General features: G+C 74.2%; 4 protein-coding genes. All 4 read left to right on the top strand.

Annotation, left to right across the window (positions count from 1 at the left end; genetic code table 11):
* Positions 1-218: 218 nt before the first annotated feature.
* Positions 219-719, top strand: coding sequence for a PH domain-containing protein (locus ACFZB9_RS35965; RefSeq protein WP_391454250.1), 501 nt, complete (start codon positions 219-221; stop codon positions 717-719).
* Positions 716-2,350, top strand: a complete 1,635-nt coding sequence (locus ACFZB9_RS35960) for a PH domain-containing protein (RefSeq protein ID WP_391454249.1) — start codon at positions 716-718, stop codon at positions 2,348-2,350. Before ACFZB9_RS35965 ends, ACFZB9_RS35960 begins: the two co-directional genes overlap by 4 nt.
* 350 nt (positions 2,351-2,700) lie before the next feature.
* Entirely contained in the window at positions 2,701-38,493 is a 35,793-nt protein-coding gene (locus ACFZB9_RS35955; RefSeq protein ID WP_391454247.1) for a type I polyketide synthase, read from the top strand.
* A gap of 246 nt (positions 38,494-38,739) precedes the next feature.
* A partial coding sequence (locus ACFZB9_RS35950) for a type I polyketide synthase (RefSeq protein ID WP_391454252.1) occupies positions 38,740-44,222 on the top strand: 5,483 nt, incomplete at its 3' end.

Here is a 44,222-nt window from a genome sequence, read left to right as displayed (position 1 = left end):
CGCGTGCAACCGGCTGAAAGCCATACCCGGTGTCCCTGGGCCTCAGGACCATACGACTGGCCCCTCTGCCACACCAACAACGTAGGACCGGCTGAACCGGTTGCGCGAGATGGCCGTCGGCGCAGGTCCGGGCCGTGCCCCGGCGGGCCGTAGACTCGGGCAGGGGAAGCGCCGCGCGGCCGCGCAGTTCTGACAGTCAAGCGGGAGGAACCGACACCGTGCCCCACTCCGACGGACCTCGCCTGCGACCGCCCCGCCATCGGGTCGAGCGCCGCGCCATCGCCTGGTGGGTGCTGCGTGCCGCGTTGATCCCGATGCCCACCGCGCTGGTGCTGGGCGTCCTGTACCTGCTCATCCCACCGGCCCGCATCGTCTTCGGCCCGATCTTCCTGGCCGTCCTCCTGCCCGGGCTCTGCTACCTGGTCGTCATGCCGCTGTGGCGCTACCGGGTGCACCGCTGGGAGGCCACCGACCAGGCCGTCTACACCGCCTCCGGCTGGCTCTGGCAGCGCCGGCGGGTGGCGCCGCTGTCGCGGATCCAGACCGTGGACACCGTGCGGGGCCCGCTGGAGCAGCTCTTCGGGCTCAGCGGCATCAAGGTCACCACGGCCTCCGTCGCGGGCGCCGTGACCATCCGCGGCCTGGACCGCCACCGCGCCGCCGAGGTGGTGGAGCACCTGACCGCCGTCACCCAGGCCACCCCGGGGGACGCGACGTGAGCACCGGCACCCAGGAGCCGACCGGGACCACCGGCGCGGCCGCCGCCGGCGCCGCCGACAACGCCGAGCCCGCCGACAACGCCGAGCCCGCCGAGAGCGTTGATGCCGCCGACACCGTTGAGCCCGCCGAGCCAGCCTGGCAGCGGCTCAGTCCGCGGCTGATCCCGGTCCACCTCGCCTGGCTGGCCCCGCCCGTGCTCACCGCCCTCGCCACCCTGCTCGGCACCGGCGGCCGGCCCGGCCTCCAAGCGGTGATCACGCTCTCCTCGCTCACCACGGCCTTCCTGGTGGTCGCCGGCCTCAACCTGAGCCGCCTGTTCACCACCGGCTACCGGATCACCGCCGAGCGGCTGGAGCTGCGCTCGGGCCTGCTCTTCCGCAGCCGCCGCGCCGTCCCGCTGGAGCGCATCCGCAGCGCCGACATCACCGCCCGCCCCCTGCACCGCCTGCTCGGGCTCGCCACCGTCAGCATCGGCGCCGGTGTGCACGGCGGCTCGGCGGGCCGCGCGCTGCGGCTGGACGGTGTCACCACGGCCCAGGCCGGCGCGCTGCGCCAGGACCTGCTCAACCGCCGGGCCACCCTGATCGCCCAGCGACCGGGCACCGAGGCCCCCGAGCCCCCACCGCCGCTGGCCGAACTGTCCTGGCGCTGGCTGCGCTACGCCCCGCTCACCATCTGGGGGGTCGGCGGCCTCTTCGCGCTCCTCGGCGCCGTCTACAAGGCCCTGCACGACCTGGGGGTCGACCCGCTCGAACTGGGCCTGGTGCACTGGCTGGTCGCCGCCTTCACCGCCGTGCCGCTGTGGCTCGCGGTGCCGGTGACGCTGCTGCTGGTGGCCGTGCTGGGCACGCTCGCCGCGGTCGGCCAGTACCTCGAAGGCTGGTACGGATACCGCCTGGAGCGCGAGGACGGCGGCATCCTGCGGGTCCGCCGCGGCCTGTGGATCCACCGCTCGGTCTCCATCGAGGAGCGCCGGCTGCGCGGCGTGGAGCTGGTCGAACCGCTCCTGCTGCGGCTGGCCGGCGGCGCGCGGCTCAACGCCATCGCCACCGGCCTCGGCAGCGCGGAGGAGAACCGCACCCGTGGTGCGCTGCTGCCGGCCGCGCCGCGCGCGCAGGCGCTGCGGGTCGTCGGCGAGCTGCTGCCGGGCGGTCAACCGTGCCCGGTGACAGCCGAGTTGCGGCCGCACCCGGCGGCGGCCCGGCGCCGGCGGATCAACCGGGCGGTGGCGGCGGTCGCCCTCACCGCCGCGGTGCCGGCGGTGCCCGGCATCTGGCTGCCGGTGCTCCTGCCGATCGCCGCGGTGGTTGCCCTCGTGCTGCTGCCCGTGGCGGTGTGGCTGGCCGTCGACGCCCACCGGGCGCTGGGCCACGCGCTGGTGGGCAAGTACCTGGTGGCCCGCGCGGGTACCTTCGCCCGGCGTACGGTCGCCCTGGAGCGCGCCGGGGTGATCGGCTGGAGCGTCAGCCAGTCCCCGTTCCAGCGCCGCCAGGGCCTGCTCACCCTCACGGCGAGCACGGCGGCGGGCCGCGGCGCCTACCGGGTGCGCGACGTGGGCGTGGCCGAGGGGCTGGCGTTCGCCGCCCGGGCCGTGCCGCACCTGCTCGACCCGTTCCTCGACGAGAGCTGACCGTTCCTCGAAGAGGGCTGACCGTTCCGCGACGAGACCTGACCGTCCGCGACGAGACCTGGCTGTTCCTCGAAGGGACCTGACCGGGCGGCCGCGCCGACGGTGGATCAGCGTGCGCCACCGGCGCGGGAAATAGCAATGTCCGGCATTTCCGCGGCCGGTCGGCGGGTATGTTCCGGAGGGCCGAAATGCCCTCCGGAATTCCCTTTCCCGGCGCCCGGATCGGGCCAGGGGTCGCCCCGTGATTCGGTAGGGGTGGCTAGGGGACCCTAGGGGTTTCTGCTGGTCACGGGGCCTGGCACGCTGGCCGACGGTGTTGGATACCGTCTGCTGGGTGGTGGAGCGCGATGATGAACCAGTCCGAGGGTCTCATTTCGGAGCCGGACGGTACGGGGGCCGGAAATTCCGCGGCGTCCCAGTCCTGGCGGCAGCGGCTGGCCGACCGTTCCGTGGCGGATCAGCAGCGCCTGCTGGTGACCCTGGTGCTGGAGCACGCGACGGAATCCCTGCGCGGAAAGCCCGCCGCCCCGGTCGAGGCCGACCGCCCGTTCCTGGAGCTCGGCTTCGACTCGCTGGCCGCCGTCAACCTGCACAGTCGGCTGGCCGCCGCCACCGGGCTGCGGCTGCCGGTCACCCTGGTCTTCGACCACCCCACCGCCGCCTCGCTCGCCCGCCACCTGCGCGCCGAACTGCTGGGCCTGGCCGCCGACACCGGCGCGGTGGAGCCACTCGGCTCCGCCGACGACGAGCCGATCGCGATCGTCGCGATGGCCTGCCGGTTCCCCGGCGCGGCACACTCGCCCGAGCAGCTCTGGCAGCTGGTCGCGGACGGCACCGACGCGATCTCCGCCTTCCCGGCCGGCCGCGGCTGGGACCTGGGCGGCCTCTACGACCCGGACCCCGACCACCCCGGCACCAGCTACGCCCAGGCCGGCGGGTTCCTGCACGACGCCGACACCTTCGACCCCGGCTTCTTCGGCATCTCGCCGCGCGAGGCACTGGCGATGGACCCGCAGCAGCGCCTGCTGCTGGAGACCGCCTGGGAGGCCTTCGAGCGGGCCGGCATCGACCCCACCACCCTGCGCGAGTCGCGCACCGGCGTCTTCATCGGCGCCGAGGCCCAGGACTACGGCCCGCGCCTGCACGAGGCCACCGAGGGCCTGGAGGGCTACCTGGTCACCGGCAGCGCGCTGAGCGTCGCCTCGGGCCGGCTCTCCTACACCTTCGGCTTCCAGGGCCCGGCCGTCACCATCGACACCGCCTGCTCCTCCTCGCTGGTCGCCCTGCACCTCGCCGTGCAGTCGCTGCGCCGCGGCGAGTGCGGTGTGGCCCTGGCCGGCGGTGTGGCCGTGATGGCCAACCCCGGTTCCTTCATCGCCTTCAGCCGCCAGCGCGGCCTGGCCCCCGACGGCCGCTGCAAGCCGTTCGCCCAGGCCGCCGACGGCACCGCCTGGGGCGAGGGCGTCGGCATGCTGCTGGTCGAGCGGCTCTCCGACGCCCGGCGCAACGGCCACCCCGTGCTGGCGATCGTGCGCGGCACCGCGATCAACCAGGACGGCGCGTCGAACGGCCTGACCGCCCCCAACGGCCCCTCCCAGCAGCGCGTCATCCGCCAGGCGCTGGCCGACGCCCGCCTGACGCCCGGTGAGGTCGACGCCGTCGAGGCGCACGGCACCGGCACCACGCTGGGCGACCCGATCGAGGCCCAGGCGCTGCTCGCCACCTACGGCCAGGACCGGCCGGCCGACCGGCCGCTGCGGCTGGGCTCGCTGAAGTCCAACATCGGCCACACCCAGGCAGCGGCCGGCATCGGCGGCGTCATCAAGATGGTGATGGCGATGCGGCACGGCGTGCTGCCGCGCACCCTGCACGTCGACCGGCCCAGCGCGCACGTGGACTGGAGCGCCGGCGCCGTCGAACTGCTCACCGAGGCGATGCCCTGGCCGGAGCTGGACCGCCCGCGCCGGGCCGGCATCTCCTCCTTCGGCATGAGCGGCACCAACGCCCACGCCGTCATCGAGCAGGCCCCGACGGCCCAGGCGCCGCTCGCCGCCGCGCCCGCCGCCGTCACCCCGGCGGTGCTGCCCTGGGTGCTCTCCGCCAGGACCCCCGAGGCGCTGCGCGGCCAGGCCGAGCGGCTGCACGCCCACCTGGCCGCCCACCGAGAGCCGACCCCGGCCGACCTCGGCCACTCGCTGGCCACCAGCCGGGCCGGCTTCGAACACCGCGCGGTGCTGCTCGCCGGTGAACGCGCCGAGTTCGAGCAGGCGCTGCGCGCCCTGGCCGACGGCGCCGAGCTGCCCGGGCTGCTCCAGGGCACGCCGGTGGCCGGCCGCACGGCGTTCCTCTTCACCGGCCAGGGCAGCCAGCGCCTGGCGATGGGCCGCGAGCTGTACGAGACCTTCCCGGTCTTCGCCAAGGCCCTCGACCAGGCCTGCGGCCACCTCGACCTGCAGCTGGACCGCCCGCTGCGCGAGGTGCTCTTCGCCGCCGAGGGCTCCGCCGAGGCCGAGCTGCTCCACCGCACCGCCTACACCCAGCCGGCGCTCTTCGCCGTCGAGGTGGCGCTCTTCCGGCTGGCCGAGTCCTGGGGCCTCACCCCGGACTTCCTGGCCGGCCACTCGGTCGGTGAACTGGCCGCCGCGCACGCCGCCGGCGTCCTCAGCCTGGCGGACGCCGCCCTGCTGGTCGCCGCCCGTGGCCGGCTGATGCAGGAACTGCCCGGCGGCGGCGCCATGCTGGCCGTCCAGGCCACCGAGGCCGAGGCGCTGGCGCTGCTCGCCGACCGCACGGACGTGGACATCGCCGCCGTCAACGGCCCCGAGGCCGTGGTGATCGCGGGCGACGAGGAGGCCGTGTCGTCCCTCGCCGAGCGGTTCCGGGCCGAGGGCCGCAAGGTCAAGCGGCTGCGGGTCAGCCACGCCTTCCACTCGCCGCACATGGACGCCATGCTGGAGGAGTTCCGGCGCTGCGCCCAGGTGGTGACCTACCGCGCCCCGAAGATCCCGATCGTCTCGACGCTCGATGCTGCCACCGACCTGACCGATCCCGAGTACTGGGTGCGCCACGTCCGCGAGGCCGTCCGGTTCGCCGACGCCGTGCGGGTGCTGGAGCGCGAAGGCGTGCGCACCTTCGTCGAGGTGGGCCCCGAGGGCGTGCTGTCCGCGATGGGCCAGGAGTGCGTCACCGAGCCGGTCGCCTTCCTGCCGCTGCTGCGCGGCGACCGGCCCGAGGTCCGCACCTTCACCACCGCCCTCGCCCAGGCCCACCTGCGCGGCAGCGCGCTCGACTGGGACGGCGTCTTCGCCGGCCAGCAGGCCCGCCGGGTCGAGCTGCCCACCTACGCCTTCCAGCGCGAGCGCTACTGGCTGGAGAGCGGCAGCGCGCTCGGCGACGTCGCCGCGATCGGCCTGGGCACCGCCGACCACCCGCTGCTCGGCGCCGCGGTGGCACTGGCCGACGTCGACGGCTTCCTCTTCACCGGCCGCCTCGCCCTGGACACCCACCCGTGGCTGGCCGACCACGCGGTGCTGGGCAGCGTGCTGCTGCCCGGCACCGCCTTCGTCGACCTGGCGATCCGGGCCGGCGACCAGGTCGGCTGCGACCGCCTGGAGGAGCTGACCCTGGAGGCCCCGCTGCTGCTGCCCGAGCAGGGCGGCGTGCAGGTGCAGATCGTGGTCAGCGGCGCCGACGAGAACGGCAGCCGCTCGCTCAGCCTGCACTCGCGGATCGAGGGCGCCCCGGTCCTGGGGGCACCTGCCAGCCTCCAGGCTGGGGGAGAGCCGTGGACCCGGCACGCCACCGGCGTGCTCGGCGCCGGGGCCGCGCCGGCCGGCTTCGAGCTGACCGCCTGGCCGCCCACCGGCGCCCGCGCGGTCGACGTCGAGCAGCTGCGCACCGGCCTGGCCGAGGCCGGCTTCGGCTACGGACCCACGTTCCAGGGCCTGCGGGCCGCCTGGCTGCGCGGCACCGAGATCCTCGCCGAGATCGCGCTGCCCCCCGGTACCGAGGACGACGCCGACCGCTTCGGCCTGCACCCGGCCCTGCTGGACGCCGCCCTGCACGCGCTCGGCGCGGCCGGCGGCTCTGACAGTCCCGACGGCTCCGAGGGTTCCGACGGCGCGCTCCGCGGCGGGCTGCCGTTCGCCTGGACCGGGGTCACCCTGCACGCCACCGGCGCCGCTGCGCTGCGGGTCCGGGTCACGCCGCTGGGCCACGGCGAGGTGGCGCTCGAACTCGCCGACGGCACCGGCGCACCGGTGATGTCGGTGCGCTCCCTGGCGCTGCGCGAGATCTCCGCCGATCAGCTGGGCGCCGCCCGCGCCGCGCACCACGAGTCGCTCTTCCGGCTGGAGTGGGCCGCGTTGCCCGTCACCGCCGGTGCGCCTGTCACCGCCGGCGCGTCCGCGCCCGGCCGGTGGGCCGCGCTCGGCGCCTTCGCCGCAGCTGAGACCTTCGCCGCAGCCGAGACCTTCGCCGACCTGGCGGCGGTGGCGGCGGCCGAGGTGGTGCCGGAGGCGGTGTTCGTGCCGTGTGCGCCGCGCGTCGACGAGCTGTCGGCCGACGCGGTGCGGGAGGTGACGTACTGGGCGCTGGTCCTGGTGCAGTCCTGGCTGGCCGAGGAGCGGTTCGCGAACTCGCGCCTGGTCCTGGTGACCCGGGGTGCGGTCGCGCCTTTGGCGGGCGAGGAGCTGGCCGACCCGGCGCATGCCGCCCTCTGGGGCCTGATCCGCTCGGCGCAGGCGGAGAACCCCGAGCGGTTCGTGCTGCTGGACCTGGACGACACCTCGGCGGCCGCCCTCCCGGCCGCGTTGGCCTCCGGCGAGCCGGAGCTGGCACTGCGTCAGGGAGTCTGCTACACCAGCCGGTTGGCGCTGATCGCCACCGACGACGCGCTCACCGAGCCGGTCGGTGCGGTCGCCTGGCGGCTGGACATCCCGGTCAAGGGCACGCTGGACAACCTGGCGCTCGTCGAACACCCGGCGGCCGTCGCGCCGTTGGAGGCGGGCCAGGTCCGGATCGGCGTGCGCGCGGCCGGCCTGAACTTCCGTGACGTACTCAACGCGCTGGGCATGTACCCGGGCAACGCCGGTCTGTTGGGCCTGGAAGGCGCGGGCGTCGTCCTGGAGGTGGCTCCCGACGTCACCGATCTCGCCGTCGGCGACCGGGTGTTCGGCATCCTCTCCGGCGGCTTCGCCCCCGTCGCGGTGACGGACCGTCAGCAGGTCGCCCGGATGCCGCGCAACTGGACCTTCGCGCAGGCCGCTTCGGTGCCCCTGGTCTATCTGACCGCCTACTACGCGCTGGTGGACCTCGCGGACCTCCGGGCGGGCGAGTCGGTGCTGATCCACGCCGCCGCCGGGGGTGTCGGCATGGCGGCCGTGCAGCTGGCCCGGCACCTGGGGGCGGAGGTCTACGGCACCGCGAGCGCGGGCAAGTGGGACGCCCTGCGCAAGCTGGGTCTGGACGACGAGCACATCGCCTCCTCGCGTGATCTGGCGTTCGAGGAGCGGTTCCGGTCGGCGACCGGCGGCCGGGGCGTCGACGTGGTACTGGACTCGCTGGCCCGGGAGTTCGTGGACGCCTCGCTGCGGCTGCTGCCGCGCGGCGGGCGGTTCGTGGAGATGGGCAAGACCGACGTCCGCGAGCCCGAGCAGGTGGCGGCCGAGCACCCGGGGGTGCACTACCAGGGCTTCGACCTGATCGAGGCCGGGCCGCAGCGCACCGGCGAGATGCTGGCGGCGCTGCTGGAGCTCTTCGACCAGGACGCACTCGACCACCTGCCGATCGCGACCTGGGACATCCACCGGGCGCCGGAGGCCTTCCGCTTCGTCTCGCAGGCCAGGCACATCGGCAAGGTCGTCCTCACCGTCCCGGCCCCGCTGGACGCGGACGGCACCGTACTGATCACCGGCGGCACCGGCGCACTCGGCGCCGTCGCGGCCCGCCACCTGGTCACCGAGCACGGCGCCCGCCACCTGCTGCTCACCAGCCGGCGCGGCGCCGAGGCCCCGGGTGCGGCCGAACTCGCCGCCGAGATGGAGCAGTTCGGCGCATCCGTCAGCATCGTGGCCTGCGACGCGGCCGACCGCGCCGGCCTCGCCGCGCTGCTCGGCTCGCTCCAACGCCCGCTCACCGCCGTCATCCACACCGCCGGTGTGCTCGACGACGGTGTGCTCTCCTCGCTCACGCCCGAGCGGCTCGACGCCGTGCTGCGCCCCAAGGTGGACGCCGCGCTCAACCTGCACGAGCTGACCGCCGGACTCGACCTGTCGGCCTTCGTGCTCTACTCCTCGAACGCCGCCACCCTCGGCGGCGCAGGCCAGGCCAACTACGCGGCCGCCAATGCCTTCCTGGACGCGCTGGCCAACCACCGCACCCAGGCCGGCCTGCCCGCCCTCTCGCTCGCCTGGGGCCCCTGGGCCGAGGGTGGCATGGCCGGCAGCCTGGACGCCGCCGACCTCCAGCGCCTGGCCCGCGACGGCATGCGCGGCCTGAGCAACGCCGAGGGCCTGGCCCTGCTCGACACCGCCGGGGGCCTCGGCCGGGCCGCCCTGCTGCCGATGCACCTCGACGTGACCGCCTTGCGCGGCCGGGCCGCCACCGGCACCCTGCCCGCCCTGCTGCGCGGCCTGGTCCGCACCCCGGCCCGGCGCGCCGCCCAGGCCGGTGCGGGCGGCGGCTCGGAGCTGCTGCGCCGCCTGGCCGGCCTCCCCGAGGCCGAGCTGGAGCGCGAGCTGCTCGAAGTCCTGCGGGTGCGGGTCGCGGCCGTGCTGGGTCACGCCTCGCCCGAGGTGATCGAGTCCGGCCGGGCGTTCAAGGAGCTCGGCTTCGACTCGCTGACCTCCGTCGAGCTGCGCAACGCGCTCAACACGGCGACCGGCCTGCGGCTGCCGCCCACCCTGATCTTCGACTACCCGACCCCGGCCGCCCTCGCCGAGTACCTGCGCACCCAGATCGCCGGCGCCCAGCAGCCGGCCACCGCCCCCGGCGCGGCGGCCCCCGTCCGCGCGGCCGAGGAGCCCATCGCCATCATCGGCATGGCCTGCCGCTACCCGGGCGGCGTGCGCTCGCCGGAGGACCTGTGGCGCCTGGTCACCGGCGGCACCGACGCGATCGGCGCGTTCCCGGCCGGCCGTGGCTGGGACCTGGAGCACCTCTTCGACCCGGACCCGGACCACCAGGGCACCAGCTACGTCGACCAGGGCGGCTTCCTGCACGACGTCGGCCTGTTCGACCCGGCCTTCTTCGGCATCTCGCCGCGCGAGGCGCTCGCCATGGACCCCCAGCAGCGCCTGCTGCTGGAGACCTCCTGGGAGGCCATCGAGCGGGCCGGCATCGACCCGGCCACTCTGCACGGCAGCCGCACCGGGGTCTTCGCGGGCGTGATGAGCAGCGACTACGCCACCCGGATCGGCGCCGTGCCGGAGGGCGTCGAGGGCTACCTCGGCACCGGCACCGCCGGCAGCGTCGCCTCCGGCCGCGTCGCCTACACCCTGGGCCTGGAGGGCCCGGCGGTCTCGGTCGACACCGCCTGCTCCTCCTCGCTGGTCGCCCTGCACCTGGCCGTGCAGGCCCTGCGCCAGGGCGAGTGCGCGATGGCGCTCGCCGGTGGCGCCACGGTGATGGCGACGCCCGAGGCGTTCATCGACTTCAGCCGCCAGCGCGGGCTGGCCGGCGACGGCCGCTGCAAGGCCTTCTCGGACGGTGCCGACGGCACGGGCTGGGGCGAGGGCGTCGGCATGCTGCTGGTCGAGCGGCTCTCCGACGCCCGGCGCAACGGCCACCCCGTGCTCGCGGTCGTGCGCGGCACCGCGATCAACCAGGACGGCGCGTCGAACGGCCTGACGGCCCCCAACGGCCCCTCCCAGCAGCGCGTCATCCGCCAGGCCCTGGCGGACGGCGCTCTGACGGCCGACCAGGTCGACGTGGTGGAGGCGCACGGCACCGGCACCGCGCTCGGTGACCCGATCGAGGCCCAGGCCCTGCTCGCCACCTACGGCCAGGACCGCGACACCGACCAGCCGCTCTGGCTCGGCTCGTTGAAGTCCAACATCGGCCACACCCAGGCGGCGGCCGGCGTCGGCGGCATCATCAAGATGGTCATGGCGATGCGCCACGGCGTACTGCCCCGCACCCTGCACGCCGACGAGCGCTCGGCGAACGTCGACTGGACGGCGGGCGCCGTCGAGCTGCTCACCGAGGCCCGGGACTGGCCGGAGACCGGCCGGCCGCGCCGGGCGGGCATCTCGTCCTTCGGCTTCAGCGGCACCAACGCCCACACCATCGTCGAGCAGGCGCCCGCTGCCGCCGAGGAGAGCGGGGCCCGGCGCCCGGCGCCCGCCCTCGCACCGTGGCTGCTCTCGGCGCGCGGCCCCGAGGCGCTGCGCGACCAGGCCCGGGCGCTGCTGACCCACCTGGAGGCCGAGCCCGAGGCGACCACCACCGACCTGGCCTACTCGCTGGCCACCGGCCGCGCGCTGCTGGAGCACCGCGCGGTGCTGGTCGGGAGCGAGCGCGCCGAGTTCACCGCAGCGCTGGCGGCACTGGCCGCCGGCGAGCCGAGCGCCGACGCGGTGCTCGGTACCGTCGGTGCGGCGGGCCGCACCGCTTTCCTCTTCACCGGGCAGGGCAGCCAGCGGCGAGGGATGGGCGCGGACCTGTACGACGCCTTCCCGGTGTTCGCGGCGGCCCATGACGCGATCCGCGCGGAGCTGGACCGGTACCTGGAGACGCCGCTGAAGGATGCGGGGGCGCTGCTCGACGAGACGGCCTACACGCAGCCGGCGCTCTTCGCGCTGGAGGTGGCGCTGTTCCGGCTCGTCGAATCGTGGGGTGTGCGCCCGGACTTCCTGGCGGGGCACTCGATCGGTGAGCTGGCGGCCGCGCATGTCGCGGGCGTCCTCTCGCCGGCCGACGCCGCGCGGCTGGTGGCGGCGCGTGGTCGCCTGATGCAGCAACTTCCGGCCGGTGGCGCGATGGTGGCCGTGCAGGCGGGCGAGGCGGAGGTGCTGCCGTTGCTGGCGGGCCGCTCGGACGTCGGTATCGCCGCCGTCAACGGGCCGTTGGCGGTGGTGCTTTCGGGGGCCGAGCAGGCGGTCCTGGAGGTGGCCGGGCAGCTGGACTGCAAGACGAAGCGCCTGACCGTCAGCCATGCGTTCCACTCTCCGCTGATGGAGCCGATGCTGGCCGAGTTCCGCGCGGTGGCCTCGGAGTTGACCTTCCACGAGCCGAAGATCCCGATCGTCTCGACGCTCGACCGGTCGGCCGACCTGGCCACGGTCGAGTACTGGGTGCGCCATGTCCGCGAGGCCGTCCGCTTCGCCGACGCCGTCGAGACCCTGGAGAGCCAGGGCGTGCGTACCTTCGTCGAGCTGGGCCCGGACGGTGTGCTCAGCGCGATGGGCCAGGAGAGTGCCACCGCCGAGTCCGTCGCCTTCGTCCCGGTGCTGCGCGCTGAGCGCCCCGAGGCCCGCACCCTCACCACCGCCCTCGCCCAACTGCACGTGCGCGGTGTCACCGTGGACTGGGCGGCGGTCTTCGCAGGCACCGGTGCCCGCCGGGTCGACCTGCCCACCTACGCCTTCCAGCACCAGTGGTACTGGCTGGAGAGCGCCGCCGCCCCGGCCCCGGGAGCGGTGCAGAGCGACGCCGTGGACGCCGACTTCTGGGCAGCCGTCGACAGCGGCGACCTGGACACCCTCACCGCCACCCTCGACCTGGGGGGCGACCAGCCGCTCAGCTCGGTGCTGCCCGCGCTCTCGGCCTGGCGCCGCAAGAGCCGCGAGCAGGCGACCGTGGACGGCTGGCGCTACCGGGCCAGTTGGCGACCGGTGCGCGAGTCCGCCGCCCGCCCGCCGGCCGGCGACTGGCTGCTGGCCGTCCCGGCCGGGACGGCCGAGGACGCCGCGACGCTCGCCGTGCTGCGGGCGCTGACCGCGCGGGGCATCGAGCCCCGCCTGGTCGAACTCGGCACCGACGACGAGACGCGTGCGACCGTGGCAGAACTGCTGCGGGCGGCGGTGGACGAGTCCGCGTCGCTCGCCGGCGTGCTGTGGCTGCCCCCGCTCGACGGCGACCCGGCCCGCACCGCCACCGTGGTGCGGGCGCTGGGCGACGCCGGAATCACCGCGCCGCTCTGGTGCCTGACCCGTGGCGCCGTCTCGACCGGCCGGACGGACCGGCTCGCCACTCCCGAGCAGGCCCAACTCTGGGGTCTTGGGCGCGTGGTGGCGCTGGAGCACCCCGACCGCTGGGGCGGTCTGATCGACCTCCCGGCGGCGCTGGACCAGCGCGCGCTCTCCCGGCTGGCCGGGGTGCTCGGCGGCGCCGAGGACCAGGTCGCCCTGCGTGCCTCGGGCCTGTTCGCCCGCCGTCTGGTGCGCTCCACGCGGGGCGAGGCCATCGGCTGGCGGCCGTCCGGCACCGTCCTGGTCACCGGTGGCACCGGAGCGCTCGGTGCCGAGGTGGCCCGCTGGCTGGCCCGCACCGGCGCCGAGCAGCTGCTGCTCACCAGCCGGCGCGGCCCGAACGCCCCGGGTGCGGACGAACTGACCGACGAGCTGGCCGCGTTGGGCGCCACGGCGACGGTGGCGGCGTGCGATGCGGCCGACTGCGAGGCGCTGGCCGCGCTGCTCGCGGAACACCCGGTCTCCGCCGTCTTCCACACCGCCGGTGTGCTCGACGACGGCCTGCTGGCGGGCCTGACCGCCGAGCGCTTCGCCGCCGTGGCCCGTCCCAAGCTGGACGCCGCCCGCAACCTGCACGAACTGACCGGTGAGCTGACCGCGTTCGTGCTCTTCTCCTCGATCGCCGGCACCATCGGTAGCGCCGGTCAGGCCAACTACGCTGCTGCCAATGCCTACTTGGACGCGCTGGCCGAGCAGCGCCGGGCCGACGGCCTGCCCGCCACCGCGATCGCCTGGGGCCCGTGGGCCCAGGGCGGCATGGCCACCGACCCGGCCGTCGAGCAGCGCCTGCGCCGCGACGGCCTCCCGCCGTTGTCCCCGGCCCTGGCGATCGCCGCCCTCCAGCAGGCCCTGGACCACGGCGACGGCGCCCTCATGGTGGCCGACCTCGCCTGGGACCGCTTCCTGCCGGGCTTCACGGCGGGTCGGCCCAGCGAGCTGTTCGGCGATCTCCCCGAGGCCCGCCCCACCGCCGCTGCCGTGGCCGCCGTTGCCGCCGCCCCGGCCGGCCAACTCGCCGCCCTCGCCCCCGCCGAGCAGCAGCGCGCCCTGCTCGACCTGGTCCGCAGCGCGGTGGCCGCCGTCCTGGCCCACAGCGGGACCGAGACGATCGAGTCCGGCCGGGCGTTCAAGGAGCTCGGCTTCGACTCGCTCACCGCCGTCGAACTGCGCAACCGCCTCGGCGCGGCCACCGGCCTGACCCTGCCGACCACCCTGGTCTACGACTACCCGACCGCTGCCACGCTCGCCGGACACCTGCACGCCGAGCTGCTCGGCCGGCACACCTCCGGGGCGACGCCGACCGTACTCGCCGGCGCTGCCGCCGGTGTGGGGGCCCCTCCCAGCCGCCAGGCTGGGGGAGAGCCGATCGCCATCGTCGCCATGAGCTGCCGGTTCCCCGGCGGCGTCAGCAGCCCCGAGCAGCTGTGGCAGCTGCTCGAAACGGGCACCGACGCGATGTCCGGCCTGCCGGAGGACCGAGGCTGGAACACCGACTCGCTCTACGACCCGGACCCGGAGCGAGTCGGCAGGATCTACACCCGCGAGGGCGGATTCCTCTACGAGGCCGCCGAGTTCGACCCCGCCTTCTTCGGCATCTCGCCGCGCGAGGCCCTCGCCATGGACCCGCAGCAGCGCCTGCTCCTGGAGACCACCTGGGAGGCCTTCGAACGGGCCGGCATCGACCCGGCCACCGTGCGTGGCAGCCGGACCGGCGTCTTCGCGGGCACCAACGGCCAGGACTACCTCGCCCTGCTGATGAACTCCCCGGAGGAGTTGGAGGGGCACCTCGGCACCGGCACCTCCGCCAGCGTGCTGGCCGGCCGCCTCTCCTACACCTTCGGCCTGGAGGGCCCGGCGGTCACCGTCGACACCGCCTGCTCCTCCTCGCTGGTCGCCCTGCACCTCGCGGTGCAGGCGCTGCGCAACGGTGAGTGCACGCTCGCCGTGGCCGGTGGTGCGACCGTGATGGCCACCCCCGACACCTTCCTCGACTTCAGCCGCCAGCGCGGCCTGTCGGCCGACGGCCGCTGCAAGGCCTTCTCGGCCGCCGCCGACGGCACCGCCTGGGGCGAGGGCGCGGGCGTGCTGCTGGTCGAGCGGCTCTCGGATGCCGAGCGCAACGGTCACCCGGTGCTGGCGATCGTGCGCGGCACCGCCGTCAACCAGGACGGCGCCTCGAACGGTCTCACCGCGCCGAACGGCCCCTCGCAGCAGCGCGTCATCCGCCAGGCTCTGGCCGACGCCCGGCTGTCGGCCACGCAGGTCGACGCGGTGGAGGCACACGGCACCGGCACCGCGCTCGGTGACCCGATCGAGGCCCAGGCGCTGCTCGCCACCTACGGCCAGGACCGGCCGGCCGACCAGCCGCTGTGGCTGGGGTCGGTCAAGTCGAACATCGGCCACACCCAGGCCGCCGCCGGTGTCGCGGGCGTCATCAAGATGGTCATGGCGATGCGGCACGGCGTGCTGCCCCGCACCCTGCACGCGGACGAGCCGACCCCGCACGTGGACTGGACGACGGGCGCGGTCGCGCTGCTCACCGAGTCCACCACCTGGCCGGGGACCGGCGAGCCGCGCCGGGCGGGCATCTCGTCCTTCGGGTTCAGCGGCACCAACGCGCACCTGATCCTTGAGCAGGCACCGCAGCCGCAGCCGCAGCCGCAGCCGCAGCTGACCGGCGAGGCGGCGCAGGTGCCGTCGGTGCTGCCGGTGGTGCTCTCCGCGCGGGACGCGGGGGCGCTGCGCGAGCAGGCCGAGCGGCTGCTGCCGGTGGCGGCGGAGGCCGAACCGGTCGATCTGGCGTACTCGTCGGCGACCGGGCGGGCGGCGCTGGAGTGCCGTGCGGTGGTGGTGGCCGAGGGACCTGAGGAACTGCTGCGCGGCCTGGGCACGTTGGCGGTGGGGGAGTCGGCGGCCCAGGTCGTCACGGGCTCGGTGGTCGAAGGCCGGACGGCCTTCCTCTTCACCGGCCAGGGCAGCCAGCGTCCCGGCATGGGCGCCGAACTCTACGCGGCCTTCCCGGCGTTCGCGGACGCGCTGGACGAGGCCTTCGCGCACCTGGACCAGCACCTGGACACCTCGCTGCGGGAGATCGTGCTCGCGGCCGAGGGAGCGCTGCTCGACCGGACGGCCTACACGCAGCCGGCGCTCTTCGCGCTGGAGGTGGCGCTGTTCCGCCTCGTCGAATCCTGGGGCCTCACGCCGGACTTCCTGGCCGGGCACTCGATCGGTGAGCTGGCGGCCGCGCATGTCGCGGGCGTCCTCTCGCTGGCCGATGCCGCCCGGCTGGTGGCCGCGCGTGGTCGCCTGATGCAGGCGCTGCCCGCCGGTGGTGCGATGGTGGCCGTGCAGGCGGGCGAGGCCGAGGTGCTGCCGCTGTTGGCGGGCCGCTCGGACGTGGGCATCGCGGCTGTCAACGGGCCGTTGGCGGTGGTGCTTTCGGGGGTCGAGCAGGCGGTCCTGGAGGTGGCCGGGCAGCTGGGCTGCAAGACGAAGCGCCTGACCGTCAGCCATGCGTTCCACTCGCCGCTGATGAAGCCGATGCTGGCCGAGTTCCGCGCGGTGGCCTCGGAGTTGACCTTCCACGAGCCGAAGATCCCGATCGTCTCGACGCTCGACCGGTCGGCCGACCTGGCCACGGTCGAGTACTGGGTGCGCCACGTCCGTGAGGCCGTCCGCTTCGCCGACGCCGTCGAGACCCTGGAGCGCGAAGGTGTGCGTACCTTCGTCGAGTTGGGCCCCGACGGTGTGCTCAGCGCGATGGGCCAGGAGAGTGCCACCGCCGAGTCCGTCGCCTTCGTCCCGGTGCTGCGCGCCGAGCGCCCCGAGGCTCGCACCCTCACCACCGCCCTCGCCCAACTGCACGTGCGGGGCCTCGCGGTGGACTGGACGGCGGTCTTCGCCGCCACCGGCGCCCGCCGGATCGACCTGCCCACCTACCCCTTCCAGCGCCACCGCTTCTGGCCGCGCACGCCGATCATGGCGGCGGGCGACGTCGCGTCGATCGGTCTCGGCGCGGCGGGTCACCCGCTGCTCGGCGCCAGCATCGAACTGCCGGACTCCGACAGCGTGGTGTTCACCGGCCGGCTCTCGGTGCAGTCGCACCCGTGGCTCGCGGACCACGTCGTGATGGGCTCGATCCTGCTGCCGGGCACGGCCTTCGTGGAGCTGGCCATCCGGGCCGGCGACCAGGTGGGCTGCGAGATGCTGGAGGAGCTGACGCTGGAGGCCCCGCTGGTCCTCCCCGAGCGCGGCGGCATCCAGCTCCGGCTCGCCCTGAGCGCCGTCGACGAGCACGGCCGGCGCCCGTTGACCGTGCACTCCCGCCCGGAGGATGCCGAGGCTGTGGGAGAGCCGTGGACGCGGCACGCCACCGGTGTGCTCGCGCCCGGCTCGGCGACCGCGCCCTCGTTCGAGCAGCCCTTCGAGCAGCCCTTCGGGCAGTCCTTCGAGCCGGCCGAGTGGCCGCCCGCCGGCGCGGTCGCGGTCGGCGTCGAGGACCTGTACGAGCGGCTGGCGGCGGCCGGCTTCGGCTACGGCCCGGTCTTCCAGGGCCTGCGCGCCGCCTGGCGCCACGACGGCGACGTCTACGCCGAACTCCGGCTGCCGGAGGCCGCGCACGAGGAGGCTGCCGACTACGGTCTGCACCCGGCACTGCTGGACGCCGCGCTGCACGCGCTCGGCCTCGACATCACCGGCCCCGAAGGCGCCGAAGCCCCCAAGCAGGCGCGCATCCCGTTCGCCTGGAACGGCGTGAGCCTCTACGCCAGCGGCGCCACCGCGCTGCGGCTGCGGCTCTCCGAGCGCGACCAGGAGACGGCGGCGCTGCTGCTGGCCGACGAGTCCGGACAGCCGGTCGCGGCGGTCCGGTCGCTGGTCTCCCGCGAGGTCTCCGACACCCAGGTGCGTGGCGCCCGCGGCGGCTTCGTGGAGTCGCTGTTCCGGGTGGAGTGGGCCGCGCTGCCGGTCTCGTCCGCGCCGGCCGGCCGCTGGGCCGTGCTGGGCGGGGACCCGCTGACGGCGGCCGGCGGCACGGCCGACGCCTTCGCCGACCTGGCCGCGTTGGGCGCGGCCGTGGACGGCGGCCTGACCGCGCCCGACGCGGTCTTCCTCACCCTGGAGCCGACCGCTGAGGCCGGTGCCGAGGTCAGTGGCGGGGTCAGTGCCGCAGCCGTGCGCGCGGCACTGCACCGTGCGCTTGCCGTGGTCCAGGAGTGGCTGGCGGATGAGCGGTTCGCCGACTCCCGCCTGGTGCTGGTCACCCGGGGCGCGGTGGCGGCCGACGCGAGCGGCGTCGCCGACCTGGCGCACGCGCCCGTCTGGGGCCTGGTCCGCGCCGCGCAGGGGGAGAACCCCGACCGTCTGGTGCTGCTCGATCTTGACGGCGGGGACTTCTCCCGCGAGGCACTGTCGGCCGCGCTCGCCGCCGGGGAGCCCGAACTGGCGGTCCGGGCAGGCGCCCTGCGTGCACCGCGGCTGGCACGGGTCGCCGCCGCCGTCGAGCCGCTGCCGGTTTTCGAGGCGGACGGCACGGTCCTGGTGACCGGTGCCTCGGGTCTGCTGGGCGGCTTGGTGGCCCGGCATCTGGTGGCCGAACACGGTGTGCGTAGCCTGCTGTTGGTCTCCCGGCGCGGTGCGGATGCGCCGGGCGTCGCCGAACTGGTGGCTGAGCTGGCCGAGTCGGGCGCCAGCGCGATCGTAGCCGCCTGCGATGTGGCGGACCGTGACGCGCTGGCCGACCTGTTGGCTTCGTTGGCGCATCCGGTGTCGGCGGTGGTGCACACGGCCGGTGTGCTGGACGACGGCATCGTCTCCTCGCTCACGCCCGAGCGGCTGGACACGGTGCTGCGCCCGAAGCTGGACGCGGCGCTCAACCTGCACGAACTCACCGACAACCTGAGCGCGTTCGTCCTCTTCTCGTCCGCCGCCGGCACGATGAGCAGCCCCGGCCAGGGCAACTACGCGGCCGCGAACGTCTTCCTCGACGCGCTCGCCGCCCGGCGCCGCGCCCAGGGCCTGGCCGCCACCTCGCTCGCCTGGGGCCCGTGGGCCGACAGCAGCGGCATGGTCGGCAGCCTGGACGAACTCGATGTCCAGCGGATGAGCCGCGGCGGTATCCACGGCCTCTCCTCGGCGGAGGGCCTGAGCCTGCTCGACGCCGCGACCGCCACCGGCGAAGCCGCCCTGGTGCCGATCCGCCTCGACCTCGCCGCCCTGCGCGCGCAGGCCGCGGCCGGCACCCTGCCCGCCCTGCTGCGCGGCCTGGTGCGGGTCCCGGCCCGCCGGGCCGCCCGGTCGGCCGCGGCCGGTGGTTCGGAGCTGACCGCCCGTCTGCTGGCCCTGCCGGCCGGCGGCCGCGAGGCCGCGCTGCTGGAGCTGGTCTGCGGCCGGGTGGCGGTCGTGCTCGGCCACGCCGACGCGAGCGCGGTCGAGTCGAGCCGGGCGTTCAAGGAGCTGGGCTTCGACTCGCTGACCGCCGTCGAGCTGCGCAATGAGCTGAACGGCGCGACCGGCCTGCGGTTGCCCGCCACGCTGGTTTTCGACTACCCGAGCCCGCTCGCGCTGGCCGCCTTCCTCCTCGCCGAGCTGCTCGGCGACGCCTCGGCCAGCGTCACCACCAGCCCTGCGGCTGTTGTGGCGGTCGACGAGCCGATCGCGATCGTCGGCATGGCCTGCCGCTACCCGGGTGGCGTCGAATCCCCGGAGGATCTCTGGCAGTTGGTCTTCTCCGGTGCGGACGCGATCTCCGGCTTCCCGGCCACCCGTGGCTGGGACCTGGCGAGCCTCTACCACCCGGACCCGGACCACCAGGGCACCACCTACGCCCGCGAGGGCGGTTTCCTGCATGACGCCGGTCTCTTCGACCCGGACTTCTTCGGTATCTCGCCGCGCGAGGCGCTGGCGATGGACCCGCAGCAGCGCCTGCTCCTCGAAACCTCGTGGGAGGCCATCGAGCGGGCCGGCATCGACCCGGCCGCGCTGCGCGGCAGCCGGACCGGTGTCTTCGCCGGCGTGATGTACCACGACTACGCCACCGGGATCAGCGAACTGCCGGACGGCGTCGAGGGCTACCTGGGCACCGGTGTCTCCGGCAGCATCGCCTCCGGGCGCGTCGCCTACACCTTCGGCCTCGAAGGCCCAGCCGTCACGGTGGACACCGCCTGCTCCTCCTCGCTGGTCGCCCTGCACTGGGCGATCCAGGCACTGCGCAACGGCGAGTGCACGATGGCGCTCGCGGGTGGTGTGACCGTGATGGCCACCCCCGAGACCTTCGTCGACTTCAGCCGCCAGCGCGGGCTCTCGGCGGACGGGCGTTGCAAGGCGTTCTCGGACGACGCGGACGGTACGGGCTGGGGCGAGGGCGTCGGCATGCTGCTCGTCGAGCGGCTCTCGGATGCCGAGCGCAACGGCCACCCTGTGCTCGCGGTAGTGCGCGGTAGCGCGGTGAACCAGGACGGTGCGTCGAACGGTCTGACAGCGCCGAACGGTCCCTCGCAGCAGCGGGTGATCCGGCAGGCGCTGGCCAACGCGGGCCTGCCCGCCGACGGCATCGACGCGGTGGAGGCGCACGGCACCGGCACCTCGCTGGGTGACCCGATCGAGGCGCAGGCGCTGCTGGCGACTTATGGCCAGGAGCGGTCTGCCGAGCAGCCGTTGTGGTTGGGGTCGCTGAAGTCGAACATCGGTCACACGCAGGCGGCGGCGGGTGTCGGCGGGATCATCAAGATGGTGATGGCGATGCGGCACGGTGTGCTGCCGCAGACGCTGCATGTGAACGAGCCGTCGCCGAAGGTGGATTGGGCTTCGGGTGCGGTGGAGTTGCTGACCGAGGCGCGGGAGTGGCCGCAGGTGGGCCGGCCGCGTCGTGCGGCGGTGTCGTCCTTCGGCATCAGCGGCACCAATGCCCATACGATCCTGGAGTACGCGCCGACGGCCGTGGCCCAGCCGGACGTTGTGCCCGCCGTTGTGCCCGCCGGTGTGGTGCCGTTGGTGCTGTCGGCGAAGAGCGGTGCGGCGCTGGAGGGGCAGGCGGCGCGGCTGTTGACACGGCTGGCGGAGGGGCCGGAGGCCGGTCTGCTGGATGTGGGCGACTCGCTGCTGGCCTCGCGCTCGGCCTTCGAGCACCGGGCGGTGGTGGTCGCGGGTGACCGCGAGGCGGCGGTGCGGGGGCTGGCGGCGCTGGCTTCGGGCGGGGTAGCGGCGGAGGTCGTGCGCGGGGTGAGCGGCTCGGCGGGGAAGGTCGCGTTCGTCTTCCCGGGGCAGGGCTCGCAGTGGGCCGCGATGGGCGCTCGGCTGTGGGAGGAGTCGGCGGCGTTCCGGGCCTCGATCGAGGCCTGTGGCGCGGCGCTGGCGCCCTTCGCCGACGGCTGGTCGCTGGAGGAGGTGCTGCTCGGCCGGGCCGGTGAGGCGTGGTTGGAGCGGGTGGAGGTGGTGCAGCCGGTGTTGTGGGCGGTGATGGTGTCGTTGGCGGAGGTGTGGCGGGCGGCGGGTGTGCGTCCGGGTGTGGTGGTGGGGCATTCGCAGGGGGAGATTGCGGCGGCGGTGGTGGCTGGTGCGTTGTCGTTGGAGGATGGTGCGCGGGTGGTGGCGTTGCGTAGCCGGGTGATTGCGGGTGGTTTGGCGGGGTTGGGTGGGATGGTGTCGGTGGGTCTGCCGGTGGCGGAGGTGCGTGAGCGGCTGGCGGTGTGGGGTGAGGCGCGGGTGTCGGTGGCGGCGGTGAACGGGCCGTCGTCGGTGGTGGTGTCGGGTGAGCCGGTGGCGTTGGACGAGTTGTTGGCGTCGTGTGCGGTGGAGGGGGTGCGGGCGCGTCGGGTGCCGGTGGATTATGCCTCGCATTCGGCGCAGGTGGAGTCGGTCCGGGTGGAGTTGCTGGAGCTGTTGGCGGGGGTCGAGCCGCGCGTCGGGCGGGTGCCGTTGTTGTCCACGGTGAGTGGTGAGGTGGTGGACGGTTCCGGGTTGGGTGCGGAGTACTGGTACGCCAACCTGCGGGCGACGGTGGAGTTCGAGGGTGCGGTGCGGGCGTTGTTGGCGGACGGTTTTGGGACGTTCGTCGAGGTGAGTGCGCATCCGGTGTTGGCGATGGCGGTTCAGGAGGGTGTCGAGGCGGCCGGGCGGGATGCGGTGGCGTTCGGTACGTTGCGTCGTCACGAGGGCGGTCTGGAGCGGTTGTTCGCTTCGCTGGCCGAGGCGCATGTGCGGGGGGTCGCGGTCGACTGGGCGAGCTTCCTGGCCGACCGTGGCGCCCGGCGGATCGAGCTGCCGACCTACGCCTTCCAACGCGAGCGCTACTGGCTGGAGTCGGACGGCTCGGTCGCACGGCCCGAGGCCGTGCTCGACGAGGCGGATGCCCGCTTCTGGGAGGCCGTCGAGCGCGGCGACCTCGCGGAGCTGACCGGCACCCTCGACCTGGACGGTGACCAGCCGCTGAGCTCGGCCCTGCCGCTGCTGTCGGCCTGGCGCCGCCGGCACCGCGAGCAGACCGTGATCGACGGCTGGCGCTACCGGGACAGCTGGCTCCCGGTCGTGGACGCCGCTTCGGCTGCCCTGTCCGGCAGTTGGCTGGTGGTGGTCCCGACGGGCTGCGCGCAGGACCCAGCGGTGCTGGACACGCTGGCGATGCTGGCCGAGCACGGTGTGACGGTCCGTCAGATCGAGGTGAATGCGGCAGCGGCCGAGCGCGGAGCGCTGGCGGAGCTGCTGGGTGGCGTGCCGGCTGATGGGGTGCTGTCCTTCCTGGCGTTGGACGAGTCGGTGTCGGTGGTCGGTTCGCTGGCGTTGGTGCAGGCGTTGGGTGATGTGGGGGTTGGTGCGCCGTTGTGGTGCCTGACGCGTGGTGCGGTGGCGTTGGGTGGTTCGGAGCGGTTGGCGAGCCCTGTGCAGGCGCAGGTGTGGGGTCTGGGCCGGGTGGTGGCGTTGGAGCATCCGGAGCGTTGGGGTGGTCTGATCGACCTTCCCGGGGTGCTGGAGGAGCGTGCGCTGTCGCGGTTGGCCAGCGTGCTCATGGGTGGTGAGGATCAGGTGGCGTTGCGGGCGTCGGGTGTCTTCGGTCGTCGTCTGGTGCGGGCGTCGCGTGGCGAGGTGGCTGTGTGGCAGCCGTCGGGCACGGTGTTGGTGACGGGTGGGACGGGTGCGTTGGGTGCGGAGGTGGCGCGCTGGCTGGCCCGCAACGGTGCCGAGCGGTTGCTGCTGACGAGCCGGCGTGGCCTGGATGCGCCGGGTGCGGTGGAACTGCGTGACGAGCTGGCCGCGTTGGGCGCTGAGACCACGATCGCGGCCTGTGATGTGGCGGACCGTGAGGCGCTGGCCGAGCTGCTGGCGGCTCACCCGGTGTCCGCTGTCTTCCACACGGCGGGTGTGCTGGATGACGGCATCCTCGATGGTCAGACGCCGGAGCGGTTCGCCGCCGTTGCTCGTCCGAAGGTGGACGCGGCGCGTAACCTGCACGAACTGACCGACAACCTGAGCGCGTTCGTGCTCTTCTCGTCGATGGCGGGTTCGGTCGGCAGCGCGGGGCAGGCGAACTACGCGGCGGCGAACGCGTTCCTGGACGCACTCGCCGAGCAGCGCCGGGCCGATGGTCTGCCCGCTACCTCGATCGCCTGGGGTGCCTGGGCGGAGGCGGGGCTGGCGACCGAGGAGCTGGTGGCCGACCGGCTGCGCCGTGACGGTGTGGCGGGGATGGCTCCGGCGTTGGGTATCACCGCGATGCGGCAGGCGATGGAGAACGGCGACACCGCCGTCACCATCGGCGACATCGTCTGGGAGCAGCTCGCCCCCGAGTTCGCGGCCGTCCGGCCCGGCAACCTGTTCGACGAGATCCCGGAGGTCCAGCGCCTGCGCGCCGCTGCCGCCCAGCCGGGCAGCACGGACACCGCCGCCGGCCCCAGCTCCTCGCTGACCGGCCGTCTGGCGGGGCTGTCGCCGGTGGAGCAGGGTCGGGCGCTGCTGGAGCTGGTGCGGGCGCAGGTGGCGGCGGTGCTGGGTTACGCCGAGGCGAGCGCGGTCGAGGCGGGCCGGGCGTTCAAGGAGCTGGGCTTCGACTCGCTGACGGCGGTCGACCTGCGCAACCGGATGAACGCGGTGACCGGCCTGCGGCTGCCGGCCACGCTGGTCTTCGACTACCCGTCGGCGACCGTGCTGGCCGAGCACCTGCGGACCGAACTGCTGGGCGCTGCCCAGCCGGTGACCACGGCTGTCCCGGCCACCTTCGCCGCCGCTGCGGTGAGTGACGAGCCGATCGCCATCGTCGCCATGAGTTGCCGGTTCCCCGGCGGCGTCAGCACCCCCGAGCAGCTCTGGGACCTGCTGATCGCGGGCGGCGACGCGGTGGTGGACTTCCCGACCGACCGCGGCTGGGACCTCGACTCGCTCTTCGACGACGACCCCGAGCAGCTCGGCAAGGTCTACACCCGCAAGGGCGCCTTCCTGCAGGACGCGACCCGGTTCGACCCCGCGTTCTTCGGCATCAGCCCGCGCGAAGCCACCACCATGGACCCGCAGCAGCGCCTGCTGCTGGAGACCTCCTGGGAGGCGTTCGAGCGGGCGGGCATCGACCCGACGACCCTGCGCGGCAGCCAGGCGGGCGTCTTCATCGGCACCAACGGCCAGGACTACATCTCGCTGCTGGGCGAGGGCCAGGAGGGCGTGGAGGGCCACCGGCTGACCGGCACGGCTACCAGCGTCATCTCGGGTCGGCTCTCCTACACCTTCGGCCTGGAGGGGCCGGCGGTCTCGGTGGACACCGCGTGCTCGGCCTCGCTGGTGGCTCTCCACCTGGCGGTGCAGGCGCTGCGCAACGGTGAGTGCACGCTCGCTCTGGCCGGTGGCGTGACCGTGATGTCGACACCGGACCTGTTCATCGAGTTCAGCCGTCAGCGCGGCCTCTCCGTCGACGGCCGGTGCAAGGCGTTCGCGGGTGCGGCGGATGGCACGGGGTGGGGTGAGGGTGCGGGCATGCTGCTCGTGGAGCGGCTCTCGGAGGCGCGGCGCAACGGGCACCCGGTGCTTGCGGTGGTGCGCGGTAGCGCGGTGAACCAGGACGGTGCGTCGAACGGTCTGACGGCGCCGAACGGTCCGTCGCAGCAGCGGGTGATCCGGGCGGCGTTGGCCTCGGCCGGGCTGAGGGCGGACCAGGTGGATGCGGTGGAGGCGCACGGGACGGGTACCCGGTTGGGTGACCCGATCGAGGCGCAGGCGCTGCTGGCCACCTACGGTCAGGAGCGGGCGGCGGGTCGTCCGCTGCTGCTCGGCGCGGTGAAGTCGAACATCGGGCACACCCAGGCGGCCGCTGGTGTCGCGGGTGTGATCAAGATGGTGCTGGCGATGCAGAACGGCGTACTGCCGCCGACCCTGCACGTCGACCAGCCCACCCCGCAGGTGGAGTGGTCGGCGGGTGCGGTCTCGCTGCTGACCGAGGCCACCGCGTGGCCGGAGACCGGTGCCCCGCGCCGGGTCGGCATCTCGGCCTTCGGCGTGAGCGGCACCAATGCGCACACGATCCTGGAGCAGGCGCCCGCAGTTGAGGCCGAGCCGGTCCCCGAGGTGACGGCGCCGCTCTCGGTGCTGCCGATGCTCCTGTCGGCGAAGAACGACGCCGCACTGCGCGACCAGGCCCGGGAGCTGCTCGCCCGGCTCGACGGTGACGACGCGGTCCGCCTCACCGATCTCGGCTTCTCGCTGGCGACAACGCGCGCGGCCTTCGAGCAGCGCGCCGCGATCGTTGCCGGTGAGCACGTCGAACTCCGCAGTGCGCTGGCCGCGTTGGCAGCGGGGGAGTCGGCGGCTCAGGTCGTCACGGGCTCGGCGGTCGAGGGCCGGACGGCCTTCCTGTTCACCGGGCAGGGCAGCCAGCGCGCCGGGATGGGCGCGGAACTGTACGGCGCTTTCCCGGTGTTCGCCGAGGCCTATGACGCGGTCTGCGCGGAGCTGGACCAGCACCTGGAGACCCCGCTCAAGGATGCCTCCGACCTCCTCGACCGGACGGCCTACACCCAGCCGGCACTCTTCGCGATCGAGGTGGCACTGTTCCGCCTCGTCGAGTCCTGGGGCCTCACACCGGACTTCCTGGTGGGGCACTCGATCGGTGAGCTGGCAGCCGCGCACGTCGCGGGCGTGCTCTCGCTCGCCGACGCGGCCCGGCTGGTGGCCGCGCGTGGCCGCCTGATGCAGGCGCTGCCCGCCGGGGGCGCGATGGTGGCCGTCCAGGCGAGCGAGGCGGAGGTGCTGCCGCTGCTCGCCGACCGTACGGACGTCGGTATCGCCGCCGTCAACGGGCCTTTGGCTGTGGTGCTTTCGGGCACCGAGCAGGCGGTCCTGGAGGTGGCCGGGCAGCTGGACTGCAAGACGAAGCGCCTGACCGTCAGCCACGCGTTCCACTCGCCGCTGATGGAGCCGATGCTGGCCGAGTTCCGTGCGGTGGCCTCGGAGTTGACCTTCCACGCCCCGACCATCCCGATCGTCTCGACGCTCGACCAGTCCGCAGACCTCACCACCCCCGAGTACTGGGTGCGCCATGTCCGCGAGGCCGTCCGCTTCGCCGACGCCATCGCGGCCCTGGAGAGCCAGGGTGTGCGTACCTTCGTCGAGTTGGGCCCGGACGGCGTGCTCAGCGCGATGGGCCAGGAGAGCGCCACCGCCGAGCAGACCGCCTTCACGCCCGTCCTGCGCGCCGGCCGCCCCGAGGCCCGCACCCTCACCACCGCCCTCGCCCAGCTGCACGTTCGCGGTGTCGCCGTGGACTGGGCGGCGGTCTTCGCAGGCACCGGCGCCCGCCGGATCGACCTGCCCACCTATGCCTTCCAGCGCCAGCACTACTGGCCCGAGCGCCCGTTCGCCGGGACCGGTGATGTGACGGCGGCGGGGCTCACGGTGGCGGGTCACCCGCTGCTCGCCGCGGCTGTCTCGCTCGCCGCCGCCGACGGTTTCCTCTTCACCGGTCGGCTCTCGGTGCAGTCGCACCCGTGGCTGGCCGACCACGCGGTGCTCGGCTCGGTGCTGCTGCCGGGCACGGCCTTCGTGGAGCTGGCCATCCGGGCCGGGGACCAGGTCGGCTGCGAGGTGCTGGAGGAGCTGACCCTGGAGGCTCCGCTCGTCCTGCCCGAGCGCGGCGCGGTCCAGGTGCAGCTCTCGGTGGAGGCCGCTGGCGCCACGGGCCGTCGCGTGGTGAGCCTGCACTCCAGGCCGCAGGACGCGCTCGCCGATCCGCTGTGGACGCGGCACGCCACCGGTGTGCTCGCGCCCGGCTCGGCGACCGCGCCCTCATTCGGGCAGCCTTTCGAGCAGTCCTTCGGGCAGTCCTTCGGGCCGGCCGAGTGGCCGCCCGCCGGCGCGGTCGCGGTCGGCGTCGAGGACCTGTACGAGCGGCTGGCCGCGGCCGGCTTCGGCTACGGCCCGGTGTTCCAGGGCCTGCGCGCCGCCTGGCGCCTGGGCGAGGACGTCTACGCCGAGGTCCGGCTGCCCGAGACCGCCCAGAGCGAGGCCGCACGTTTCGGTCTGCACCCGGCGCTGCTGGACGCCGCGCTGCACGCGGTGGGCCTGGGCAACCTGCTGGAGAGCGACGGCGGCGGGCGACTGCCGTTCGCCTGGAACGGCGTGACCCTCCATGCGACCGGCGCCTCGGCGGTGCGCGTGCGGATGTCCCCGGCGGGCCGCGACACGGTCTCGCTGGTGCTGGCGGACGAGTCGGGCCGACCGGTCGCCTCGGTTGACTCGCTGGCGATGCGCGAGGTCTCCGAGGAGCAGATCCGTGCGGCCGGCGGCGAGTTCACCGACTCGCTCTACCGGGTGGCGTGGCAGACGCTGCCGGTCGCGGCCGGTGTGGTCGGGCGCTGGGTGGCGCTGGGTGCCGAGGTGTTCGGTGTGCCTGTCTTTGCTGATCTCGCCGCGCTGGGTGCGGCGGTGGACGGTGGCCTGGCCGCCCCGGAGGCGGTCTTCCTCGCCCTCCCGCCGGCCCCCGAGGTCAGTGCGGCTGTCGTGCGCGAGGCGCTGCACGGTGTGCTCGCGGTGGTGCGGGAGTGGCTGGTGGACGAGCGGTTCGCCGAATCGCGCCTGGTGCTGGTCACCCGGGGCGCGGTGGCGGCTGACGCGAGCGGCCTCACCGACCTTGCGCAGGCCCCCGTCTGGGGTCTGGTGCGCTCGGCACAGTCGGAGAACCCGAACCGGTTCGTCCTGCTCGACCTGGACGCCCACGAGGCTTCGTCCGCTACGGTGTCCGGCGCTCTGGCTGCCGGTGAACCGGAGTTGGCGATCCGGGCGGGCGAGGTCCTGGTGCCTCGCCTGGCGCGGGTGGCGGCGGCCGTGGAGCCGCTGTCGGCTTCCGCTCCGGTCTTCGAGGCGGACGGTACGGTGCTGGTGACCGGTGCCTCGGGTCTGCTGGGCGGCTTGGTGGCCCGGCATCTGGTGGCCGAACACGGTGTGCGCAGCCTGCTGTTGGTCTCCCGTCGCGGTGCGGATGCGCCGGGTGCGGCCGAACTGGTGGCTGAGCTGGCCGAGTCGGGCGCGACCGTGATCGTGGCCGCCTGTGATGTGGCGGACCGTGACGCGCTGGCCGACCTGTTGGCTTCATTGGCGCATCCGGTGTCGGCGGTGGTGCACACGGCCGGTGTGCTGGACGACGGCATCGTCTCCTCACTCACGCCCGAGCGGCTGGACACGGTGCTGCGCCCGAAGCTGGACGCGGCGCTCAACCTGAACGAACTCACCGAGAATCTCCGCTCGTTCATCCTCTTCTCGTCCGCCGCCGGCACCTTCGGCGGCCCGGGACAGGGCAACTACGCGGCCGCGAACGTCTTCCTGGACGCGCTCGCCGCCCAGCGCCGCGCATCCGGTCTCGCCGCCACCTCGCTCGCCTGGGGTGCCTGGGCCAACGGCGGCATGATCGGCAGCCTGGCCGAGGCCGACGTGCAGCGGATGAGCCGGGGCGGTGTACAGGGCATGTCCGCCGCCGAGGGCCTGGCGCTCTTCGACGTCGCCTGCGCCGCCGACGAGGCCACGCTGGTGCCGATGCGTCTCGACTTCGCCGCGCTGCGCGCCGAGGCCGTGGCCGGGACCCTGCCGCCGCTGCTGCGCGGGCTGGTGCGGATGCCGGCCCGGCGCACCGTCGAGGCCGGCGGCGCCGGTGCGGCGACCGGATCCGCCCTGGTGCGGACGCTGAGCGCGCTGCCGGCCGGTGAGCGCGAGGCCGCGCTGCTGGAGCTGGTCTGCGGCCGGGTGGCGGCCGTGCTCGGCTACGCCGACGCGAGTGCCGTCGAGGGCGGCCGGGCGTTCAAGGAGCTGGGCTTCGACTCGCTGACCGCCGTCGAGCTGCGCAACGAGCTGAACGGCGCGACCGGCCTTCGCCTGCCCGCCACGCTCGTCTTCGACTACCCGAGCCCGCTCGCTCTCGCCGCCTTCCTCCGTGCCGAGCTGCTCGGCGACGAGTCGGCGACGACCGTCACCGGCCCCGCCCCGATCGCCGCCGATGACCCGATCGCGATCGTCGGCATGGCCTGCCGGTACCCGGGCGGTGTCGAATCCCCCGAGGATCTCTGGCAGTTGGTCTTCTCCGGTGCGGACGCGATCTCCGGCTTCCCGGCCACCCGTGGCTGGGATCTGGCGGGCCTCTACCACCCGGACCCGGACCACCAGGGCACCTCGTATGTCCGGGAGGGCGGTTTCCTGCACGACGCAGGCCTCTTCGACGCCCAGTTCTTCGGCATCTCGCCGCGCGAGGCCCTCGCCATGGACCCGCAGCAGCGCCTGCTGCTCGAAACCTCGTGGGAGGCCATCGAGCGCGCGGGCATCGACCCGGCCGCGCTGCGCGGCAGCCGGACCGGCGTCTTCGCCGGTGTGATGTACCACGACTACGCCAGTGGGATCAGCGAACTGCCCGAGGGTGTCGAGGGACACATCGGTACCGGGGTCTCGGGCAGCATCACCTCGGGCCGCGTCTCGTACACCCTGGGCCTGGAGGGCCCGGCGGTGACGGTGGACACCGCCTGCTCCTCCTCGCTCGTTGCTCTGCACTGGGCCATTCAGGCGCTGCGCAACGGCGAGTGCACGATGGCCCTGGCCGGCGGTGTGGCGATCATGTCCACCCCGGAGGTGTTCGTGGACTTCAGCCGCCAGCGAGGCCTGTCGGCGGACGGGCGTTGCAAGGCGTTCTCGGACGACGCGGACGGTACGGGCTGGGGCGAGGGCGTCGGCATGCTGCTCGTCGAGCGGCTCTCGGATGCCGAGCGCAACGGCCACCCTGTGCTCGCGGTAGTGCGCGGTAGCGCGGTGAACCAGGACGGTGCGTCGAACGGTCTGACGGCGCCGAACGGTCCCTCGCAGCAGCGGGTGATCCGCCAGGCGCTGACGGCAGCTGGTCTGACGGTGGATCAGGTGGACGCGGTGGAGGCCCATGGGACGGGAACGCCGCTGGGTGACCCGATCGAGGCGCAGGCGTTGCTGGCGACCTATGGCCAGGAGCGGTCTGCCGAGCAGCCGTTGTGGTTGGGGTCGCTGAAGTCGAACATCGGTCACACGCAGGCGGCGGCGGGTGTCGGTGGGATCATCAAGATGGTGATGGCGATGCGGCACGGTGTGCTGCCGCAGACGTTGCATGTGAACGAGCCGTCGCCGAAGGTGGATTGGGCTTCGGGTGCGGTGGAGTTGCTGACCGAGGCGCGGGAGTGGCCGCAGGTGGGCCGGCCGCGTCGTGCGGCGGTGTCGTCCTTCGGCATCAGCGGCACCAATGCCCATACGATCCTGGAGTACGCGCCGACGGCCGTGGCCCAGCCGGCCGTTGTGCCCGCCGTTGTGCCCGCCGTTGTGCCCGCCGGTGTGGTGCCGCTGGTGCTGTCGGCGAAGAGCGGTGCGGCGCTGGAGGGGCAGGCGGCGCGGCTGTTGACACGGCTGGCGGAGGGGCCGGAGGCCGGTCTGCTGGATGTGGGCGACTCGCTGCTGGCCTCGCGCTCGGCCTTCGAGCACCGGGCGGTGGTGGTCGCGGGTGACCGCGAGGCGGCGGTGCGGGGGTTGGCGGCGCTGGCTTCGGGCGGGGTAGCGGCGGAGGTCGTGCGCGGGGTGAGCGGTTCGGCGGGGAAGGTCGCGTTCGTCTTCCCGGGGCAGGGCTCGCAGTGGGCCGCGATGGGCGCTCGGCTGTGGGAGGAGTCGGCGGCGTTCCGGGCCTCGATCGAGGCCTGTGGTGTGGCGCTGGCGCCCTTCGCCGACGGCTGGTCGCTGGAGGAGGTGCTGCTAGGCCGGGCCGGTGAGGCGTGGTTGGAGCGGGTGGATGTGGTGCAGCCGGTGTTGTGGGCGGTGATGGTGTCGTTGGCGGAGGTGTGGCGGGCGGCGGGGGTGCGTCCGGGTGTGGTGGTGGGGCATTCGCAGGGGGAGATCGCGGCGGCGGTGGTGGCTGGTGCGTTGTCGTTGGAGGATGGTGCGCGGGTGGTGGCGTTGCGTAGCCGGGTGATTGCGGGTGGTTTGGCGGGGTTGGGTGGGATGGTGTCGGTGGGTCTGCCGGTGGCTGAGGTGCGTGAGCGGCTGGCGGTGTGGGGTGAGGCGCGGGTGTCGGTGGCGGCGGTGAACGGGCCGTCGTCGGTGGTGGTGTCGGGTGAGCCGGTGGCGTTGGACGAGTTGTTGGCGTGGTGTGCGGTGGAGGGGGTGCGGGCGCGTCGGGTGCCGGTGGATTATGCCTCGCATTCGGCGCAGGTGGAGTCGGTCCGGGTGGAGTTGCTGGAGCTGTTGGCGGGGGTCGAGCCGCGCGTCGGGCGGGTGCCGTTGTTGTCCACGGTGAGTGGTGAGGTGGTGGACGGTTCCGGGTTGGATGCGGAGTACTGGTACGCCAACCTGCGGGCGACGGTGGAGTTCGAGGGTGCGGTGCGGGCGTTGTTGGCGGACGGCTTTGGGACGTTCGTCGAGGTGAGTGCGCATCCGGTGTTGGCGATGGCGGTTCAGGAGGGTGTCGAGGCGGCCGGGCGGGATGCGGTGGCGTTCGGTACGTTGCGTCGTCACGAGGGCGGCTTGGAGCGGTTGTTCGCTTCGCTGGCCGAGGCGCATGTGCGGGGGGTCGCGGTCGACTGGGCGAGCTTCCTGGCCGACCGTGGCGCCCGGCGGATCGAGCTGCCGACCTACGCCTTCCAACGCGAGCGCTACTGGCTGGAGTCGGACGGCTCGGTCGCACGGCCCGAGGCCGTGCTCGACGAGGCGGATGCCCGCTTCTGGGAGGCCGTCGAGCGCGGCGACCTCGCGGAGCTGACCGGCACCCTCGACCTGGACGGTGACCAGCCGCTGAGCTCGGCCCTGCCGCTGCTGTCGGCCTGGCGCCGCCGGCACCGCGAGCAGACCGTGATCGACGGCTGGCGCTACCGGGACAGCTGGCTCCCGGTCTTGGACGCCGCTTCGGCTGCTCTGTCCGGCAGTTGGCTGGTGGTGGTCCCGACGGGCTGCGCGCAGGACCCAGCGGTGCTGGACACGCTGGCGATGCTGGCCGAGCACGGTGTGACGGTCCGTCAGATCGAGGTGAATGCGGCAGCGGCCGAGCGCGGAGCGCTGGCGGAGCTGCTGGGTGGCGTGCCGGCTGACGGGGTGCTGTCCTTCCTGGCGTTGGACGAGTCGGTGTCGGTGGTCGGTTCGCTGGCGTTGGTGCAGGCGTTGGGTGATGTGGGAGTCGGTGCGCCGTTGTGGTGCCTGACGCGTGGTGCGGTGGCGTCGGGTGGTTCGGAGCGGTTGGCGAGCCCTGTGCAGGCGCAGGTGTGGGGTCTGGGCCGGGTGGTGGCGTTGGAGCATCCGGAGCGTTGGGGTGGTCTGATCGACCTTCCCGGGGTGCTGGAGGAGCGTGCGCTGTCGCGGTTGGCCAGCGTGCTGGCGGGTGCGGGTGGTGAGGATCAGGTGGCGTTGCGGGCGTCGGGTGTCTTCGGTCGTCGTCTGGTGCGGGCGTCGCGTGGCGAGGTGGCTGTGTGGCAGCCGTCGGGCACGGTGTTGGTGACGGGTGGGACGGGTGCGTTGGGTGCGGAGGTGGCGCGCTGGCTGGCCCGCAACGGTGCCGAGCGGTTGCTGCTGACGAGCCGGCGTGGCCTGGATGCGCCGGGTGCGGTGGAACTGCGTGATGAGTTGGCCGCGTTGGGTGCTGAGGTCACGGTCGTGGCCTGTGATGTGGCGGACCGTGAGGCGCTGGCCGAGCTGCTGGCGGAGTATCCGGTCTCTGCTGTCTTCCACACGGCGGGTGTGCTGGATGACGGCATCCTCGATGGTCAGACGCCGGAGCGGTTCGCCGCGGTTGCTCGTCCGAAGGTGGACGCGGCGCGTAACCTGCACGAACTGACCGACGGTCTGAGCGCGTTCGTGCTCTTCTCGTCGATGGCGGGTTCGGTCGGCAGCGCGGGGCAGGCGAACTACGCGGCGGCGAACGCGTTCCTGGACGCACTCGCCGAGCAGCGCCGGGCCGATGGTCTGCCCGCTACCTCGATCGCCTGGGGTGCCTGGGCGGAGGCGGGGCTGGCGACCGAGGAGCTGGTGGCCGACCGACTGCGCCGGGACGGTGTGGCGGGGATGGCTCCGGCGTTGGGTATCACCGCGATGCGGCAGGCGCTGGAGAACGGCGACGTGACCGTCACGATCGCCGCCGTCGCCTGGCAGAAGGTGGCGGCCGAGACTGCCGCCGTCCGCCCGAGCAACCTGTTCCACGAGATCCCCGAGGCCCGCAAGGTCATGGAGGCCGCGCTCGCCTCGGCGCCTGCCGCAGACAGTGAGTCCTCGCTGACCCGGCGTCTGGCGGGTCTGACACCGGTCGAGCAGGGCCGGGCGCTGCTGGAGCTGGTGCGGGCGCAGGTGGCGGCGGTGCTGGGTTACGCCGACGCGAGCGCAGTCGAGGCGGGCCGGGCGTTCAAGGAGCTGGGCTTCGACTCGCTGACGGCGGTCGACCTGCGCAACCGGATGAACGCGGTGACCGGCCTGCGGCTGCCGGCCACGCTGGTCTTCGACTACCCGTCGGCGACCGTGCTGGCCGAACACCTGCGGACCGAACTGCTGGGCGCCGCCCAGCCGGTGACCACGGCTGTCCCGGCCACCTTCGCCGCCGCTGCGGTGAACGACGAGCCGATCGCCATCGTCGCCATGAGCTGCCGGTTCCCCGGCGGCGTCGACACCCCCGAGCAGCTCTGGGACCTGCTGCTCTCCGGTGAGGACGCGATCGGCGGGTTCCCGACCGACCGTGGCTGGGACATCGAGAACCTCTACCACCCGGACCCGGACCACCAGGGCACCACGTATGCCCGTGGCGGTGGATTCCTCGACGGCGTCACGGAGTTCGACTCGACGTTCTTCGGCATCTCGCCGCGCGAGGCGCTCTCGATGGACCCGCAGCAGCGGCTGCTGCTGGAGACCTCCTGGGAGGCGTTCGAGCGGGCGGGCATCGACCCGGCCACGCTGCGCGGCAGCCAGGCGGGCGTCTTCATTGGCACCAACGGCCAGGACTACGCGAACCTGCTCGTCGACGGCCTGGAGGGCGTGGAGGGCCATCGCCTGACGGGCACGGCTACCAGCGTCATCTCGGGCCGGCTCTCCTACACCTTCGGCCTGGAGGGTCCGGCGGTCTCGGTGGACACCGCGTGTTCGGCCTCGCTGGTCGCGCTGCACCTGGCGGTGCAGGCGCTGCGCAACGGTGAGTGCACGCTTGCCCTGGCTGGTGGCGTGACCGTGATGTCGACGCCGGACCTGTTCGTCGAGTTCAGCCGTCAGCGTGGCCTGTCGGCCGACGGCCGGTGCAAGGCGTTCGCGGGTGCGGCGGACGGCACGGGGTGGGGTGAGGGTGCGGGCATGCTGCTCGTGGAGCGGCTCTCGGAGGCGCGGCGCAACGGGCACCCGGTGCTTGCGGTGGTGCGTGGTTCGGCGGTCAACCAGGACGGTGCGTCGAACGGTCTGACGGCGCCGAACGGCCCCTCGCAGCAGCGGGTGATCCGGGCGGCGTTGGCCTCGGCCGGGCTGAGGGCGGACCAGGTGGATGCGGTGGAGGCGCACGGGACGGGTACCCGGTTGGGTGACCCGATCGAGGCGCAGGCGCTGCTGGCCACCTACGGTCAGGAGCGGGCGGCGGGTCGTCCGCTGCTGCTCGGCGCGGTGAAGTCGAACATCGGGCACACCCAGGCGGCCGCCGGTGTCGCGGGTGTGATCAAGATGGTGCTGGCGATGCAGAACGGCGTGCTGCCCCGCACGCTCCACGTCGACCAGCCCACCCCGCAGGTGGAGTGGTCGGCGGGCGCGGTGGAGCTGCTGACCGAGGCCACCGCGTGGCCGGAGACCGGCGCCCCGCGCCGGGTCGGCATCTCGGCCTTCGGCATCAGCGGCACCAATGCGCACACCATCCTGGAGCAGGCACCGGAGACCTCCTCGCCGGAGCCGGTCGCCGAGGCGACCGCCGCGCCCTCGGTGCTGCCCGTGCTCCTCTCCGCCAAGGGCACGGAGGCCCTGCGGGCGCAGGCCGAGCGGCTGCTGCCGGTGGCCGAGGATTCCGAACTGGTCGATGTGGCACACTCGTTGGCGACCGGCCGGGCGGCGCTGGAGCGCCGTGCGGTGGTGCTGGTCGAGGGGCGCGAGGAACTGCTGGGCGGGCTGGCCGCGTTGGCGGCGGGGGAGTCGGCGGCCCAGGTCGTCACGGGCTCGGTGGTCGAGGGCCGCACGGCGTTCCTGTTCACCGGGCAGGGCAGTCAGCGCGCCGGAATGGGCGCGGAACTGTACGACGCCTTCCCGGTGTTCGCCGAGGCCTACGACGCGGTCTGCGCGGAGCTGGACCAGCACCTGGAGACCCCGCTCAAGGACGCCTCCGACCTGATCAACGAGACGGCCTACACCCAGCCGGCGCTCTTCGCGATCGAGGTGGCACTGTTCCGCCTCGTCGAATCCTGGGGCCTCACCCCGGACTTCCTGGCCGGGCACTCGATCGGTGAGCTGGCGGCCGCGCACGTCGCGGGCGTGCTCTCGCTCACCGACGCGGCCCGGCTGGTGGCGGCGCGCGGTCGCCTGATGCAGGCGCTGCCCGCCGGGGGCGCGATGGTGGCCGTCCAGGCGAGCGAGGCGGACGTGCTGCCGCTGCTCGCCGACCGTACGGACGTCGGTATCGCCGCTGTCAACGGGCCTTTGGGCGTGGTGCTTTCGGGTGTCGAGCAGGCGGTCCTGGAGGTGGCCGGGCAGCTGGACTGCAAGACGAAGCGCCTGACCGTCAGCCACGCGTTCCACTCCCCGCTGATGGAGCCGATGCTCGCCGAGTTCCATGCGATCGCCTCGGAGCTCACCTTCCACGAGCCGACCATCCCGATCGTCTCCACGCTCGACCAGTCCGCAGACCTCACCACCCCCGAGTACTGGGTGCGCCATGTCCGCGAGGCCGTCCGCTTCGCCGATGCCATCGCGACCCTGGAGAGCCAGGGCGTCCGCACCTTCATCGAGTTGGGCCCGGACGGGGTGCTCAGCGCGATGGGCCAGGAGAGTGCCACCGCCGAGCAGACTGCCTTCACGCCCGCTCTGCGCGCCGGCCGCCCCGAGGTGCGCGGCGCGATCACCGCGCTCGCCCGGGTCCACGTCCGTGGCCTGGCCGTGGACTGGGCGGCGGTCTTCGCCCGCACCGGCGCCCGCCGGATCGACCTGCCCACCTACGCCTTCCAGCGCCACCACTACTGGCCCGAGCACCTCCCCACCGCCACCGCCACCGCCACCGGCGAGGGCCGTACCGGCGCGCAGGCCACGGACGCCCGGTTCTGGGAGGCCGTCGAGAGCGAGGACCTGGCGGCGCTGGCCGCGACCCTGGAGGTCGAGGGCGGCAGCGAGCTGAGCGCCGTGCTGCCGGTGCTCTCCGCCTGGCGCCGCCAGCAGCGTGAGCAGTCCGTGGTGGACGGCTGGCGCTACCGGATCACCTGGAAGCCGCTCGCCGCCGAGCCGACCGGCAGCCTGACCGGCAGCTGGCTGCTGGCCGTCCCGGCCGCCCGGGCCGAGGAGGCCTGGGTCGCCCTGGTGGCCCAGGCGCTGGCGGCGGCGGGCGCCGACGTCCGCCGGTTCCCGGTGGACGCCGCGGCCTGCGAGCGCGCCGCGCTGGCGGACGCGCTGCGCACCGAGGCCGCCGGAGCTGCCCGAGCTGCCCGAGCTGCCGGAGCTGTCGGAGCCGCCGGGGCCGGCGCCCTGGCCGGCGTGGTCTCGCTGCTCGCCCTGGACGAGGAGCCGCACCCGACCCACCCCGTGCTGCCCGCCGGGCTCGCCGCGACCGCGGTGCTGACCCAGGCGCTCGGCGATGCGGAGATCGGCGCGCCGCTGTGGTGCGTGACCAGTGGCGCGGTGGCGACCGGTCCCGCCGACACCGCCGGCAGCCTGGCCCAGGCGCAGGTCTGGGGCCTGGGCCGGGTGGTGGCCCTGGAGCACCCGGAGCGCTGGGGTGGCCTGGTCGACCTCCCGTCGACCGTCGACCAGCGGGCGGCAGCCCGCCTGGCGGCTCTCCTCGCCGACCCGGGTGCCGACCCGGGTACGGGTACGGGTACGGGTACCGGTACGGCTGCGGGCCCGGAGGCCGGCTCCGGCGAGGACCAGCTGGCGATCCGCCGCTCGGGTGTCCTGGTCCGCCGCCTGGCGCGCGCGGCCCGGCCGCAGGCGTCCGTCCCGGCCTGGAAGCCGCGCGGCACGGTCCTGGTCACCGGCGGCACCGGCGCGCTGGGTGCGGAGGTGGCCCGCTGGCTGGCCCGCAACGGCGCCGAGCACCTGGTGCTCACCGGCCGTCGCGGTGCCGGCGCCCCGGGCGCCGAGGAACTCCAGCAGGAGCTGGCCGAGTTGGGTGCCCGAGTGACCCTGGAGGCGTGTGACGTGGCCGACGGCCCGGCCGTGGCGGCGCTGCTCAAGCGGCTCACCGCGGAGGAGCCCGGCGGCACCCCGCTGCGCGCGGTCGTGCACGCGGCCGGGGTCACCCAGGACACCGCGCTGACCCACAGTGACCTGGGCGAACTCTCCTGGGTCCTGGACGCCAAGGTCTCCGGCGCGGTCCACCTGGACGCGGCGCTGGGCGACACCGACCTGGACGCCTTCGTGCTCTTCTCCTCGATCGCCGGGGTGTGGGGCAGCGGCGGCCAGGCGGGCTACGCGGCGGCCAACGCCTTCCTGGACGCCCTCGCCGAGCGCCGCCGCGCCGCCGGCCTGGTGGCCACCTCGGTCGCCTGGGGCCCGTGGGGCGAGATCGGCATGGCGGCCGAGGACCCGCAGGCCGCCGAGCAGTTGCGCCGCCGCGGCCTGCGGGTTCTGGCACCGGAGCTCGGGATCACCGCCCTCCAGCAGGCGCTGGACCACCAGGAGACGGCGCTGACCGTCGCCGACGTGGACTGGGCACTGTTCGCCCCGGCCTTCGCCGCGGCCCGGCCCCGCCCGCTGCTCGACGAGGTCCCCGAGGCCCGCGCGGCGCTGGCGGACGGCTCGCCCGCCGCCGAGGGCGACGGGGCCGAGCCGTCGGCGGCCTTCGTGGAGCGGCTGCGGGCGCTGCCCGCCGCGGACCGGGAGCGCACCCTGCTCGACCTGGTGCGCGCCGAGGTCGCCGCCGTCCTGGGCTATGCCGGGGCCGGCGCGGTCGAGGCCGACCGGGCCTTCAACGAGCTGGGCTTCGACTCGCTCACCGCCGTCGAGCTGCGCAACCGCCTCACCGCGGCCAGTGGGCTGCGCCTGCCGACCAGCCTGGTCTTCGACTACCCGAACCCGAAGGCGCTGGCCGAGTACCTGGGCACCGAGATCGTGGCCGACGGGGCCGACCCGGCGGCGCCGGTGCTGGCCGAGCTGGACGCGCTCGACCAGCGGCTCACCGCGCTGTCCGCCGACGACGCCGACCGGGCCCGGGTCACGGCCCGGCTCCAGGCGCTGTTGGCGAACTGGACCGCGGTCGAGGGCGCGGCGGACGGCGCCGAGGACGACGAGCTGGCGAACGCGTCTGCCGACGACCTCTTCGACATCATCAGCCGTGAATTCGGCCGGGACTGAGGGGACCGGGATGACTCCCGCACCGAGTGACGAGCCTGTGGCCCCTCCGGCTGAGGCGGACCACCTGACGCCTGACCACCTGACGCCTGACCACCTGACGCCTGACCATCTGACGTCTGACCACCTGACGCCTGACCACCCAGCACCCGATGACCACCCGGCCGATCAGTACACGATCGGCCAGCTCCTGACCGCGATTTTCCGCGCCCCGACCGCACGTGTCCCGGCTTCCCCGAAGGTGGCCCTCTGATGGCAGACGAAAAGAAGCTCCTCGACCACCTCAAGTGGATGACGGCCGAGTTGCGCAAGACCACCCGCAAGCTGCGCGAGGTCGAGGACGCCGAGCAGGAGCCGATCGCGATCGTGGCGATGAGCTGCCGCCTGCCCGGTGGTGTGCGGTCGCCCGAGGACCTGTGGCAACTGGTCGCCACCGGCGGGGACGCGATCACCCCGTTCCCGGCCGACCGCGGCTGGGACGTCGACGGCCTGTACCACCCGGACCCGGACCACCCGGGCACGGTCTACGCGACCGGCGGCGGCTTCCTGCACGACGCAGGCCGCTTCGACGCGGAGTTCTTCGGTATCAGCCCGCGTGAGGCGCTGGCGATGGACCCGCAGCAGCGGCTGCTGCTGGAAGCCTCCTGGGAGGTCTTCGAGCGGGCCGGTATCGACCCGGGCGGTCTGCGCGGCAGCCGGACCGGCGTCTACGTCGGCGGCAGCTACCAGGGCTACGGCTCGGAGCTGAAGGAGGTGCCGGAGGGCGTCGAGGGCCGGCTGCTGACCGGCAACGCGACCAGCGTGCTCTCCGGTCGGATCGCCTACACCCTGGGGCTGGAGGGTCCGGCCGCCACCCTGGACACCGCCTGCTCCTCCTCCCTGGTCGCCCTGCACTGGGCGTGCCAGGCGCTGCGCCGCGGCGACTGCTCGCAGGCCCTGGTCGGCGGCGTCACGGTGATGGCCACCCCGGACGTGTTCATCGAGTTCAGCCGCCAGCGCGGCCTTGCGGCCGACGGGCGCTGCAAGTCCTTCGCCGCCGGGGCCGACGGCACGGGCTGGTCCGAGGGCGTCGCGATGCTGCTGGTCGAGCGGCTCTCGGACGCCCGGCGCAACGGCCACCCGGTGCTGGCCGTGGTGCGCGGCAGCGCCGTCAACCAGGACGGTGCTTCGAACGGCCTGACGGCGCCGAACGGTCCGGCCCAGCAGCGGGTGATCCGCCAGGCGCTGGGCGACGCCCGGCTGACGGCCGGCCAGGTCGACGTGGTCGAGGCGCACGGCACCGGCACCACGCTCGGCGACCCGATCGAGGCGCAGGCCCTGCTGGCCGCCTACGGTCGCGAGCGGGCGGCCGAACGCCCGCTCTGGCTGGGCTCGTTGAAGTCGAACATCGGCCACACCCAGGCGGCGGCCGGTGTCGCGGGCGTGATCAAGATGGTCATGGCGATGCGGCACGGCGTGCTGCCGCCGACCCTTCACGTGGACGAGCCCACCCCGCACGTCGACTGGTCGGCGGGTGCGGTCTCGTTGCTGACCGAGGCCACCGCCTGGCCGCTGACCGGCGAGCCCCGGCGGGCCGCGGTCTCCTCCTTCGGCGTGAGCGGCACCAATGCGCACACCATCCTGGAGCAGGTGCCGGAGCCGGCCGAGGCCGGCGAGGAGGAGACGACGTCACCCGCCGCGGCCGCCGTGGTGCGCACTGCCGTGGTGCGCACTGCCGTGGTGCCGTGGCTCCTCTCGGCGAAGAGCGCCGACGCCCTGCGCGCCCAGGCCGCGCGGCTGCTGAGCCACCTGGCCGCCGGACCGGGCCAGGAGGACCGCCTGCCCGACCCGGTCGACCTCGGCTACTCGCTGGCGACCACCCGGGCCGTCCTGCCACAGCGCGCGGTGCTGGTCGCCACCGAACTGGACGAGTTCCGCCGCGACCTCCAGGCACTCGCCGCCGACGGGAGCACCAGCGCGCGGCTCGTGCGGGGCGAGGCCGGCGACGGCAAGCTCGCCTTCCTCTTCACCGGCCAGGGCAGCCAGCGCCCCGGCATGGGGGTCGAACTCTACGCGGCCTTCCCGGTGTTCGCCGAGGCGTACGACGCGGTCTGCGCCGAGCTGGACCAGCATCTGGCGACGCCGGTCGGCGAGGCCGACACGCTGCTCGACCAGACCGCCTACACCCAGCCGGCGCTCTTCGCCATCGAGGTCGCGCTCTTCCGCCTCGTCGAATCCTGGGGTCTGCGGCCGGACTTCCTGGCCGGGCACTCGATCGGCGAGCTGGCCGCCGCACACGTCGCGGGCATCCTCTCGCTCCCCGACGCCGCCCGGCTGGTCGCTGCCCGCGGCCGCCTGATGCAGCAACTGCCCGCCGGCGGTGCCATGGTGGCCGTGCAGGCGAGCGAGCAGGAGGTGCTCCCGCTGCTCGCAGGGCGCGAGCACGAGGTGGGCATCGCCGCCGTCAACGGCCCGGCCTCCGTGGTGGTTTCGGGTGCGGAGCAGGCCGTGGCGGAGGTCGCCGCACAACTCGCCGAACTGGGCCGCAAGACCAAGCGCCTGACCGTCAGCCATGCGTTCCACTCGCCGCTGATGGAGCCGATGCTGGCCGAGTTCCGCGCGATCGCCCAGCAGTTGACGTTCAACGCCCCCACCGTCCCGATCGTCTCCACGCTCGACCGGGAAGCCGACCTGACTGACCCCGCGTACTGGGTTCGCCACGTCCGCGAGGCCGTCCGCTTCGCCGACGCCGTCCAGACCCTGGAGCAGGACGGCGTGCGCACCTTCGTCGAGCTGGGCCCCGACGGCACCCTCAGCGCGCTCGGCCAGGAGATCGCCACCGGCGCCGCCTTCGCCCCGGTGCTGCGCGCCGACCGCCCCGAGGTCGAGACCGTGCTGACCAGCATCGCGCTGGCCCAGGTGCGCGGTGCCGCGCTGGACCGTGAGGCGCTCTTCGCCGGGCGGCCCGCGCAGCGCGTCGAGCTGCCCACCTACGCCTTCCAGCACGACTGGTACTGGCTGGAGTCCGGCGGCGCGGGCACCAAGGCAGGGGCGGCGGCAGCCGCGGCGGCCGCCGTGCCGGATGCGGACTTCTGGGCGGCGGTCGAGCGCGAGGACGTCGACGCGCTGGCCGCCACGCTCGCGGTGGACGACGAGGCCGCGCTGGGCACGCTGCTGCCCGCCCTGTCGGCCTGGCGCCGCGGGAGCCGCGAGCAGTCCACCCTGGACGGCTGGCGCTACCGGGCCAGTTGGCAGCCGGTCACCGAGTCCCCGGCGGGGGCGCTGACGGGCACCTGGCTGGTGGTGCTCCCGGCCGGGCACCGCGACGACGCCCTCGTGCGGGACATGGCACGGGTCCTGACCGCGCGCGGCGCGACGGTCCGGCTGCTGGCACTGACCGGCACCGCGCGCGGCGACATCGCCGGTGAGCTGCTCGGCGCCGTCTCCGACGCTCCATCACCGCTCGCCGTCCTCTCGCTGCTGGCACTGGAGGAGGCCACCTCGGTGGCCGGCACGCTCGGGCTGCTCCAGGCGCTGGGCGATGGGGGCTTCGAGGCGCCGCTCTGGTGCGTGACGCGCGGCGCGGTCTCCACCGGTCGCACGGACCGGTTGGCGAGCCCCGTGCAGGCCCAGCTCTGGGGCCTGGGCCGGGTGGCGGCGCTGGAACAGCCCGAGCGTTGGGGCGGGTTGGTCGACCTCCCGGAGCACGCGGACGACCGCGTGCTGTCCCGCCTCGCCGATGCCCTGGCCGGCGTCGGCGGTGAGGACCAGCTGGCCGTGCGCGCCACCGGCCTGCTCGCCCGCCGCCTGGTCCGCGCCCCGCGCGGCAGCGCGACCCCGTGGCAGCCGACCGGGACGACCCTGATCACCGGTGGCACGGGTGCGCTGGGTGCCGAGGTGGCGCGCTGGCTGGCCCGCAACGGCGCCGAGCAGCTCGTGCTCACCAGCCGGCGCGGCCCGGAGGCTCCCGGTGCGGCCGAACTGGTCGCTGAGCTGGCAGAGTTGGGTGCCGAGGCGACGGTTGCGGCGTGCGATGTGGCCGACCGCGGGGCGCTGGCCGAGCTGTTGGCGGCGCACCCGGTCTGCGCCGTCTTCCACACCGCGGGCGTGCTCGACGACGGGGTGCTCGATGGCCTGACCGCCGAGCAGTTCGCCGCCGTGGCTCGTCCCAAGCTGGACGCGGCCCGCAATCTTCACGAACTGACCGCCGGCCTCGGCGCGTTCGTGCTCTTCTCCTCCACCGCCGGGACGATCGGCAACCCCGGCCAGGCCAACTATGCGGCCGCCAACGCCTACTTGGACGCGCTGGCCGAGCAGCGCCGGGCCGACGGCCTGCCCGCCACCTCGATCGCCTGGGGCCCGTGGAGCAGCGGCGGGATGGCCGCCGGCGGGGCGCTGGAGCAGCGGCTGCGCCGCGAGGGCGTCCCGCCGATGGACCCGGCCTCGGCGATCACCGCCCTGCACCAGGCGCTGGAGAACGGCGACGGCACGCTCGCGATCGCCGACATCAGCTGGGAGTTGCTGCTCGGCGGCACCACCGGCAGCCGCCGCGCCACCACGCTGTTCGACGCGATCCCCGAGGCCCGCCAGGCCCTGGCGGCCACCACCGACGGCGCGGACGACGGCGCGGCCGGCGCACACCGGGCGCAGCGCGGTCCGCTGGCCCAGCGCCTGGCCGCTCTCACCCCCGCCGAGCAGGAGCGCGCGCTGCTCGAAGCCGTCCGCGCCGAGGTGGCCGCCGTGCTCGGCTACCCCGGTCCGGAGGCGGTGGACCCGGCCCGGGCGTTCAAGGAGCTGGGCTTCGACTCGCTGACCGCCGTCGAGCTGCGCAACCGCCTGAACGCCGTGACCGGCCTGAGCCTGCCCAGCACCCTGGTCTTCGACTACCCGACCACGGCCGCGCTGGCCGGCTACCTGTGCACCGAGCTGCTCGGTGGCACCCAGGTTGCCCCGGCGGTGGTTGCGGCGGGCGCGGTTGACGATGAGCCGATCGCGATCGTGGCGATGAGCTGCCGGTTCCCGGGGGGTATCGCGTCGCCCGAGGAGCTGTGGGAGTTGCTCGTCTCGGGGCGTGATGCGATCTCCGGGTTCCCGACCGATCGTGGCTGGGACCTCGCCTCGCTCTTCGGCACCGACGAGGCCCAGTCCTCGCACACCCGTGACGGCGGCTTCCTCACCGGCGTGGCCGAGTTCGACCCGACGTTCTTCGGGATCTCGCCGCGTGAGGCGTTGGCGATGGACCCGCAGCAGCGGCTGCTGCTCGAAGCCTCCTGGGAGGCGTTCGAGCGGGCGGGCATCGACCCGGCCACGCTGCGCGGCAGCCAGGCGGGCGTCTTCGTCGGCACCAACGGCCAGGACTACCTCGCCCTCGCCGCCTCCTCGGCGGACGAGCTGTCGGGCCAGCTCGGCACCGGAACCGCGGCGAGTGTGGTGTCGGGGCGGTTGTCCTACACGTTCGGTCTGGAGGGGCCGGCGGTGACGGTGGATACGGCGTGTTCGTCGTCGTTGGTGGCTCTGCACATGGCGGTGCAGGCGTTGCGTGGTGGTGAGTGTTCGTTGGCGTTGGCGGGTGGTGTGACGGTGATGTCGACGCCTGGTGCGTTTGTGGAGTTCAGTCGTCAGGGTGGGTTGGCGGTGGATGGGCGGTGCAAGGCGTTTGCGGGTGGTGCGGATGGTACGGGGTGGGGTGAGGGTGTGGGGGTGTTGTTGGTGGAGCGGTTGTCGGATGCGGAGCGGAACGGTCATCCGGTGTT

Origin of the sequence: Kitasatospora sp. NPDC008050, assembly GCF_042957465.1 — a bacterium.
Lineage (GTDB): Bacteria > Actinomycetota > Actinomycetes > Streptomycetales > Streptomycetaceae > Kitasatospora.
Note: the sequence above shows the minus strand (reverse complement) of the source record. Positions and strands in the feature narration are given on the sequence as shown.

What these genes read in the sequence shown, in the direction of transcription:
- ACFZB9_RS35955 (WP_391454247.1), top strand. Translation starts at nt 2,701, where the DNA reads ATGAACCAGTCCGAGGGTCTCATTTCGGAGCCGGACGGTACGGGGGCC.